This window comes from Herpetosiphon sp. (genome assembly GCF_003512625.1).
Taxonomy (GTDB): domain Bacteria; phylum Chloroflexota; class Chloroflexia; order Chloroflexales; family Herpetosiphonaceae; genus Herpetosiphon; species Herpetosiphon aurantiacus.
The window spans coordinates 1-57,671 of the sequence record NZ_DOPT01000002.1 but is presented as its reverse complement, the minus strand read 5'-3'; the positions used below and the strand labels follow the sequence as shown (position 1 = coordinate 57,671).

General features: G+C 50.0%; 55 protein-coding genes (1 of these 55 running past the window's edge). 29 read left to right on the top strand and 26 right to left on the bottom strand.

Annotated elements, in window-relative coordinates:
• On the top strand, positions 1-192 hold the final stretch of the coding sequence (locus DEF47_RS00825) for an RNA-guided endonuclease InsQ/TnpB family protein (RefSeq protein WP_012192258.1). Its footprint begins 924 nt before the window's first position; only the last 192 of its 1,116 coding nucleotides appear in the window; its start codon lies off the left edge, out of view; it ends in the stop codon at positions 190-192.
• Positions 193-278: 86 nt separating this feature from the next.
• On the opposite strand, the gene DEF47_RS00820 is transcribed toward DEF47_RS00825, so the two are convergent.
• On the bottom strand, positions 279-833 hold the full coding sequence (locus DEF47_RS00820; RefSeq protein ID WP_012192259.1) for a nitroreductase family protein: 555 nt from the start codon (positions 831-833) through the stop codon (positions 279-281).
• Positions 834-881: 48 nt separating this feature from the next.
• The gene (locus tag DEF47_RS00815; protein WP_012192260.1) at positions 882-1,382 is read right to left on the bottom strand and encodes a DinB family protein; all 501 of its coding nucleotides are present in this window, start codon (positions 1,380-1,382) and stop codon (positions 882-884) included.
• A gap of 146 nt (positions 1,383-1,528) precedes the next feature.
• Between DEF47_RS00815 and DEF47_RS00810 the strand changes: the two genes are divergently transcribed.
• Genes DEF47_RS00810 through DEF47_RS00790 form a run of 5 tightly spaced genes read left to right on the top strand, consistent with a single transcriptional unit; the run spans position 1,529 to position 6,102 of the window.
• On the top strand, positions 1,529-2,164 hold the full coding sequence (locus DEF47_RS00810) for a DUF402 domain-containing protein (protein ID WP_012192261.1): 636 nt from the start codon (positions 1,529-1,531) through the stop codon (positions 2,162-2,164).
• Between the two features lies 1 nt (position 2,165).
• On the top strand, positions 2,166-3,092 hold the full coding sequence (locus DEF47_RS00805) for a glycosyltransferase family 2 protein (RefSeq protein ID WP_012192262.1): 927 nt from the start codon (positions 2,166-2,168) through the stop codon (positions 3,090-3,092).
• 16 nt (positions 3,093-3,108) lie between these two features.
• The gene (locus DEF47_RS00800; RefSeq protein ID WP_012192263.1) at positions 3,109-3,885 is read left to right on the top strand and encodes a DUF2270 domain-containing protein; all 777 of its coding nucleotides are present in this window, start codon (positions 3,109-3,111) and stop codon (positions 3,883-3,885) included.
• The gene (locus DEF47_RS00795; RefSeq protein WP_012192264.1) at positions 3,866-5,302 is read left to right on the top strand and encodes a 1,4-alpha-glucan branching protein domain-containing protein; all 1,437 of its coding nucleotides are present in this window, start codon (positions 3,866-3,868) and stop codon (positions 5,300-5,302) included. The genes DEF47_RS00800 and DEF47_RS00795 overlap by 20 nt, the downstream gene beginning before the upstream one ends.
• Positions 5,299-6,102, top strand: a complete 804-nt coding sequence (locus DEF47_RS00790; protein ID WP_012192265.1) for a PP2C family serine/threonine-protein phosphatase — start codon at positions 5,299-5,301, stop codon at positions 6,100-6,102. Before DEF47_RS00795 ends, DEF47_RS00790 begins: the two co-directional genes overlap by 4 nt.
• On the opposite strand, the gene DEF47_RS00785 is transcribed toward DEF47_RS00790, so the two are convergent.
• Positions 6,083-6,796 (bottom strand): class I SAM-dependent methyltransferase, encoded by a 714-nt coding sequence (locus tag DEF47_RS00785; protein ID WP_012192266.1) that lies wholly within the window; start codon positions 6,794-6,796, stop codon positions 6,083-6,085. The genes DEF47_RS00790 and DEF47_RS00785 overlap by 20 nt on opposite strands.
• A gap of 61 nt (positions 6,797-6,857) precedes the next feature.
• Positions 6,858-7,628, bottom strand: coding sequence for a hypothetical protein (locus DEF47_RS00780; RefSeq protein WP_012192267.1), 771 nt, complete (start codon positions 7,626-7,628; stop codon positions 6,858-6,860).
• 196 nt (positions 7,629-7,824) lie between these two features.
• Between DEF47_RS00780 and DEF47_RS00775 the strand changes: the two genes are divergently transcribed.
• From DEF47_RS00775 to DEF47_RS00760, 4 genes are read left to right on the top strand one after another with little or no spacing between them, the layout of a single operon-like run.
• On the top strand, positions 7,825-8,517 hold the full coding sequence (locus DEF47_RS00775; RefSeq protein ID WP_012192268.1) for a hypothetical protein: 693 nt from the start codon (positions 7,825-7,827) through the stop codon (positions 8,515-8,517).
• Positions 8,518-8,526: 9 nt separating this feature from the next.
• On the top strand, positions 8,527-8,997 hold the full coding sequence (locus DEF47_RS00770; protein ID WP_012192269.1) for a DUF3291 domain-containing protein: 471 nt from the start codon (positions 8,527-8,529) through the stop codon (positions 8,995-8,997).
• The gene (locus DEF47_RS00765; protein ID WP_012192270.1) at positions 8,997-9,470 is read left to right on the top strand and encodes a GNAT family N-acetyltransferase; all 474 of its coding nucleotides are present in this window, start codon (positions 8,997-8,999) and stop codon (positions 9,468-9,470) included. The genes DEF47_RS00770 and DEF47_RS00765 overlap by 1 nt, the downstream gene beginning before the upstream one ends.
• 47 nt (positions 9,471-9,517) lie before the next feature.
• Entirely contained in the window at positions 9,518-10,027 is a 510-nt protein-coding gene (locus DEF47_RS00760; RefSeq protein WP_012192271.1) for a hypothetical protein, read from the top strand.
• A gap of 110 nt (positions 10,028-10,137) precedes the next feature.
• On the opposite strand, the gene pepF is transcribed toward DEF47_RS00760, so the two are convergent.
• The 9 genes from pepF to DEF47_RS00715 all read right to left on the bottom strand — a co-directional run bounded on the left by pepF (position 10,138) and on the right by DEF47_RS00715 (position 18,992).
• Complete coding sequence (gene pepF / locus DEF47_RS00755; RefSeq protein WP_012192272.1) at positions 10,138-11,955, bottom strand: oligoendopeptidase F; 1,818 nt, start codon at positions 11,953-11,955, stop codon at positions 10,138-10,140.
• 43 nt (positions 11,956-11,998) lie between these two features.
• Complete coding sequence (locus DEF47_RS00750) at positions 11,999-12,754, bottom strand: hypothetical protein (RefSeq protein ID WP_012192273.1); 756 nt, start codon at positions 12,752-12,754, stop codon at positions 11,999-12,001.
• Positions 12,755-13,252 carry a crossover junction endodeoxyribonuclease RuvC gene (ruvC, locus tag DEF47_RS00745; RefSeq protein WP_012192274.1) on the bottom strand — a complete coding sequence of 166 codons (498 nt, stop codon included), beginning with the start codon at positions 13,250-13,252 and terminating at the stop codon, positions 12,755-12,757.
• 46 nt (positions 13,253-13,298) lie between these two features.
• On the bottom strand, positions 13,299-14,450 hold the full coding sequence (locus tag DEF47_RS00740; RefSeq protein ID WP_012192275.1) for a lipocalin-like domain-containing protein: 1,152 nt from the start codon (positions 14,448-14,450) through the stop codon (positions 13,299-13,301).
• A gap of 79 nt (positions 14,451-14,529) precedes the next feature.
• Complete coding sequence (locus DEF47_RS00735; RefSeq protein ID WP_012192276.1) at positions 14,530-15,117, bottom strand: hypothetical protein; 588 nt, start codon at positions 15,115-15,117, stop codon at positions 14,530-14,532.
• A 3-nt stretch (positions 15,118-15,120) separates the two neighbouring features.
• Positions 15,121-15,684 (bottom strand): hypothetical protein, encoded by a 564-nt coding sequence (locus tag DEF47_RS00730; protein WP_012192277.1) that lies wholly within the window; start codon positions 15,682-15,684, stop codon positions 15,121-15,123.
• A 722-nt stretch (positions 15,685-16,406) separates the two neighbouring features.
• Entirely contained in the window at positions 16,407-16,997 is a 591-nt protein-coding gene (locus DEF47_RS00725; RefSeq protein ID WP_041304949.1) for a hypothetical protein, read from the bottom strand.
• Positions 16,998-17,098: 101 nt separating this feature from the next.
• Positions 17,099-17,992: a hypothetical protein gene (locus tag DEF47_RS00720; protein WP_012192280.1), complete on the bottom strand. Its 894-nt coding sequence runs from the start codon at positions 17,990-17,992 to the stop codon at positions 17,099-17,101.
• 112 nt (positions 17,993-18,104) lie between these two features.
• The gene (locus DEF47_RS00715) at positions 18,105-18,992 is read right to left on the bottom strand and encodes a peptidoglycan DD-metalloendopeptidase family protein (RefSeq protein ID WP_012192281.1); all 888 of its coding nucleotides are present in this window, start codon (positions 18,990-18,992) and stop codon (positions 18,105-18,107) included.
• Between the two features lie 90 nt (positions 18,993-19,082).
• Between DEF47_RS00715 and DEF47_RS00710 the strand changes: the two genes are divergently transcribed.
• From DEF47_RS00710 to DEF47_RS00695, 4 genes are all read left to right on the top strand, one after another.
• Positions 19,083-20,243 carry an acyl-CoA dehydrogenase family protein gene (locus DEF47_RS00710; protein WP_012192282.1) on the top strand — a complete coding sequence of 387 codons (1,161 nt, stop codon included), beginning with the start codon at positions 19,083-19,085 and terminating at the stop codon, positions 20,241-20,243.
• Positions 20,244-20,385: 142 nt separating this feature from the next.
• Positions 20,386-21,807, top strand: a complete 1,422-nt coding sequence (locus tag DEF47_RS00705; protein ID WP_012192283.1) for an aspartate ammonia-lyase — start codon at positions 20,386-20,388, stop codon at positions 21,805-21,807.
• 192 nt (positions 21,808-21,999) lie between these two features.
• Positions 22,000-23,244, top strand: a complete 1,245-nt coding sequence (locus DEF47_RS00700) for a WGR domain-containing protein (protein ID WP_012192284.1) — start codon at positions 22,000-22,002, stop codon at positions 23,242-23,244.
• Positions 23,245-23,273: 29 nt separating this feature from the next.
• Complete coding sequence (locus DEF47_RS00695) at positions 23,274-23,867, top strand: hypothetical protein (protein ID WP_012192285.1); 594 nt, start codon at positions 23,274-23,276, stop codon at positions 23,865-23,867.
• A 173-nt stretch (positions 23,868-24,040) separates the two neighbouring features.
• Here DEF47_RS00695 and alr read toward each other — a convergent pair whose 3' ends face one another.
• The gene (gene alr, locus DEF47_RS00690) at positions 24,041-26,596 is read right to left on the bottom strand and encodes an alanine racemase (protein WP_012192286.1); all 2,556 of its coding nucleotides are present in this window, start codon (positions 26,594-26,596) and stop codon (positions 24,041-24,043) included.
• A 207-nt stretch (positions 26,597-26,803) separates the two neighbouring features.
• On the opposite strand from alr, the gene DEF47_RS00685 reads away from it, so the two are divergent.
• Positions 26,804-27,016 carry a helix-turn-helix domain-containing protein gene (locus DEF47_RS00685; protein WP_041304953.1) on the top strand — a complete coding sequence of 71 codons (213 nt, stop codon included), beginning with the start codon at positions 26,804-26,806 and terminating at the stop codon, positions 27,014-27,016.
• Positions 27,017-27,075: 59 nt separating this feature from the next.
• Here DEF47_RS00685 and DEF47_RS00680 read toward each other — a convergent pair whose 3' ends face one another.
• Positions 27,076-29,343: an ATP cone domain-containing protein gene (locus DEF47_RS00680; protein ID WP_012192287.1), complete on the bottom strand. Its 2,268-nt coding sequence runs from the start codon at positions 29,341-29,343 to the stop codon at positions 27,076-27,078.
• Positions 29,344-29,964: 621 nt separating this feature from the next.
• Between DEF47_RS00680 and DEF47_RS00675 the strand changes: the two genes are divergently transcribed.
• The gene (locus DEF47_RS00675) at positions 29,965-32,397 is read left to right on the top strand and encodes an ATP-binding protein (RefSeq protein ID WP_012192288.1); all 2,433 of its coding nucleotides are present in this window, start codon (positions 29,965-29,967) and stop codon (positions 32,395-32,397) included.
• Here the strand turns inward: DEF47_RS00675 and DEF47_RS00670 are convergent.
• A complete protein-coding gene (locus tag DEF47_RS00670) occupies positions 32,394-36,836 on the bottom strand; it encodes a GAF domain-containing protein (protein WP_012192289.1) in 4,443 nt (1,480 codons plus the stop codon). The two genes, DEF47_RS00675 and DEF47_RS00670, sit on opposite strands and share 4 nt — an antisense overlap.
• A gap of 126 nt (positions 36,837-36,962) precedes the next feature.
• Complete coding sequence (locus tag DEF47_RS00665) at positions 36,963-37,646, bottom strand: class II aldolase/adducin family protein (RefSeq protein ID WP_012192290.1); 684 nt, start codon at positions 37,644-37,646, stop codon at positions 36,963-36,965.
• A 194-nt stretch (positions 37,647-37,840) separates the two neighbouring features.
• Between DEF47_RS00665 and DEF47_RS00660 the strand changes: the two genes are divergently transcribed.
• From DEF47_RS00660 to DEF47_RS00650, 3 genes are all read left to right on the top strand, one after another.
• Positions 37,841-38,404 carry a hypothetical protein gene (locus tag DEF47_RS00660; RefSeq protein WP_041304955.1) on the top strand — a complete coding sequence of 188 codons (564 nt, stop codon included), beginning with the start codon at positions 37,841-37,843 and terminating at the stop codon, positions 38,402-38,404.
• 5 nt (positions 38,405-38,409) lie between these two features.
• Positions 38,410-39,105: an STAS domain-containing protein gene (locus DEF47_RS00655; RefSeq protein ID WP_012192292.1), complete on the top strand. Its 696-nt coding sequence runs from the start codon at positions 38,410-38,412 to the stop codon at positions 39,103-39,105.
• Positions 39,106-39,282: 177 nt separating this feature from the next.
• Positions 39,283-40,734 carry an FAD-binding protein gene (locus DEF47_RS00650; RefSeq protein WP_012192293.1) on the top strand — a complete coding sequence of 484 codons (1,452 nt, stop codon included), beginning with the start codon at positions 39,283-39,285 and terminating at the stop codon, positions 40,732-40,734.
• A 215-nt stretch (positions 40,735-40,949) separates the two neighbouring features.
• Here DEF47_RS00650 and DEF47_RS00645 read toward each other — a convergent pair whose 3' ends face one another.
• Genes DEF47_RS00645 through DEF47_RS00625 form a run of 5 tightly spaced genes read right to left on the bottom strand, consistent with a single transcriptional unit; the run spans position 40,950 to position 46,457 of the window.
• Positions 40,950-41,729 carry a carbon-nitrogen family hydrolase gene (locus DEF47_RS00645; protein WP_012192294.1) on the bottom strand — a complete coding sequence of 260 codons (780 nt, stop codon included), beginning with the start codon at positions 41,727-41,729 and terminating at the stop codon, positions 40,950-40,952.
• 12 nt (positions 41,730-41,741) lie between these two features.
• Positions 41,742-43,994, bottom strand: coding sequence for a penicillin-binding transpeptidase domain-containing protein (locus DEF47_RS00640; protein ID WP_012192295.1), 2,253 nt, complete (start codon positions 43,992-43,994; stop codon positions 41,742-41,744).
• 23 nt (positions 43,995-44,017) lie between these two features.
• The gene (mreD, locus tag DEF47_RS00635) at positions 44,018-44,527 is read right to left on the bottom strand and encodes a rod shape-determining protein MreD (protein ID WP_012192296.1); all 510 of its coding nucleotides are present in this window, start codon (positions 44,525-44,527) and stop codon (positions 44,018-44,020) included.
• On the bottom strand, positions 44,503-45,393 hold the full coding sequence (gene mreC, locus DEF47_RS00630; RefSeq protein WP_012192297.1) for a rod shape-determining protein MreC: 891 nt from the start codon (positions 45,391-45,393) through the stop codon (positions 44,503-44,505). The genes mreD and mreC overlap by 25 nt, the downstream gene beginning before the upstream one ends.
• Positions 45,394-45,395: 2 nt before the next feature.
• Positions 45,396-46,457 carry a rod shape-determining protein gene (locus DEF47_RS00625; protein ID WP_012192298.1) on the bottom strand — a complete coding sequence of 354 codons (1,062 nt, stop codon included), beginning with the start codon at positions 46,455-46,457 and terminating at the stop codon, positions 45,396-45,398.
• A 228-nt stretch (positions 46,458-46,685) separates the two neighbouring features.
• Here DEF47_RS00625 and DEF47_RS00620 point away from each other — a divergent pair, with 228 nt between their 5' ends.
• The 3 genes from DEF47_RS00620 (at position 46,686) to DEF47_RS00610 (ending at position 49,247) form a co-directional block, all read left to right on the top strand.
• Complete coding sequence (locus DEF47_RS00620) at positions 46,686-47,312, top strand: response regulator transcription factor (protein ID WP_012192299.1); 627 nt, start codon at positions 46,686-46,688, stop codon at positions 47,310-47,312.
• A gap of 166 nt (positions 47,313-47,478) precedes the next feature.
• Positions 47,479-47,745 (top strand): hypothetical protein, encoded by a 267-nt coding sequence (locus DEF47_RS00615; protein ID WP_041304957.1) that lies wholly within the window; start codon positions 47,479-47,481, stop codon positions 47,743-47,745.
• 215 nt (positions 47,746-47,960) lie between these two features.
• The gene (locus DEF47_RS00610) at positions 47,961-49,247 is read left to right on the top strand and encodes an MFS transporter (RefSeq protein ID WP_012192300.1); all 1,287 of its coding nucleotides are present in this window, start codon (positions 47,961-47,963) and stop codon (positions 49,245-49,247) included.
• A gap of 73 nt (positions 49,248-49,320) precedes the next feature.
• On the opposite strand, the gene DEF47_RS00605 is transcribed toward DEF47_RS00610, so the two are convergent.
• The 4 genes from DEF47_RS00605 to DEF47_RS00590 form a co-directional block, all read right to left on the bottom strand.
• Positions 49,321-50,091, bottom strand: a complete 771-nt coding sequence (locus tag DEF47_RS00605; protein ID WP_012192301.1) for a class I SAM-dependent methyltransferase — start codon at positions 50,089-50,091, stop codon at positions 49,321-49,323.
• A gap of 24 nt (positions 50,092-50,115) precedes the next feature.
• On the bottom strand, positions 50,116-50,883 hold the full coding sequence (locus tag DEF47_RS00600) for an HNH endonuclease (RefSeq protein ID WP_012192302.1): 768 nt from the start codon (positions 50,881-50,883) through the stop codon (positions 50,116-50,118).
• Positions 50,884-50,964: 81 nt separating this feature from the next.
• Complete coding sequence (locus DEF47_RS00595) at positions 50,965-51,537, bottom strand: hypothetical protein (RefSeq protein ID WP_012192303.1); 573 nt, start codon at positions 51,535-51,537, stop codon at positions 50,965-50,967.
• Positions 51,538-51,552: 15 nt separating this feature from the next.
• Positions 51,553-52,134: a hypothetical protein gene (locus DEF47_RS00590; RefSeq protein WP_012192304.1), complete on the bottom strand. Its 582-nt coding sequence runs from the start codon at positions 52,132-52,134 to the stop codon at positions 51,553-51,555.
• A gap of 177 nt (positions 52,135-52,311) precedes the next feature.
• On the opposite strand from DEF47_RS00590, the gene DEF47_RS00585 reads away from it, so the two are divergent.
• The 7 genes from DEF47_RS00585 to DEF47_RS00555 all read left to right on the top strand — a co-directional run bounded on the left by DEF47_RS00585 (position 52,312) and on the right by DEF47_RS00555 (position 57,585).
• On the top strand, positions 52,312-53,259 hold the full coding sequence (locus tag DEF47_RS00585) for an alpha/beta hydrolase (protein WP_012192305.1): 948 nt from the start codon (positions 52,312-52,314) through the stop codon (positions 53,257-53,259).
• The gene (locus tag DEF47_RS00580; protein WP_012192306.1) at positions 53,260-53,910 is read left to right on the top strand and encodes a metallophosphoesterase family protein; all 651 of its coding nucleotides are present in this window, start codon (positions 53,260-53,262) and stop codon (positions 53,908-53,910) included.
• A gap of 262 nt (positions 53,911-54,172) precedes the next feature.
• Positions 54,173-55,267, top strand: a complete 1,095-nt coding sequence (locus DEF47_RS00575; RefSeq protein ID WP_041304959.1) for a HEAT repeat domain-containing protein — start codon at positions 54,173-54,175, stop codon at positions 55,265-55,267.
• Between the two features lie 26 nt (positions 55,268-55,293).
• Complete coding sequence (locus DEF47_RS00570) at positions 55,294-56,064, top strand: hypothetical protein (RefSeq protein WP_012192308.1); 771 nt, start codon at positions 55,294-55,296, stop codon at positions 56,062-56,064.
• A 91-nt stretch (positions 56,065-56,155) separates the two neighbouring features.
• Positions 56,156-56,488, top strand: a complete 333-nt coding sequence (locus DEF47_RS00565; protein WP_012192309.1) for a hypothetical protein — start codon at positions 56,156-56,158, stop codon at positions 56,486-56,488.
• Positions 56,489-56,541: 53 nt separating this feature from the next.
• Positions 56,542-57,270 (top strand): phosphotransferase, encoded by a 729-nt coding sequence (locus DEF47_RS00560; RefSeq protein WP_012192310.1) that lies wholly within the window; start codon positions 56,542-56,544, stop codon positions 57,268-57,270.
• Between the two features lie 27 nt (positions 57,271-57,297).
• Complete coding sequence (locus DEF47_RS00555; protein ID WP_287044907.1) at positions 57,298-57,585, top strand: hypothetical protein; 288 nt, start codon at positions 57,298-57,300, stop codon at positions 57,583-57,585.
• Positions 57,586-57,671 lie beyond the last annotated feature (86 nt).

The window sequence follows — 57,671 nt, the reverse complement described above, 5'->3', positions numbered from 1 at the left end:
ATTAAGGTTGGGCGGTTCTACGCCTCATCAAAAACCTGCCATCACTGCCAAACGAAAACCGCCTTGATGCTATCAGATCGCGTGTGGACATGCCCCACCTGTGGCACGATCCATGATCGCGATAGGAATGCGGCGATCAACATCGTGCACGAAGGAATACGCCTGCTTGCCGTTGGGACGACGGAAAGCTAAAACGCTGCTCGAGATGGTGTAAATCCAGCGAAACGTTGGTAGCTGTCGTTGAAGGCAGAAGCCACGCCCCTCGTGGGCGTGGTAGTTCACTCTTTCCAAGTCGTTTTGCTTTGCCAATCGCTACGAGCCAAAGGCTTGGGCGTAACCGCAGGTTTGCCAACATACAAAAAGCCCAACAGTTTGGTTGGGGCTTCAAAACCAACAGTCTTGGCAACAATTTCGTGCGTGCCAATCGGGCCACTCGACCATTTAGCGGCTAAACCAAGCTGCGCCGCCATCAGGTGGGCATTTTGTACGGCCATGGCAACGGCAGCCAATTCTTCCCATTCAGGATTTTTGGGCTGTGGCTGCATGCCAAGGGCAATCCAAACCGGAGCCATCCAAACTTTATCGCGCTGTTTGGCCTCTTGAAATGGGTCGCCTTGGGCTGCGGCAACCAGCGCCGCACCTAATTCGGCACGAGCTTCGCCGCTATAAACCACAAAGCGCCAAGGCTCGGTCACGCCGTGGCTGGGAGCCAAGGTTGCTGCTTGTAAAATTAATTCAATTGCCGAGCGCTCGATTGGCTCAGGAGAAACTTCTTTCAAACCATATGATCGGCGTTGGGCCAAAAAAGCCAAAACCTCGTTGCTGGTTGCCATTACCAAACCTCACGAACTAAAATCAGTTGCTGTAAAGAGTAGCATGAATCAGTGATCATGCGATTTCCAGCCAAAGGCTTGGGCTTCCCAACTTAGCAAATCGCCTTCGATATGCTCTTGGCAACCAAACTGCTCAAGCATCAACATAATTTGGGCACGATGATGCATGCTATGGGTAATTAAATGGCCAATCGTCCCGCCATAAGTTTTTTGCATTGGCGGATCATCCAGTACATCGCTATACACTGCATCCCAGCGTTGCTCACGGCTGATCGTGCGGGCGATTGCAGCAAAATCGCGGCCTGCATTGCTCAAGCGTTGCAGCAAGCCCTCGATCGAGTTATCAGTTAAATCGCGCACAGGCCGTTCGGCCATCAGATCGCACCAACTTTCCATGTTTTCGATGATATGCTCAAAACATTCGCGTAAACTCCGCTGATCGATGGCAAACTGCTGATCGAGTTGGGCTGAGCTGAGGCTTTGCGCTTGCAGTAATAATTGACGAGTCGTCCAAACATCGTGGCCAAGCAAACGATCTAACAAATCCATCACACATCCTTTAACTGAATTCATCCGAATAAAGAGTATACAGCACAGATGTATCATTACTTTAGCAGGCAAGTGGCAGATTTCGCCGAACTACGGCCATCTGCTATACTGTAGGGATAGAAAGCCACCTGCATTTAGGGAAGACCATGATGGATAAGCTCCCACATACGTTTTATCGCCGCCGTTTTGTTGATGGTCGCCATCATGTGTTCCATTCGTATGGATTCGGGCGGGTTGTCCGCAACGATGCTGAGTTGTTAGTCTATGATTGGTCGCTTGGTACGCCGCAACGGATTACCGATACGCTGGGTTGGGGCAGCGATGCGCCGCGCACGCGTTTGTTTGATCAACGAGCTTCTCGCGCCTTTGGGCGTTCGTGGTGGTGGCGTTCACGACCACTCAACATCACCAGCATGTATGATGAACGCGGCAATTTGATTGTGCAACGCATCGATTTTGCCAGCAAAGCTATGGATATTAGCGGCAGCTTTTACCAAACCGATCTCTACCTCGATTGTTTTGTCGCCGCCAATGGCACAACCCACGTCGTTGAAGATGAAGATGAAGTGATCGAGGCCGAGGAAGTTGGTTTGCTCAGCCAAGCTCAACGAGTGATGATTGAAACAGAGCTCGATACAGTGCGCAATTTGCTGCGTAATGGCACATGGCTGAGTTGGCTCGAAGCCGCCGCTGGCGCACCATTTGATCGCACATTTTTGCCCAAAGCTCGTAACTACGATGGTTTTTGGCAATCGCGGGCGAGCTATTGGCCGGAGGATTAACATGGCGCTCGATTGTAGTGTCGTGATTATTTCATGGAATGTGGCAGATTTGTTGCGCCAATGTTTGGACTCGATCAGCCAATCGCTAGCAGGCAGCAACTATAGCTACGAAGTGATTGTGGTCGATAATGCTTCGCACGACGATTCGGTGATGATGGTGCGCCAAGCATTCCCCAAGGTTCAAATCATCGAAACGGGAGCCAATTTAGGCTATGCGGGCGGGGTCAATATTGGGGTCGATGCAGCCCAAGGCCAATGGATTTTGGTGCTCAACCCTGATACTGTGATGCAAGCCGAGGCAATTCCTCAGTTGCTGGATTGGGCGCAACAGCAGCCCACTGCCAGCGTGATTGGCCCGCAACTGCGCTACCCCGATGGCTCAATTCAATCGTCGCGGCGACGACTACCCACCAAAGCTAGTTATTTTTTTGAAAGTACCATCCTCGAACGCTGGTGGCCTAACAATCCTTGGGCGCTGGCCTATCGCTGTGCCGATCAACCCGATGATCAGCCGCAACAGGTCGAATGGCTCATGGGCGCGGCCTTATTAGTGCGTAAATCGGCAATCGAGCAAGCCGGCTTGATGGATCGACGCTTCTGGATGTATTCAGAGGAAGTTGATTGGCAAGCTCGCTTGGGACGTTTTGGGCCAATTTGGTATGTGCCGCAAGCAGTGATCATACATCACGAAGGCAAATCCAGCGAACAAGCGCCAGCGCGTAAACATTTGGCCTTCCAAGAATCCAAATTGCGCTATGCTTCGCTATACGAAGGGCCAATATTCGCCACCTGTTTACACTTTTTCTTGGCCAGCAGCTACCTATATGAGCTAGCAGTTGAGAGTGTTAAATGGCTGCTTGGGCATAAACGCGAGCTACGTTGGCAGCGCATGCAGATTTATTGGCAGGTGTTGCGCCATTTTGGCTAGGCTTTGACATTTACCCATGGCCTCGTATAATGCCTATATGCGACCTTCACGTTCGGCCCAACAGGCAGCCCCCCCAGCAGCGATGGTTCATCTCTACCGTGGTTTGATGGATCGCGCAGTGACATGGCGTTCGCGGATCGATACGCCAACCAACTGGGCGGTGGCAATTACGGGTACTGTTTCGAGTTTTGTACTGGGCGATGCCAATCATCATCATGCAGTTGTGCTGTTAACAATTGTCTTCTGTATGGGCTTTTGGTTCATTGAGGCACGGCGCTATCGCTATTACGATTTATGGGCAACTTGGGTTCGCATCCTCGAAACTGATTATTATGTACCATTGCTTGGTCAAAACACCCTCGCAGTTGATCAATATTGGCATAAATTGCTGCTGACCGATATGAACACACCGCATTTTAAGATCACAACTTTAGAAGCCTTGGGGCGACGGTTACGCCACAATTACATGGCGATTTTTCTGTTTTTGCTGTTTATTTGGCTGCTCAAGCTGATGATTCATCCGCAAATTACCAATCGGCCCTCGCTCGAAACCTTTATCTACGATGCGAGTTTAGGGCCATTCAACGGTAAATTTGTCATTTTATCGGTCTTAGGGTTTTATGCGCTCTTGATCATCGTGGCATTAATTACGATTCCCCGTTGGGGTGCTCGCACCGAAATGGTGAGCCACGAACGGGTATTACGGAAGTTAGCGCTGCCAGAAGCAATGCCAGTGGGGAAAGCCAAACGACGGGGAGGGCGACGCAAATCATATGGAAAAGCCCACGACTGACCAACCAACCGATCTCTGCATCATTATGCATGCCCATGCGCCGTTTGTGCGCCAACCTGGGCCATCCAGCCATGGCGAAGAAGAGTTACATGGCCTGATGGCCGATTGTTATATTCCGCTTTTACGCGGCCTCGCCGACTTGATCGAGCAAAATAAAGCGGTCAAAATGGGCTTGGCCATCAGCCCAATTCTGTTGCATCAATTGAATGATCCAGTTGTGCAAAAGCATATGCTGCATCATCTCGATGAGGCGATTGTTCAGGCCGAGCGGCGGCTTGAAGCAACCAAGGCCGATGAGCACGCAGCCTATCTAGCCCAATTTTATTTACAACTGCATCAACGCACCTTACATGTCTTTGAAAAGCAGTGGAGCCGTAATGTTGTAGCCATGACCCGTGAGTTGGTCGAGGCTGAGGCCTTGGAAGTGCTGGGCCATACGGCAACCTATCCCGTACCACATTTATACGATCGCCCGACTTTGCGCACCCAAGTCGAAATTGGCACGATCGCGCTGATGCATTTGCTCGGCCAAACTCCAAGCGTCTTGTGGAGCGCCGAAGATCCAGTTTCGCCAGAGTGGGAGCAGATTCTCAAGCCTTTGGATATGCGGGCCTTGGTCGGGACTGCCAACCCTGAGTTACGCGGACAAGCCCTTTCGTGGCTTTCCGAAGCTCGTCAAACCGCTGTGATTACGCCCGATCAGCGCTTGCTGACGCATATTCGCTCGGTTGGCTTGGGCTATCCTGGCGATCCGCTATATCGTGCGCCGATGGAAATTCCCATGGATGATGGCATGCTGAGTCGTGATGGCAGCGCCTATGATCCATTTTATGCCTATGCGCGGGCGCGGATGCATGCCCGTCACTTCACCGCTGTGCTTAGCGAAACCGCCAGCAACGGCCAGCCCTTAGTGATTGTGGCTGATATGGAATTATTTGGTAGCGGCTGGTTTGAGGGTGGTTTATGGCTGCGCACGTTGCTCGAAGAATTGCCCAGTCATTTTCGCTTGGTTACGCCTAGCACCCTGCTCAAACGCCATAAACCTAGCGTGGTTGTGCCGCCACAGCATTTCGCTGGAATTATCGATGGCCGTTTGAGCGCGGCCCATCGCCAATTACAAGCGGCGGTAGCGCAATATCCCCAAGCTTATGGCGACCGCGAACAGGTGCTCAACCAAGCTGCCCGTGAATTTTTGCTGGCACAATCAGGCGATTGGGATCGCTGGGTTGGTACGCCTGGCGCAGATTATGCCAATGCTCGGCGCAGCGAACACCTGCAAAAATTCGATTGGCTGATGCAGTTATTGCCGCATGAAACCTTGTTACCAGTTGCCGCCCGTGAATTTGCCGCCTTGCAAGAGCGCGATAATCCTTTTCCAACCCTGAATTATCGTTTGTTTGGGAATTTTGAACGATGACAACCTACACTTGGCTTGGCCACGACCGGCCACATCTTGATACCTTGTTCGTTCAAGACCTCGGGGCGATGGTTTTCGCCAGTTTTGGCGGGGTGGTCGCCCAAGGTGCTCGGAAAAATGAAGATGCTGCGGCTATTTTCATCGATCCTGCTGGCGGATGGGAATTGGCGGTGGTGATCGATGCTCATCATTCAGCCCAAAGTGCCCTGTTGATTTTAGAAACCTTGGTTGGAGCCGAAACCCAACTGCGCGAATGTTTGAACCAACCCTTGAATCAAGCCTTTTTTAGCTTGGATCAGGCTTTACTTGATATCTTTCGTAGCAATCGCTTTCGGGCGCGGTGTGCCGCAATTCAAGGCGAGGCCTCGTGTTTGTTCGTCGCCCGCAAAGATGAATATGTTTGGTATTGGGCAGTTGGCGATTGCATTGGCTATATTTTTCACCCCAGCATTGCACGGCTGGGCGAGATGCAACTCAACCAACGCCGCTTCTACGAATGGATTGGCAATGTCAATACCTGGGATGGCGTGTTGCCTTCGTACTCCACCGGCATTCGTTTGCTTCAACCTGGATTGACCACGATTATGTTAACGACTGATGGCTTGCTGGAATGTGGCACACGCCCGTTTGAAAACCCAACCACCTTGTATAACGCGGTTTGTTGGGAGCAGCACAGTCTGCCACGAGCTGCCCGTGCCTTGCTCGAACGAGTCCAAACTGAAGGCGGTCGCGATAGTGCCACTGCCATTTTGTGGCAATTTGATAGCACATGGGCTGGAATTAATCGCGATTTCCGCTAAACACATGCGCCAAGCCACCCCAAATTGACTGATGCTCGGCCTGCAAACCAGCTTGTTTGAAGGCTTGCAGTACATGCCTGCCATCACCAAAACGTTGTGCTAACGGCGCAAGTTGGCGATAGGGATAGCTTGGCGCACCCAAACTACGAGCAAAAAAAGGTACAATCGTTTGCAAATAGATTTGGCCCAAGCTGCTCAACCATGAATTGCCTGTACCAACCTCAACCAAGCTAAACCGCCCATTTGGCCGCAACAAACGCCGAATTTCGCCAGCAAAACGCACCAACTCGCTATAACAAAAAGTTTTTAATCCAAAACAACACACCACCCGATCTAGGCTTTGGCTAGCGAGTTTGTTGGCAAACATATCACAATTGTGCACTTCAATCCGCTCAAGCAAGATTGGATATTTCAAGGGTTGCGCTACCAGATCGAGCGCAATCAACGAACCCTGCCCTTGCATTGCCTGCTCCAGCCATGGCCAAGCCTCGCCGCCGCCACACAGCAAATCACCAACAACCATACCTGGCTGAATTTGTGCTGTGGCAACACAACGTTTGCGCCAAGCACTGATAATGCCCAAGCTGCTGAGCGAACTGACTTGAGCATAGGAAGGAGCCATTTGTTCAAATAGTGCTTCTAGATCGATGTTGTCAAACTGATCGGCTACGCTATGGCTCGGTACTGAAATCATCGTGGAAACCTCCCAAATACCTGCTTGGTTTCCACGATAGTGCGCGGCTGTTACACCAACGTTACAAGGCTTCGTTGGCTAAGCGTTCGATCAGCGAGTGCATTGTTGGATCAACGTGGGTATGTTGGGCTAAGAACGCGACAATTGCCAAAGCCGAAGCTGGGCTAGCCTGATAGCCTTGCACCCATTGAGCTAAGAGCGGTTTAAGTTCAGGCAAGCGCTGCTCGATCCGCCGTTCATTGGCAAAAGCATCGCCAGCCGCCAAGCTGAATGTTGGCAAATAATTCAGCAATTCCAAGACCCGATCAACCGCAAAATGTTGGATAAAACGCTGGGCCGAAAGCCACTCGCCCCGCTGATAGCGGCATAAACCAACATACAAACAGGTCAAGGCTTCGCCTACCAACCATTCGGGCTGATGTTGGTTAGGTGCAGGCATTGCCAGTTGGGGCAGCGCAATTGAGGCCTCAACATGCGGCGCTTTCCAGATAATTTGGCCTGGCGCAAAGGGAATCTTGGGCAATTCAGCTGGCTCAAAAATCGCAAATTCACAGAAAATCTCATCGCTATACAGCAATTTATAGCCATCAACGGTATTTTGGAAGGCATAGCTAATTGGCTGAATTGCCGCTAGCCAACCAAGATCATGCATAAAAATTGGCTTTGTGCCTGGTTCGACAATCGCAAAAAAATCCAAATCCGACCATTGATCAAGCCGTTCGCGCTCTAAACCGACCGAGCCAAGCCCAATCAGGGCTAAACCATGGCTGCTGCTAGCGAGTGCTTGGCCGATTGCATCAAGCCGCGCTAAAAGTTGAGTTGGGGTTGGCATACAGCTCCTCGATCAAAAATGTTTAGCCGAATCATACCAAGTCTCAGTCGATTAATGGTAGCCAAAGTCCGCCATAAGCCCTATGCAGATTGTGACAGCTTATGACACAATGCTCCTGTTTAATCGCACAGGGGTTTTTCGGCTACACTACTAGCTCCATCGTGCAAATTAATGTTAATTTGGAGCAAGGCCCATTATGAGCAATAGCCCAACGTTGTGTGCAACATGTAAGCAAAAACCGCCGTTGTGGGACATGATGTATTGTGCCGAGTGTTATCAACGCCAATTGTTTCGCCAGCGACTAGGCCTCTGGGGCTTGTGGATGGTGATTAGTGTGCTCGAAATGCTGCTTAATATTGGCGTTGGGGTGGTGGCTGTTTCAAGCGAACTAGCCCAAGAAAGCTCTTTGATCAGCCTGATCTTTTCGGGTGTGATGGTGATCAATAGCATTTTGGCACTATGTGTTGGGGTTGCTCAAACAGCATTAATGAAAAAGAAGATCAAACGCTGGCTGCTTTGGGGGATAGCTGGCGGGCTAGAGGTGCTTTTTTTCTGGATACTGAGCATGCTAGCCTATCAGCAATTTGGTCAAGTTGCCCATTTGTTAATTTTCACAATGGCATGTTCAGGCATCTGTTTGGCAATCATTCAATCCTCATTAATGATTGGCCAAGTGGCACAGCCATGGCGCTGGATTTTGGTCAGTATCGGGTCATGGAGTGTTGCTAGTTTAGCGGCGTTGCTGCTTGAAAATCAATTCGGTGATCCATTGCTGCAAACCATTTGGGGCCATGCGCTTGGCCGTTTTGTTTATGGGGTTTTCTCTGGTTTAGGCTTTGCGTGGCTACTCACTGATCGTCGTATGTATCAGCCTAAACAGCAGCTTTAAGGAGGGTGTATGGCCGACTATCAGCTTGCCCAACTCAATATTGGCACAATCAAAGCCCCATTAGATACGCCGCTCATGGCTGATTTTACCAATAATTTGGATCGGATTAACGCCTTGGCTGAGGCTTCTGAAGGTTTTGTTTGGCGCTTGAAAGACGATTCAGGCAATGCCACTGATTATCGCCCACTCGACCCGCTAACGATTGTCAATATGTCGGTTTGGCAAGATCTAGACTCGTTGATGCAATATGTCTATAAATCGGAGCATGTGGCAATGATGCGGCGGCGCAAAGAATGGTTTGAACGTATGGAAACAGCGTTTATGGTATTATGGTGGGTTCCCGCTGGACATGAGCCAAGCGTGGCCGAGGCCTTAGAGCGTTTGGAGCATTTGCGCAACAACGGCGAAAGCAGCTATGCATTTAGTTTTCGCAAGCCCTTCGCTGCACCGAATAGTATCCAAGTTGTTGAGGCTCAATAATGCCAGAACTTAGCCTACGCCCGATTGAAGCAGCCGATCTAGCCAGCTTTTTCGAGCATCAACAAGATCCGCTGGCAATTCATATGGCTGCCTTTACCGCCAAAGATCCCAGCGACTATGCTGCCTTCCAAGCGCATTGGCACAAAATTATGGCTGATGATCGGATCATCAAACGCTCAATTATCTGGGATCAGCAACTGATCGGCCATATTGCCCAATTTGAACAATTTGGCGAACCAGAATTGACCTATTGGTTGGATCGCGCCTATTGGGGGCGAGGGCTGGCCAGCCAAGCGCTCGAATTATTGCTCAACGAAATTGCCACGCGGCCCTTGTTTGCGCGGGTTGTGCAAGATAATCATGGCTCGCTGCGGGTACTGACCAAAGCTGGCTTTCAAATTATCGGCCAAGATACTGGCTTTGCCAATGGTCGTGGCTGTGACGTGGCCGAATATGTGCTACGGCTTGATTAATCATCGTTCGGGTTGGAAGAGTGTTCTTATTTTAGGAGGATAACGCAATGTCTCAACCACAAATGCCACCCCAAGGCAGTTTTCAATTGCCACCACATTCAAATTACCCAGGCACACCCACCAATCAGCAAGCTGGCGGCAGCAAAGCCAAAGCACTCTTGATTGGTTTGGGTGCAGTCGTTTTAGGCGCGATTGTTTGGGGTTTGTTGGCCTATTTCACCGAACGAATTTTCGTGTATGTGGCAATTTTGATTGGCGTGGGGATTTCCTATGCCATGATTTCGCCGCTGCGGAAGCCTGTTGCTAAACCTGTCCTCTTTTCTTTGGTGATTCCAGCAATTTTGTTTACCTTGCTCTCGTTGGAACTGGGTAATCTGATTACGATTATCATCTTCTTACGGCGCGAGATCGATATACCCTTAGGCGAAGCCATTTCATATTCACTTGAGGCGTTTTTCAGTGCCGAATGGTTGAAAAGCCAAGATCACATCTTGACTATCGTATTTGGAGTATTGGGAGCTGGATATGGCTTCTACAATATGCTGAAACGTTCGTAAAATTCCCTCACCCCCTGATCTCCTCTCCCGCCCAGCGAGCAAGGGGGAAAATGAGATCAAAAAGCCCCTCTCCCGCCGCAGTGGGAGAGGGGTTGGTGTGAGGGAAGGAATTATTGATTGCCCAGCAATTGTTCTAGGCGATCAACATAGCTGGCCAGCACGCGGAAGGCGGCTTCAACTGGCTCGGCGGAAGTCATATCGACCCCAGCCAATTTCAGCGCATCCAATGGTGCTAACGAGCTACCAGCACTCAAGAAGGCCAAATAGTTGGCTTGGGCATCGGGCTTGCCCGCCAATACCCCCTCGGCCAACGCATGAGCGGCGGCAATCCCCGTGGCATATTGATAGACATAGAAGTTGGCATACATATGGCCCGAGAAGGTTGCCCAGGTAATCCCCATACGATCAGCATCGGGCACAACTTCCTCGCCATAGCCTTCACGGAACAGATCGAACATGATGCCGTTGAGGGTTGCAGCGGTTAATGGTTCGCCACGCTGACCACGCTCGTGGATTTCTAGCTCAAATTGGGCCAAAATTGGCATGATGAAGAAATAGCGATGGAAATTGCTCATGGCTTCTTCGATCAAGGCAATTTGGAAATCGGGGTCTTGGTTGGTATTAAACAGGTGGTTGCGAACTAGAGCTTGATTGAAGTTTGAAGCTACTTCGGCCACAAACAAACCATAGTTGCTATAAATTGTTGGCTGGTTTTGCCAGGTCAAATACGAGTGCATCGAGTGACCAAGCTCGTGGGCCAAGGTGCTCATCCCAAAAATATCGTTGTTGTAGTTCATCAAGATATAAGGTGGCGTGCCCTTCCAACCACTCGAAAATGCCCCAGCACTCTTGCCTTTGTTAGGGTAAATATCAACCCAGCGATCTTCTAACAGGCCACGTTTGGCCACGCTGGTGTAGCCTTCGCCCAACGGCTGCATCCCCGTAATAATCCAATCGACGGCTTCAGTGTAAGGGATTTCAAGCTTTTTGGTGGTTAATGGCGCTTTGATGTCGTAGACATGCAATTGATCATAGCCCAAGGCTTGACGGCGTAAGCGCCAGTAGCGATGCCAAGTTGGGTAGTTTTTGCGCACCGTGGCAACCAATTGATGAAAGACATCGGTTGGGATGTTGTTTTCGCCAAGGGCGGCGGCTAAAGCTGAGCTATAGTTGCGCACGCGAGCATTGAAGACATGCTGCTTGACACAAGTCGCCAAACAATTGGCCATGGTATTTTTGTTGGCCAGATGGGCATCGCTGTAGTTTTCAAAGGCTGTGCGGCGCACCTCCCGATCAGGGTCGGTGACCAACAGGCCAATTGTGCCTTGAGTTAGCTCTAATTCAAGCCCATTCGTGCTATGGGCTGCGGGATAGGCCAAATCAGCATCGGTCAAAATGCGATGGGTTGAACTGGCAGAATCGAACGCATCGCTGACCAAGCCCAATACTTGTTCAACTTCGGCTGAACGCACATGAGCTTGCCGCCGCTCAACATCATGAAAATATTGACCATAGCGAGCCAAATCGGCGTTTTCGGCTTGCCATTGCTTGAGCGTTGCAAAGCCAATCGCAATAATTTCTGGCTCGATAAACGCCGAGCTAGCCATGGTGCGCGAATAAACCCCCAACACCCGATCCATTTTGGCTTTGGCTACTTGGTCGGTGGTATCGACGCTATAAAACAGGCTGGCATAAATATAGAGCTTGCCAACCCGCTCGTTAAGCTGATCGGAATAATTCAGCGCGGCTAAAAGCGTTGCTGGGCCTTCAGCCAAACGGCCTTGGTATTGCTCGATGTCGGCGATCGATTGGGCATAGGCATCAAGTGCTTGTTCCCATTCAGCATCAGAAGCGAAAACTTTGGTTGCATCCCAAGTATCGGCGAGGGCTACTTCCTGACGGCTTGGCACTGTTGCGGCGGTTGTCATTCCAAAACTCCTTCAACACACAGGCTATTGCAATTGGCAACGATTATTCATCGTCATCATCAAAATCATCGTGATCATCGCCAAAATCATCCTCAATGTCACCGTTCGCAGGGCGGAGATTCAGGCGATGCAAAAGGCGCACGGCGAGCGGCCAGCCAGCCGCCGAAAAGTGCATTGTTTGTTTGTCGTGGCTCTCGGCCAACAATTCAAGCATTGTGCGATAGGCAGGCGGCAAGCTAAATTCGACTGGCAAGCTGTAGCTGCCATCAGCATTAGCAGTGTTATCAATTTCAATATCAGCTTCGTAGGTGGCGTGAGCATAGCCCAACAACAGCGCCGTATCTTCCTTGATCGGAGTCAATTGGGGCGTGCCATTGGGTAGGCGCTCAATCCGAAAATAATCGCCACTGGTGCGCGAACGCCGCCGTCGGGCTACGCGATGTTCTTCAAAGGCCACAAACAAGCGCGAGCCATTGGTTTGAGCTTCAACTGCTTGCCATGTCAAAGTATCGCTATCAAAGTGAAACCATTGATCGCGTGCGCCAGTTTCAATTTGCAACAAATTGCCTGGAGCCTCGACCGTCGGCAATTCTGTCAAACGATCGATTTTATCTTTGAGCGTAACCACGCGATAGTTGCGAGTGCGCAAACGGGCAATTAAGCCTTGACCACGCACCGAGGTTAGGGTAAACGAATGCCCATTGACCGTGCCCTCACCACGCAAAATCGGAATCATGGCGGTATCTGCAATTAAAAAGGTATTAACTCTGACTTCTTCAAGATCTGGCCGACGAACCATCTAGGAATCCTCCTGAATGCGGTTAAGATACGGTGCTGCGTAGGCATGGCACATGGCAACGGCAAGGGCATCAGCGGCATCATCGGGCTTGGGAATATGATCCAAATTCAGGGTCATTTGCACCAGATGTTGCATTTGCTGTTTGTCGGCGTTGCCATATCCGACCACGGCCTGTTTCACAGACAACGGTTTATATTCAAAAATTGGCAATTTGGCTTGGCGCAAGGCCAACAAGGCCACCCCACGCGCATGGCTCACGGCCATCGCAGTTGTTACATTTTTGGCAAAAAACAATTCTTCAACTGCGGCAACGCTAGGCCGATAGTGCTCCAACACATGGGCTAAATCATTGTAAATGCTCACCAAGCGATCGGGCAGCGGCTGTTTGGCGGGCGTGGTAAACGCGCCATAGGCAACCATGGTCAAATCGCTGCCATCGGCATCAATAATGCCCCAACCCATAATTGCCGTGCCTGGATCGATCCCGATAATCCGCATTGCTGATCCTCAATGATTATGCTGATTGCATTATAACGGCTTTCGCTTATTCGGCACGCCCGCGGTCGCTATCGCCGTAGCCAGTCAATTCAACATAGCCAAAACCTGTCACGCTGCCGTTGATTGCGACTGAACCTTCCCAGTAGCGCACGGTTAATGGCAGTTCTTGGTTGGCAAGTTGCGGTGTAATCGTCAATTCAAGCTGCTCGCTGGGCAAACTCAAGCGCCATTGGGCGGGATATTGTGTCCCTTGATCGCTTTGCCATTGCTGCAATACCTCTAGCTTGATGCTATCCCGCTCAATCTTGCGCGTTGTACCATCGGCTAAAGTTAATGTGCCCGTTGAATAGGGGCTAATCGAGCCATCAGCGTTTCGAATATTGAAGTAGGTTATTTCGCGTTGATCATCAAGCTGGATCGAGAACCAATCCCAGCCCACCGCCTGATCTTCGAGCGCACTTGTACCCCATTCGTGATCCATCCAAGTCTTGCCAGTAACTGCAATCTCGCGACCATCAATTTGCAATGTACCAGTCGTAGTCATGTTGGTCAGCGAATAGTAATAGGATGCGTTGCCAAGCTCAGCACCTTTTTGGCTCAAGCCGCGATCGCCTTGCAAGGTTGGGATTTTGCTCGATTGCAGGGTTAAATCGAGTTTGACTGGGGCTTGCTTTGCCCGTAGTTGCATGGTCATGCCTTCGAGGCCGCTGCCAAGCGCTTGCCAATCCTCGACAAAAACCTTGAATGGATCGCCCGTCGCATTGGCAAGTTGGGGGTTACCACGCATAAAGCGTTCAAAGGCATAAAAACGCTGATTCGCCACATCGGTCAAGGCAAAGTGGGCCATATAAATATCGCTAGTGGCCAAGCTAGCGGTGCGGCTAATTACTTGGTCGGTGGCGGCAGAACGAAAAAAGGTCAATTGAAAGCCAAAACGCTGGCCATCAGCACTCGCCAAATTGCCAGTGTAATACCACCATTCAGTGCGATAGCCTGGGTGCGAGCCATGATCGGCGGGAAACTCAAATGGGCGTGGCTCGGTTGCTCGCCGATAATTGCCTTGACTAGCTTGATTGAGCATACCAACCGCACTAATCGAGGCTTGAATTTGGGTTTGGGTTGGTTGCAACACCCACCAAGTAGCGCCGCCAAGCAAGCCAACAATCACCAATATAGTTAATATCAAACGTATTCGCATACGAAAACTCCTTGAAAACAGCAACGCATCCAGTCCAATGCTGGATGCGGCTCATAGCAATCGTATCACGAAAATCGGCTTAAAAGAGCCAATACAACAACAATATTGCCAAGAAACTAATGCCAACAAATACCCCGATGATTCGGCGTTCAATTTTGGGAGTAGCGTTAAAATCAAACGGCACTTGATATTCATTGGTCGCTGGTACATGGTGCAGAATCAACGGCCAAAGCTTGGTGATCTTATTCCAATGCAGCGGATTGATAATCACAATCTCATCACGTAGATTGGCACTGGCGAATCTGCGTAGATTTGGCTCTGGCAAATTGGCATAGGGTTGGCGTAAAATCAGATAGGGCATGGCGATACCCATCCCCCCTTGCAATGTCCCAACTCCAGCAACATGGACCCAATCAATCGTCACTGGTTTGCCTGAATGTTTGATAATCAAACTCTGCTCAGTTACACGGATAAACTGATTCAAGCCACGCGCAGCCCATACAATCCATCCAACAAACACCAATAGAGCAGGGCTGAAATCAACATTTGGGGTTGTTAGTGCTTGAATCATTGCATTGATAATCACGCCACTTGCCAGCACTAAAAAAACCAGGTTTGCCCCCCAATACCGTGGGCGAATGGTTAATAAATATTGTTGCCTTGTCAAATTCTAGCCCCAAATAATAATAATTGGAATAAGAATTACTCCATACACAAGCACTTGTTTGATAAAGCTTGATAAACTAAACGTAAATGGCACAATTAAAGCTTTATTTGCTATTGATGGCATTTTTTGCTCAGCTAGCAGCTTGATTTGCTCATAATTATCCCATTCGTTTAAAAGCAATACCCGTCGATTATATGGTTTTGGCACAATTGAAGGGTAGAGCGCATCTAATAACTGGACATCACGATCAAAAAGAATATATTCGATTGGCCGATTGAAAAACATAAAATATTGGATAGCAGAAATATCCTTCCATTCGGCAGTTCTGCTGGGATTGAACAATCTTTTGACTGTAATTCCTTGATCGTCAATAATTAACTCTCTGCGGTAGTCACTGATTGCCCCGTAGAAATATAGTATACCCATAATGACAAAAAATACTGGAAATCTTTTCATATCAAAGATTACTTTAAATATGATTGGAATGGCAATCATTATATATTCGGAAAATAACATTATGAATAATTGTCGCTTGTAATTACGTGCTCTGAAGATAATTGGTTGCATTTATTTAATTCCTTGTCAATCTAATAATAAGTGAAATATAGTATAGGCTTAGCCGTTGCTATGGAATATTATACTTAGCAACTGTATACTTAGATACTACACAGGAAGTTCTTTAAAAGTTACAATTACTACCGCTAACAATCTATCCAGCAAAAAGTCTCCAGATTGTAAAAGCTGCTACAGCAAATGCGACAATGATAACTAAGATTGAAATTCTGGTTATTCTTGTTTGATCTATATGATTGAACGGCACAAAAAATTGGTTTGATGGATGTTCTGTTGAGAGATATGGCTCAACTAGTTCGATCAATTCGCTCGATCGCTCCCATAGATCGAGCCTAAAAATGCTTGATCGTAGCTCCTTCGGGATTTGATTCGAATTGAGACTTTTGATTGACGGATTTGGTACGTTCAATAAAAGATAATCTAGGGTATATTTGCCTATATTCAAATGTTGTTTTTCAGCTATATCGCTCCAGGCTAGATGTATCCGATCTCTAAATATTCGATGAATAGATAATCCTTCTGAATCAACAATCAAATACGTATTTGCCTCAAAAACACAATATAAAGCAACCACTGAGTTAAGCATTACCGAAATCCAATTATCAGACAGGCCTTGATATATCCAATAGAGCGACATAAATGACATAAACAAAGAAACTGATACATAAGATCTAAAATTCTTAGGTCTAAATTTTCCAGAACTCATAATTTACTTTCTATAAAAAAAATAAATAAACAAAAATTAATATAACAACCAGCGTTGCCCAAGCAATCATTTTTTGATACGAATAAAAGAACTTCAAGCTTTTGGAAAAGTCGGGAGTCACCTGCCATTGATCGGTCGTAGATGCCAGACTGGCATGTAAGGTTTTTGCAATAATTTCGGGGTTATCCCAGCCTTCTAGGGTTAATGTGCGCTGTCGTTGTTCTGGCGTTAGTTCCTTTAATTTCACGCTTGGTAAGCCTTTAATCGGCTGATGCAAAATAATATATGGCAGATAGCGCCGTCGGCCAATTGTGCCAATGCCAAACGCTTCAATGTGCTCCCAATTAACTTCAAAACGTTGCCAACCGCGCCGCATAACCAAGCCACGAGCACTCAGATCGAGATAAGAAATAACATTCATGCTGAATTGAATCAGCAGGAGCGGATAGATAATCATATTCGAGTAGGTAATTAATGGCACACTGGTCTTGGTTGGTATCCAGAAATTGAAGACTACCAAGATAAAATACAGAAAGACAGCAGCGATCTGCCAGCGATAATAGGGCACGCGTAGCCGTTGTTTGATCAGCGAAGATTGCATGGATGTTCTCTCATTACTCAGCAGCATCGTGATTGTTTACGTTGGGGGATCAACAAGGTTGCAGCAGCAACGCGGTTGCACTACTGCTGCACGGATTTGGGCTAAATCCCTTGGGCTAAGATCGTATCGATCATCGGGCCAAGCTCTTCGGTCGTAATGCCACCCTCATATTTATTGACAATCGTGCCATCTTTGCCGAGCAAGAACAACCATGGCTCGCTCTGCAAGCGCCATTCGGCCATAGCTGGCACTAATAATGGTGGATTAGCTTGGACTGATTCGCTAAATGGGAACTTATAAACTTCCACATGGATAAAATTCATCTTTTCGCCATAGGTTTTCTGTAAATTGCCCAAAACTGTAACGCTCGGGCCACAGGTAGCGGTTTTGCAAAAGCCTGGCGTGCCAAATAAAATTGCGGTAGGCTTGCCGCTCGTAATCGCATCGGCAATGCTCAATTGATACAAGGCCGGATTGGGATTTGGATCAGAGCTGATTTGGCTTAGATCAGGCGCAGTTTTGACGGTTGGCGTATCGACGGCAATCGCTTTGCTGCCAATCGCTGGCGTAGGATCTTGAGCCAAAACCGAGAGCCGCAAGGTGCTGACGGTTGGCTCTTTGCCCGGCAAAGTTGCCTCAACTTCAACGCCCCAATCGCCAGCCTTTTTAAAATCAGGGTAGGTCACATAGATGCCAGCGGGCAAGCCTTGGCCAAAATAATCGGCACTGCCTTCACCAGCCACTTGGGTTTTCTCAGCATCGGTTCCATCAAGATAATACAAGCGCAATTTGACTTGCACATTGGGGTCATTGATTGGTGAGCCATCGACGATCAAGCCGATTGGCAAGCGATTTGGGCCAACTACTAAATTAGATGCTGCCAAAACTGCCTGAACGCGACTTTTAGCCACCGGAGTTGCAGTTGGCGTAGCTGCACCACAGCCCACTAAGCCAACAATAATTACACCATAGAAAACCCGCCACCAGCGCTGCATACGATTGCTCCTCATACAGTAGATATCTGTTTAACGATGTGCCAGCGCCGAAACCCTGACGCTATTCACTCTAGCACAAATTTCATTCACGCCTATCGGTTAATCAATCTAGTTAACACGCTCCGCCTAAGTTCTGTGATGGATCGGGCGTAGTGTGACGGCCATTGCGCCAATCGTTCAAATAAGGTACTGGATTGAGTGTGCCACGCCGAATTTGCCAATCATCTGGTCTACTGGGATAGGAGATGCCGAAATGAAGATGGGCAGGGGTTGAACGGGCATTGCCACTCTGGCCAACCCAACCAAGCACTTGGCCAATTTCCACGCGATTGCCAACAGTAATCCCATCGGCAATGCCCGATAAATGCGAGCCATAGTAACGAATTCCGTCGTCACCAATGAGCGCAATTGATAAGCCACCACGTAGCGCAGGATCGTCATTGGTTGCATCCCATTCATCGCGATAACTGACAAAATCAATAACTCCGCTCGTGACTGCCACAAACGCTGTACCAAATGGTGCAAATATATCGCTAGCAGGATAATCGTGATGACACGACCCAAACGTTGCACCATTGGCAGGTTGAATCGGAAAAACATATTCAAACGTGCTTGCAGGTGGCTCGGTTGAGAGTGGTGGGACAAGGGTTGGTGTTTCTGTTGCCACAATTGGGCTGACGGGGATCGAAGTATTACTAGGAATCGGGCTTGGGGCCAGCGTAGGTTGAATAATCGTTGGTAGCATTTCAGGCGTAAAGGTCGCTTGAATCGTGGTTGGCAGGATTTCAAGTGTTGCAGTCGCAGCGGGTCGAATACCCGTAGCGATTGGCAACTGCGCTTGGAGTGTCGCAGTAACCACAGGTGTTGCTAAGGTTGTTGGCGAACTTGTTGGAGTATCCATTGGTTGAATAGATGGCGCAGGCGTTGAGGTTGCTTGCATACAACCTTGCAATAGCAACACAATCATGATCCACTTGCCAAAAAATGTTATAGAACGCATAACCTACCTCACTTAATACCAAGCCAACCACTTAAAGGGCCTATGCTACAATCGGGCTACGATTGCGATGCCCAAAGCAAGGAGGCTGTGATGTCGCTCTATTTTAACGCTGAGCATGAACTGTTTCGCCAAACGATCCGGCGGTTTGTTGAACGCGAAATTAACCCCTTTGTCGAGCAATGGGAGCATGAGCGGGCTTTTCCTGGCCATGCCTTATTCAAAAAATTAGGTGAATTAGATGCGTTGGGTGTTTCGTACCCCGAAGCCTATGGTGGTGCAGGCTTAGATTATTGGTATAACGTGGTGTTGGCCGAGGAATTAGGCTATGCTGATTGTGGTGGCGTGCCCATGGCGATTGCGGTGCATACCGATATGGCTACGCCCGCCTTGGCCGAATTTGGCAGCGACGAGTTACGTCAGCGCTTTTTGGCTCCCGCAATTCGTGGCGAAATGATTGCGGCGGTGGCAATTTCCGAGCCTGATGCTGGCTCCGATGTCGCGGCGATTCGCACGCGGGCGGTACGCGATGGCGATGAGTATGTGATCAACGGCCATAAAATGTGGATCACCAATGGTACACAGGCCGATTTTATTACGCTTTTGGCCCGCACCAGCGACGAACCTGGCTATAAATCCATGTCGTTGCTGATTGTCCCAACCAACACCCCAGGCTTTCATGTTTCCAAGAAATTAGAGAAATTGGGCAATCATTCCAGCGATACTGCATTGTTGGCGTTTGACGATGTGCGCGTGCCAGTCGCCAATCGCATCGGTGATGAAGGCCAAGGCTTTGTACTGCAAATGCAGCAATTTCAAAAAGAACGCTTGATTGGCGCGGTTTCGGCGGTTTCGGCCATGGAACGCATCGTTGAAATGACCAGCCACTATTGCCGTGAGCGCCAAACATTTGGCAAGCCCTTGATTGAAAACCAATATATTCAATTTCGCTTGGCTGAGTTATTGACCGAGATTGAGGCATTGCGCCAACTCAATTATCACTGCACCCGTCTGCTTTTGGCAGGCCACGACATCACCAAAGAGGTTTCAATGGCCAAACTCAAGGCTGGGCGTTTGGCTCGTGAAGTTGCTGATACATGTTTACAATTCCACGGCGGCATGGGCTATGTTGAAGAATACCCGATGGCCCGCTATTTTCGTGATGCCCGTTTGCTGTCAATCGGCGGTGGCGCTGATGAAATTATGCTGGGAATTATCGCCAAATATGCGGGTTTGTCGCGCAAACGTGGTTAGTTGAATGTAGTGTTACGGCTATATTCGTTGTTCTTTCGGTAGTTAAACCTGCCACTTTTGCTTGGCAAGTATCGACCTGCATGATTAAAAGCATCGCGTATAATAGGCCATATATTGATTCGACCTTTCATGTGGAGGTTTTATGTCGGCTGAGTTTCGTGTGGAGAAAGATTCGCTCGGTGAGGTACAGGTGCCAGCGTGGGCATTGTATGGGGCACAAACTCAACGAGCAGTGCAGAATTTCCCCATCAGCGGGCTGAAACAGTACCCTGCATTCATTTGGTCAATGGCGACGATCAAAAAGGCCGCCGCTCTTGTCCACCAAGATTTAGCGTTGCTCGATGCCAAAATGGCCGCTGCGATTGTGCAAGCAGCCGATGAAGTGATCGACGGTAAATTGAACGATCACTTTGTGGTTGACCCATTCCAAGCTGGCGCTGGCACTTCGCACAACATGAATATCAACGAAGTGATCTCAAATCGGGCTAACCAAATTTTGGGCTACGAGATTGACGATCCCAAAAAGCCCGTCAACCCCAACGATCACGTTAATATGGCTCAAAGCACCAACGACACGATTCCAACCGCGTTGCGTTTGGGCGCATTGTGGCGCTTAGATGAGTTGGTCAACACAGTTTTGGGCTTGGCCGAAACATTCGCCACCAAAGGTCAAGAATTCGACCATGTGCTCAAATCAGGCCGTACCCACTTGCAAGACGCTGTGCCAGTGCGCTTGGGCCAAGAATTCAATGCCTATGCCAAAGCTGTGCGGCTTGATGCCAAACGCATCCAAGCTGCTGGCGATCGTTTGCGCGAACTGGGCATCGGTGGCACGGCCACTGGCTCAGGCTTGAACGCTCACCCTGAGTACCACCATCGGATGGTCACGAAGTTGATGGGCTTGACCGGAATTGAGTTGCGTACATCAGACGATTTGTTTGAACGCATGCAAAGCATGGGCGACCAAGCCGATTTCTCTGGCTCAATGCGGGCTTTGTGTGTCACCTTGATTCGGATTGCCAACGACCTGCGTTTGTTGGCTTCTGGCCCAGCAACTGGCTTGGACGAAATTCGCTTGCCAGCAGTGCAGCCAGGTTCGTCAATTATGCCTGGTAAAGTCAATCCAGTGCTGGCTGAAATGCTCAACCAAGCCTGTTTTCATGTGATGGGCAATGATCATGCAGTAACTTTGGCTGCTCAAGCTGGCCAGTTGGAACTAAACGTGATGATGCCAATTATCGGCTATAACATTTTCCAAATGATGGATGTCTTGATTGGCGCAGTCAAGGCCTTTACCGAAAAGTGTGTCTTGGGTATTCAAGCCAACGAAGAAAAAGCCACAGGTTGGTTGGCCAAGAACGCCATTTTGGTAACCGCGCTCAATCCAACGATTGGCTATCTCAAAGGCGCTGAAGTGGCCAAGGAAGCCATGGCGACCAACCGCACGATTCGCGAAGTAGTGGTCGAAAAAGGCTATTTGACTGCTGAAGAAGCCGATAGCTTACTCGACGTTCGCGCAATGACCGAAGGTGGCATCTTTGGTGGCGGCGGCGCTGGCGGCTAAACATTAAGCCAAATTCAACTATTTCAACCCCTTGCTCAGTTTGAGCAGGGGGTTTTTGATTACTGGCCGCAACGCCAAAACTGTGACTTTGTTTGACACAGCAGTTTGTTAGAGTAAGGCCAGCAAAACCAAGTGACCCAATGCACAGGTTTGAGCGTTAGACAATGGTTTGAGTATATGCGAGGTGCAATTGTGGGTACGGCAAGCGATGCGCCGCAAGGCGAACCAACCCAGCGCCGCAAGTTCCAGCTGACCAACTTAGATGGTAATAACAACAAATACTATCTAGTTGAGATCTGGCAGCTTGCAGCAAACGATGTTTATTTTCGCGCTACCTATGGTCGGGTTGGCTCTGCCGCCCAAATCGATGAGAAAGTGACGACGCAGGAATGGATCGAGCGCAAAATTCGTGAAAAGCTCAAAAAGGGCTATCACGAGGTGGCGTTACATCGCCCAACGGTGGTCGCTACCGCGTCAGCGCCAGTTGTAACGCTGGCCGAGCCAATTCGCAACGTGATTGATTATATTTTCGATGAGGCTGGCGAGGGCATTGCTTCGTATTTGGCAGTTGGCCTTGATGCAATTTCGGCTGAACAAATTGAGCATGGCCGTAAGTTATTGGCCTTGGCCCAGCTCCAACATAGCACATGGCAAAAAAGCCAAACGCCCGCCAATTTGGCCTTGCTCAGCAGCACAATTCAACATTTTTACAATACCGTGCCAACCAAATTGCCCAGCCGAATCAAGCGTGAAACCGTCGTCGAGAATTTTTGTAACGACTTCGACCAACAAGAAACGCGCTTGCATCAGCTTGAGGCCGCGATTGCCACCATGACTGCTCAGCAGCAAAATCCGCAGGTTTCACGCTACGAAACCTTGGGCGCTGAACTGGATATGTTGCCACAGAACGATGATCGTTATCGCCAAATTTGCGATTATGTTGATCGAACCAGCGTGCATGGCTATAAAGTGCGGGTCAACAGCATTTTCACAATCAATATTGCCGCCGAACGCCGTACCTTTGAGCAAAGCCAGCTTGGCCGTAGCAATACTCAATTGTTATTCCACGGCACGGCGGGGCAAAATGTGCGCCACATCTTGCGTAGCGGCCTCGTTTGCCCGCGCACTCCCTCGAATGGGCGCATGTTTGGCCACGGCATTTATTTCGCCAATAAGGCCACCAAATCAACCAATTATTGCTCGGTGCGGCGGCGTAATCGCCCGATGTTTCTCTTTTTGGCCGATGTGGCTTTGGGCAATCCATATGTTGCGCCAACTGCCCAGAGCGATTTTCGGGCTGCGCCCAAGGGCTTCGATTCGGTTTGGGGTAAGGCTCAACATACTGTCGCTTGGGCCGGCAAACTGCAATACGATGAATTTATTGTCTATCAATCAGCCCAACAAACCTTACGCTATTTGGTGCTTTTCGATCGCTAAAAACGACACTATTAACTTTGGAGGCTTCTATGCAACTCGGTGATTGGGTTGAATTTCAAATTATTGTCAGCAAACAATCAAAAGGCCCAGGCAGTACGCCAACCACCCAAAATATGGGGCGAGTACGACGTGGCATGGTCATTGGGGTGCGCAATGTTTATGATGTGGTTGGGGGCAATCCGCCGCAATTAGCCAATCCCCAACCAGTGTTGATTGTAGCGGTTTCGTTGCATCGGGCTTATCGCGTTTTCCCCCACGATGCCACGCTGACCAACCCGCCAACGCCACGCCGTAGCCGCCAACGCCGCGTTACTGCACCAGCAGCCCAAACGGTGGTTCATGGCAACGATGACGACGATTGGCACGCTGTTGATGATCAGGCGTTAAGTTTATTAATCGCTGAACAAATTGGCAATTGGATTACCGCAGGCCAAATGTTTACCGCCTACGATATAACGATGGCCTTGCGCATCGCCAACCCACGCTTGATCATCAAGCATGAACGAGTTCGACCATTGGTCCATGAAGTGATGGCTTCGGCGGTGGTCAGCGGTTTGTACGAACGCGAAAGCGCCTCGTTCAATAGCAATCAAGCCACCCGCTACCTGCCAATTGAAGCGTAAACCAGAACATAGAGCAAAGAACAGAGAGTATCGAAACCGCGAAGAACACGAAGATCGCAAAGATTAACTAGGTGGTATGTTTGAGTTGCCGCTAAACGGAATAGGACGATATATCCAACCTTCGTGCGCTTCGTGTCCTTCGTGGTTAACGATCTCTATCCCTGACCCCTCGTTTAGCGCTCGGCAAAATGCTCGACTGGCTCACGGGGCACGCGTGGCAAGATTGCCGAAACCACTTCATAGGCATTCGTGCCCAACCACTCAGCCACTTCCTCAGCGCGAATTCGATCTGTGCCCTGTTGCCCGATCAGTACCACCTGATCGCCGCGTTGCACAGAATCAAGCTCAGTTACATCGATCATGGCATAATCCATACACACCCGCCCGACGACTGGCACGCGCTGACCATGAATCAGCACTTCGCGCCAAGGCTGGGGCGCACGCCGAAATCCATCGGCATAGCCCACCGGAATTGTGGCAATCCGCGAGATGCGGCTGGTGACAAAGGTACAGCCATATGAAATTGGGCTGCCTGCTGGCAACTCACGCACTTGAGCTACCTCAGTCTGGAATTCCAAAACTGGCTGGAGATTCAAATGTACATCGCTGCTTGGGTCGATGCCATACAAGGCAATCCCCGCTCTCACCATATCATAGCGAGCACTTGGATGCACCATGGCCGCAGCACTATTAGCGGCATGCACCACTGGCGGTCGTAATCCACGCTGGGTTAATTGATCAAGCAGCGTTTGAAAACGTTGCAGTTGCAAGCCAAAAAAGCTTGCATCAGCCTCATCGGCGTTGGCAAAATGGGTGAAAATGCCGACAACTTCGATGCCCGCCAAGCCTTGCAACCATTCGATAAAATCCACCGCTTGCTCAACTGCCAAGCCCAATCGTGCCATGCCTGTATCAATTTTGATGTGTACTTGGGCTTTCAATCCCAAAGCCAAGGCCTGTTCATGCAACGATTGAGCGACATGGCGATCAAATAATGCTACGCTGATCCGATTGAGCAATGCTTCGCGCATTTGCCAGGTTGGGGTATAGCCCAAAATCAAGATTGGCGCGGCAATATCAGCTTGGCGCAAGTGCAGGGCTTCGCCTAAAGTTGCTACCGCCAACGAGCTTGCCCCATTTAATAAAACGGTGCGAGCTGAACGAACTGCACCATGGCCATAGGCATCGGCTTTGAGCACTGCCATTACAGGTACGCCGACGGCCTGCCGAATAGCTTGCACATTGCTCGCCAAAGCATCAAGATCAATTCGCACCGTTGTGGGCCGATCGGGCAGGCCAATGCGTACAGTGCGCCAAACATGCTCTTGGCGCACCAACACCTGCCGTGGATCAGCTTCAGGAGCCAACAAGCCTGCGACGACATGTTCCATTCGCGATTCAGCCGCCCCCTTGACCAACACCAAATCGCCTGCACCAAGATCGGTTGGGACAGCCGCCAACACCGCCGCCGCACTATGCACGCTCATGGTGTTAATTTGATAACCGTAAGTTGCGCTTGCTTCACGGGCACTGGTAGCAGCAAGCGCTGCTTGGTCGCCTTTAGTAATCAGTAAATCGGCATGTTGGGCAGCAATTTGGCCCGCTTGTTGATGAAAGCGAGCACTAGCAGCGCCTAATTCAGCCATATCGCCGAGGATCGCAATCCGGCGGCGGGCGGGCAACGAACCAAGCGTTTGCAGGGCTGCATACACCGATTCGGGCGCAGCATTAAAGGTATCATCAATAATCGTCGCGCCATTACGCCCAACCAACGGATTAAAACGGCCATGGGCTGGGCGCAAATCAGCCAAGGCTTCGCGCATCTCGGCCAAACTCAAGCCAGCAACATAGCCCACGGCAATTGCAAAAGCGGCGGCCTGAACACTTGGCACGCCACTTGCTAAGAGTTGAATACATTCAGGGGCATGTTCAGGTATGTGGATAGTGAATTGGGTTGACTGAACGGTGCTGGTCACATTGCCCCAACGAATCTCACACGCTGCATTCTGCCCAACCCGCAGAAGGCGAGCGTGCGTTCGTTCAGCCATTGCAGCCACAAGAGGATCGTCGCCATTCAAGATTGCGTAACCGTGGGCGGGTAACTGTTGAATAATCGCGGCTTTTTCGTGGGCAATCGCGGCTTGTGAGCCAAATGCCCCCAAATGAGCCGAACCAACATTGGTGACAATCCCAATCTCGGGGGGGAAAAGCTGGCACAACTGGGCAATTTCGCCTGGGTGATCAGCCCCAAACTCTAAAACTGCCCATTGCTGAGCCGCAAGCTCGGCCATGGTCACCGATAAGCCTAAATCGGCATTGAACGAACGTGGGCTACGCAACACCGAGTAGCGGCTTGCCAACACCTGGGCAATCGCTCGTTTGGTTGAGGTTTTGCCAACGCTGCCAGTAATTGCTACCGTGCGTGGCGCGTGTTTGGCAAACTGAGCTTTGGCCCAACTGCGCAATAAGATTAAAGGATCGTTACAAATTATCACGGTAATCGATGCAGGAATGACACTAGGTGCATATTGACAGACCACTCCGGTTGCGCCAGCGGCAATTGCATCGCGAATAAAACCATGGCCATCGGCCCGCGCTGTTTGGAGCGCAATAAACAAATTACCAGTTTGGGCTAGGCGTGAGTCATAGGCCCAGCCTGACCATTGTATGTGGTCGCCAGCTTGGGCGATATGCGCTCCAGCAGCGATTAAATCAGCAACGTGAATCATTTAATTCCTACCAACTTACCAAGCCTAATCGAGCATGTTAGGCCTGCGATCTACACCATGCTATCCCACATGGCTTCCCTACTTATGGGGATGCATTATAGCCAAAATTGGCGACTTTCGTCCTATCAGGATATGTGCATAGCGCCAAGTAGAACGGTTGTATAATCGCAGTGTGTGTTGGTATTTTATCTCGTGGAGGGATGTTTTATGCAACGGATTCGGGTAGTGCTACGCGAAGTGGCGCAACAAAAGGGGTTCAACATCACATCACTGGCCGACGCTGCCAAAGTCAACCCTGAAACGGTTCGCAAACTGTGGCACGATGAATCGAAGCGCATCGACCGCGAGAACCTTGAGAAAATCGCTAATGCGCTCCAAGTTAGCCCGCTGATGCTACTCTCAGTCGGCGGTAAGGAATAAGAAACAATGAAGGTCGGGGAATCCCGACCTTCATTGTTTCTAGCGGTAGAATATTCAATTTACAAGAAATCGATTTCGCAAGCGCCTGACATACAGGCCAATTCTTGGGCTGCCGTGGTCAAATCTTCTTCTTCGTAGCGATAGACTTTCGAGAAGTCGATTGGCGGGAATTCTGCCGCCAGTTTTTCGTATTCTTCGCGGCCAATCTCCACATACGGCATTTGGGCATAATTGGCATCAAACGATGGCAAGAAGGCCATCCCACCAATCACCTCGCGGTTTTCCCAAATCCATTTCATGACTTCCATGACTTCATCGGGCTTGTAGGTAATCGTCACCGATGGATTGTGCTCAGTCCAATTGAGTTTGTTTTGCAACCAATAGTTACATTGCTCAATCGCCCCACGGCTGTTGCGCGTGATGGCATTTTCGGGTGCTTTGACTGGGAAGTGCACCACCCAAGTCGTGGCATCATCACGGGTTTGGCCATTTTCAGGGTCCATCGGCACGCCTGCATCACGCAGCACTTTGTAAATTGGCGAGTGGGTGCTGACCCGCACGTTGCGAATGTAATAAGGTGCCCAACGTGAGTGCAAGCCCGAAGCACAATCAAGCAGTTGGCTGCTATTGCCACTTGGCTTAACACAGGTGATCGATACCGATTGATTAATGCCCAACTTTTCGGCATACTCGCGGTTGACTTCGACCGCAATTTCCAGCAAACGGCGCTGAACCTCGGGATCTTGTGCGACTTTGCTATCCATTTGGCCAGTGATATCTACGCCAAGCAAGCGTTCTTCTTGGCAGTTTTCCGACCACTGAGGTCGCAAGCCTGGGAAGTGGGTCGCCATCGATTGGATTGTGCCGATAATCGTGGCTACCTCGACTTTTTCGCGCAAGGTTTCAAAGGTATCGTCGGCGCGGGCGACCGCTGCCGTCAAATTACAAAACTGGTAAGGCCGCAGAATAATTTCGCCGCATGGATTCGTGCCAAATTCGGCGGGCTTACGGCGGCTTGGGCGCATATCGATCGCGCTTTGGCGATTGAAGATCCCTGGTTCGCCGCGACCAGATTTAACCATCGCCAAGACTTGCTCAATAATTTCGAGTTGGGTCAAGCCACTTGCTGGCCAAACTGCTGAGTTGTTGGCGTTCCAGCGTTGGCTATTTTCGCGGTCGAAATCGCCATCTTTGGCGGTCAGCATATCGTGATCATCATAATCGAACAGACTGATCATTGCTGTGCGTCGCACGCCGCCGCTGACCGCTGCATTGCCAACCGAGCACATAATGTCGTGGGCATCGATTGAGCGTAGGAACGAGCCTTGACGAGCCAAAATCCGTGAGCGGGCAAAATCGAGCATTTGGCGGAACGGTTCAGGCCCAGAAGCACGGCCACCTTTGATCCGCAAGGGAGCGCCAGCAGGCCGTAATTGCGAAAGATCAAAGGTTACATCATTGCCAGCGAACCAGGTTTCTAAGCCAAAGCGCAGTGCGTCAGCCCAGCCCTCAGCCGAATCTTCGACCACATATTGGGTAGCTGGTGCGCCAGATTGACGCTTGACCCGAGGGAATTGCTCGATGTACTTATGTTCGACTGAGAAACCCACGCCACAACCGCTCATCGAAATAATCAACGCTTCAACAAATGAGTCGATGCTATCAACTGGTAAATACGAGCAGTTATAGATGGCAATATTGTTGCGGCGGGCAGCCGGCCCCGCCATCGCCAACAAGCGCATCGAAGGCATCGCCCGCATTTCGAGAATAGCTTGGCGCACGCGGTTGTAATCGGCATCATCAAGTTTATTGTCGGAAATTTCGCGCAAGAAATTAACCGAGCGATCGACTGTTTCGATCCAAGTTTCGCGGCGACCTAAATCGTAATCGAAGCGCGAGTATTTATCGAAGAATTGGAATTTTTGCAATGGCGAGGGAAAATATTGATCAGATTCGGCAAACGCATGGCGAATTGCTTCTGGGACAGGGCGTTGCTCTCGCTTTTTGGCATGCTCGGCGCGATAGAGAATATAGCTCTTGGCAGCTTCAAACTCGCCAGCAGCTTGCAACATCACCTCAACCGTATCTTGCACGGCCTCGACGGTTGGAGTCGTGGTATATTTGGCAGCCAAAATATTGACCACGCGCTGAGCCAATTCGGCAACGGTGGTATGCGGTTGACGGCCTAAACCAGCAAAACAGCGGGTCAAAGCGCGTTCAATCCGCGCCACATCAAACGTCACCTCACGACCATCACGCTTGATGATTGTGGTTGGCGGCGCTACTTGGCGGTCATCGAGCGGGGTCAACGTGACCTGTTCCGTCATAACCAAGTCCTTTCAAACATCCAAAATAAAGACAACAAAAAATTAAGGGTGCAATCAAAATGTGATTGTTCCCGTTGATAGCAAGATTTAAATTAGCTTTAACGCAGAGGCGCAGAGCAATCGATTTAATTTGGTTGCATTGGGGCAACCATGAATACCTAGAGAGTGAGCCTTCCCATTAAAAAACAGCAAGTAGAGCCTAGCAGCCCGACTTACTGTACAAACTCGAAAAATATGCGTTACAACTAATAACGCATAGGTAAGTGCATATTTTAAAGGTGGTTGAATGTGTTCAACGGAGTTTGATGCAATCCAATATATAGTATGTTTTTTTAGCTGTCAACACTAGATGTAGTATTTTTTATGGAAAGTGCGGCTAAAAAACGAGGTCTCATCGTTGGCTATTTAGCAGATTATAACGGTGCAAAACTTGCTTATCCACAAGGTATGAACAGGCCCGCAAACCAATTTTTACCAAGATGAGAGAATCCTAAATTGGGCAAAATCCCCCCTAGGGGTGAAACCATTTGTGGGATTTGGACTATCATCATTTAAATGTAATGTACCACCGCTAGGGTTTGGCTCTATAATAGGCCTAGCGATTTTAGACAAGGTATGTGTATGGCGCAAGCAAACAAGCCCAAACCAACAATTGCATGGAGTTTGATCGGCGGGCTGGCGTTAGGCCCAATTCTGCTGATTATCCTGCGGCTGTTTCCTGCGCTCGATCTGCGGATTCAATCGCCAGCTGGCCATTTTTGGATTGTTACTAGTGCCTTGCTGGTTGGTCTTTTGATGATTGGCCTAGTAATTCGGGCAGCCTTGGTGCGACGCGATGGCCGAGCATTAATGCTTGGTTTTGGCTTTTTGGCCATGTCGCTGATGTTTCTTATTCATGCGATCGCCACGCCTGGCGTGATGTTTGAAAATACCTCGGTCGCAACCCAGTGGTCAACCCCGTTGGCGCTGTTGGTGGCGGCCATCATTTTTGCCTTGAGCATGAGCCAGCGGCTTGCCGAGGGTTTGATTCGCTGGTGGGGGCGTTGGTTGGCGCTTGGCAGCGGCCTCTGGCTGGCCTATGCTGGGTTGATGTTGGTATATATTCCCACTACCGTGATGCCAGCAATTCAAGCCCCAACGACCCAAGCTGGCCAAGTTAGTCAAAATGGCTACGACGAATATGGCGATGAGTATGGGTATGGCGATGAAGCTGATCCTACGTCAGTCGCAACCACCCAGCCAACCCAAAGCAGCCAATCAAAGTATGGCGATACATATGATTATGGCTATGGCGACGATGAGAGTATTGCCGCGCCACTGGGCACACCGCAACCAACCAGCGCCACCAACCCGCATTCCCTGCATAGCCAAATGCGTAGTTTGGCCCCAACAATCTTTCCGTTTGTGGTTTGGCTAACCGTGGCGCTCTTTGGCTGGACGGCTTGGTTTTATGGTAAACAATGGCGTGAAACTCCAACCCTGCCACTCGCAACCTTTGTGATTGCGGCGATTCTCTTGGCGGAAACGGCCTTGGCTGCGTTGTATGGCGAGCTTTGGCAGCTTTCGTTTTGGAGCTATCACGTTTTGTTGCTGGCGGCGATTGGCACAATTACCTATGGCGTAATTCGCGGGGTTGAACGAACTGGCTCATTGACCAGCGCGGTTGAGGGTTTGTTGCTCAATAGCACTCTGCAACGCCAACAAGCAGGCTTTCAAAATGCCATGAGCCAATTGTTGAATGCCTTTGAGGCAGGCGACCGCACAGCGAGCCAACATTTACGCCGTGAGCTGAGCCAACGCTTTGCCCTCGCCGAAGATCAGCTTGATTTATTGCAGCATGCCGTAGGCTTGGTCGAGCAGGATCGTGAGCAGGGTCGCCGTTTGCAAGCCTTGGTCGATATTAGCCATACGGTGACGCTTGAACTCGAAGCCGATGCCTTGATCAGTCGGGTCATCGCCAGCTTGGCAAATATGTTGCAGCCAGCCTTGGCCGCAGTTGGCTTGCTTGAGGCTGAGCAGTTGCAAATTCAGGCTCAACACTATTTGATCAAAGGTGAGCCATCGCACCAGAGCCTGAGCCTGCCGCTCAGCGCATTTCCAATGGAATGGCTGACAGTCACCGATTTGCCCTATATCAGCGCTCTAACCGGGCCGCTCAAGCCTTTGGCGGTCAATCTACAACCAGCCTACTTGGTTCCATTACAACACCATACTCAGTTAATTGGAATTTTATTTCTGCAATTGAATGCCGATCAAGCTATCGATGCCCGCAGTGAGGGCGTGTTGCAATCGGTTGCGGCGCATCTTGCCACAGGTATTACCAATAGTCGCTTGTATAGTGCTCTGCAAACTGAGCATCAACAATTGCAACGCAGTGAGCAACTGCGCGAACAGATGAATCAGATGGTTGTGCACGATCTCAAAAATCCGCTGACCGTAATTATTAATTATCTTGATTTGTTGCGTCGCCAAGCACTGCCAGAGAGCCAACGCGAATTGGTCGAGGGCGCTCGGCGTTCATCACGCACATTGGTAGGCTTAGTTTCCGATTTGTTGGATACAGCGCGGTTGCAGGAAGGCCATATGAGCATCAACCGTGAGCATGTGCCAATCGCTCCGCTCTTGCATAATGTGGCCAATGAGTTGCGTTCATGGGCTGAGCAAGAGGCCAAAATTATCTCGATTCAGGCCGACCCTGAGTTGTACGCGACGATCGATGGCGATTTGATGCGGCGGGTGTTGAGCAATTTGCTATCAAACGCAATCAAGCATACGCCAATTCAAACTGAAATTAAATTAATTGCCTACCAAGCTGATAGCCAAATTACCTTCCAAGTAGCTGATAACGGCCCCGGCATCCCCGAAGCGTTGCAAGCATCGTTATTTGATCGCTTTACGATTTTGAATGAGCAGAATCATACCCGCCAACGTAGCACGGGCTTGGGTTTGTATTTTTGCAAATTAGCAGTTGAAGCTCACGAAGGGGAAATTGGCGTGGTCAGTAATTCAACAACAGGCACGATTTTTACCATCACCATGCCACATCATAATTAAGCGCCAGCAACTTTGAGCGCCACCAGGGTAATATCGTCGTGTTGCGGGTGATCGCCGATAAATTGATTAATTTCGTCGATCACTAAATTCACCCATTCAGCGCTGGTCAGGCTATGATCGTGTTCGCGCAGCAAGGTCTCGAAGCGATCGAAGCCCCACATCTCGCCGCTGGTATTTTTCGATTCAACCACACCATCGGTGTAGAACAGCACCATATCGTTGGGTTCAAGCTGATAGCTGGCCGTTTCATAGGGTGTGTTGGCCATAATGCCCAGCGGAAAGTGTGGGCCTGGCGCGGTCGCATATTCCAAATCGCCATTAGCGCGGCGAATAATCGGGTCGAGTTGGCCAGCATTCGCCAAGGCCAAACTATAATCAAGCGTATCAAAGGTTGCATAGGCTAAGGCCACAAAAGTATGTCGTGGAATATCCATGGTTACCCAGCGATTGGTTTCCTGCATCACAATTTGCGGTATCTCGTGATCCCATGCTTCCGAGCGCACAATCGAACGTGCCACCGCCATCAACATTGCCCCAGGAATGCTCTTGCCCGAAGCATCGCCAACCATCAAAGCCCAGCGACCATCACGCAACTCGGTTACCTCGTAGAAATCGCCGCCAGTTTCGCGGGCTGGCAAACACAAGGCCGCCAACTCCACGCCTTGGGCCACAGGCAAGCTACGTGGAAACAAGTTGCTCTGAATTTGGCGGGCAATTTCTAGTTCTTGCTCAACCCGCGTAACTGATTCTTGGTAGAGCCGCGCATGCTCAAGCGCTGTTGCTGCTTGGTTGGCGAAGGTCATCGCCAAATCAGTATCACTTTGGGTAAAGGCGTTGGGTTGTAACGAATTAATATTCAGCACGCCGAGTACCACGCCCTTGCTGATCAACGGCACGCCAATCCACGAGCGCACCACACTTGGCATCGGCGAGCGCGTCCATTGCGGATCGCTGACGGTATCGGGAACCACCAACGGCTGACCGCTCAACATCACCCGTCCCGCACCACTGGTCTGATCAAGCGGGAAGGTCAATTCGCGCCATTCGACCGCCAACTGCTCATCTTGGGCTTGCCGCGCAACAATCCGCAGCAAATTATTCGATGGGAGCATGACCGAGGTTGAGTCAAAGGTGATTACCTTGCGCAATTCACGCAAAATCAAATCGAGCACTTCATCGGGATTGAAGGTGGTGTTGAGCACGCGGGCAATTTCGCGCATAGTTTCGGCAGTGCGGTGGGCAGTTTGTTCAGCCGCATACAAGCGGGCATTGCGCACACTCAGCGCCAGCTGGCGACCGACATTAAACAAAAATTGCTCATCACTTGGGCCAAAGGCCGCTGGTCGCGTTGCCCGCACTGCTAGCACACCCAACGGCTGATCCGAGGCGATCAGCGGGACGCTCAGCCACGAGTGCATAAACCCAGAGTTGGTCGGAACCGGCGGCTCCTGCAAATCGGGATAGAGCGCCCAATCGCGATAAATATCGTTCATGCGCAGCGGCTTGACATGCAGATAGGTCCAGCGCGTCAGTGAGCCTTCGGGCAAAGGATGGCCAATCACCGCCGTTTCAACTTCCTTGCCTTCTTCTAAAACTACCGCCGTTTCCACCCGATCAGCGTTGCCAATCACCACTTGGAAGGCATCGGCATTCAGAAAACTACGCAACACCAAATCCATCGAGCGTAGCATTTCATATAAATCAAGGGTCGAAGTGACCAATTGGGTGATGCCTTGTTGGGCATCAAGCTCAGCCAACTGGCGCTCGCGTTGGGCAAATGAACGAGCATTTTGAATTGCCAAGCCCAATTGATGCGCCACTTGCAGCATAAATTGCTCATCGCTCTCGCTGAAATGGCTAGCATTCATCGATTGCGTGGTGATCGCGCCCAAAACCTCGCCACGGTGGTTGATCAAGGGTGTGCCAAGCCACGACAAGGCGACTTCATCATTGACCTGCACCGTTTTCAACTCGGGATACAGTTTGGGAATATCGGTAATTGTATTGTTGAAACGCAGCGCTTTACCATTGCGCAAAATCCAGGCTGTCGGTGTATTGAGCGGCAGCGATGTACCGATCATCGAGCCATAATCGAGCAACTCGCCACGCTCAACCACGCATAAATCTTCGATCACATACGTTTGGGGGTTGTTTAATAAGATATAAAAGCCATCGATTTTGAGAAACGAAGTCAATAATGGATTCAAGCCACGGAACATTTCGTGGATATCCATGGTGCGATTAAGCAATTCGCCAACCAATTTCAAGGTATTGAGTTCGGCCAATTGACGTTCGCGTTGCGCAAACAGCCGCGCATTTTGAATTGCTAAAGTCAGTTGTTGGCCGACCTGCGCCATAAATTGCTCATCGCGATTGCTAAACACATTGGCTTGAAAACTTTGAATCGCAATCAGCCCAATCACATTGGTTGTTTGATCGTTGAGCGGCACGCCCAGCCAAGCCTTCGTTCGATCCGACGAAATACGCACTTCGTTATCTTCGGGGGCAACCTCAGTCGAGGTTTCTTGTGAAATATCACCAAAGCGCAACGGCTTGCGAGTGTGCAACACTTCCCACGTTGGTGTGTGCTCGGGCGGAATCAGGCCGATCATCCAACGAAAATCACCCTCGCCCTCGCGATTCAAGGCATAGACCGCCTCGACCATGTGGCTTTGGGGATGATTGAGCATCACAAAAAAGCCATCAATATGCAAAAATTCAGTGAGCACAGCATCGATTGCCCGCAGCATGGCCTCAATTTCGAGGGTTGAGCCGAGCAAACTACTGATCCGTTGCAAGGCATTCAGTTCAGCCAATTGGCGTTCGCGCTGCTGATACAACTGCACATTCAACACATGTAAGCTAACTTGGCTGGCGACCGATTGCATAAAAAAGCGATCGCGATCGCTGAAGGCATAGGGGCGATAATTTTGAATGGCGATCACGCCCAAAGGACGGCGATTGGCATCGAGCATTGGCACGCCCAGCCAACTTTCCGAGGGCGAACCTTTGATCGTGCGCCGAATAATGGTTGGGTAATGGCGAATATCGCGTGAAACATGGCGCAAAAACAATGGTTCACATTTGCTCAGCACCCAATCGGTAAACGAACCTTTGCGCGGCATCGCCTCTTCGCTCAGGTAAGTCGCCTCATTCTCATCCTCAATCGCAATGCTATCAGTCAATAATTGGCGCTCAGGGTCGTAAATCGCCATATAAAACACATCGACTGGCAAGAACGAGCGAATTGCATCATTTAATTGATGCAACAAGGTTGAGAGATTGAGCGCTCGAACGGTTGCCGTACTGATCGCACTCAAGGCCTCTAGTTCAGCAATTTGGCGACGTTGTTGGGCCAAAATATTGCCATGCTCCAAGGCCAAAGCCAATTGATTGCTGACCACTTGCAACAACTCAACTTCTTCAGTTTTGAAGGCGCGTTGCTCAGTTTGGCCAACCATCAAGACACCGATCACGGTTTCATGGCGGCGCAAAGGGATGGCGAGGGTTGTGCCGAGATGGCTGAGTTGTGCCATTTGCCAATATTTGGAGTGAGTATGATTATCGACAATCGCCGAATTGCTACTAATCGCAACCCCAAAAATTGAATCAAGCGGCGCAAACGATTCAGGCAGGCTGCCATGTTGCATGCCACGCTGAACAATTGGCTGAAGCTCGCTCCCGCTCAGCGAACACACCACGCCAGCGTTGAGATGCATCAACTCCAGCATAAAATCGAGCGCTAGGCCAAACATCTCAGTCAATGGCAATTGCTGAGTCAACATCGCCGCAATATCACTGATCACAAATAGATCGGCGTTACGCAGCTCGATTTGACGTTCCAACGAGCCAGTTAATTCAGCCTGACGATGCGAGAGCAGGGCATTTTCCAGCGCCACTGCCATCGAATTAGCAATCCGGGTCAACAGATCAAGATCTGTCTCATCGAATGCGCCAACGGTGTAACTTTGCAGCGAAATCACGCCCAAGGCCGAAGTACCAATAACTAATGGTACGCCCATCCAGCCGCGCGAAAGCTTATCGCTGCCAAATTGCAAAAGGCGCGGTAAGCCAATCGTCTCACGTTCAATCGCCAAATCACGAAAGAGCAAGGGCTGACGTTGGCGAATCAGATAGCCAGTCAATGGGCCAATTGGATCATGCTCACTAAATTCAATCACGCCCTCATCGGCCAACATCGCGATACGATACGCGCTATCGTCGTATTGGTCGGAGAGGGCAATAAAACAGGCATCAAAATTCCAAACTGTCTGCAATTCTTGATAAATGGTGCGCAACAACTCGAACGAATCTTGCTGCCCACGACAAGCTAGCCCAATGCGATAGAGCGCATCGAGAGCACGTTGGGTTTGATGGCGTTCAGCCTCGAGGGCTTCCACCCGATTTTTCAGCGTGGGTTTACGAGTACGTTGGGTCATAGTGGAACCGCAGCAGTTTTATCAGCGCAAACATAGCACAAAATAGCATGCAGATCAACCGATGCCAATAGCAAAGCTAGTACCAACAGCCTAATCTGCTTGGGGTCACATGGGCTAACTCCATGGTTAACCATTGCTGATCGTAGGCTCAGCCTTTGGATTACCACCACAAGCACGCCGTGCCGCCAACAAATCCGCTACGTGTTCAGGAGCCAAGGGTTGCAAGCTGCCTATGCTCAGCGCCGTCGAAATAATTGTAGCGGCTTGTTCAACCTGCTCAGTTCGGTGAAAAGCTTTGGTCAGGCTACTAGCAACGGTCAACGAACCATGGTGGTCTAACACCACCGCATCGTGATCACAAATAAACGGCTTGATTGCCTCGCCCAGCGCTGCTGTACCAGTGCGAGCATAAGGCACAGTTGGAATTTTGCCCAAGGTCAGAATAATATCCTCTAAAAGTGGCTGGGTCAGCTCGATACCAGCAATACTACAAGCTATCGTTCGTGGTGGATGAGCATGGACACAAGCGCGAACATCGGGGCGCACCGCATAGACCGCCAAGTGCATCAACAATTCACTCGAAGGTAAGGGGGTCTGTGGGTCGAGCGGGACTCCCTGACGATCAACGATAATTAAATCGTCAGGCTGAAGCAGACCTTTGCAATAGCCCGTGGGTGTGGTCAAAATGCGTTGTTGATCGAGCAATACCGAAAAATTGCCGCTATACGAAGGAGTCCAGCCGCGTTCATAGAGCCAGCGGCCAATTTGCACCATCTCATGGCGAGATTGTAACTCGTAGTCAGAATTCATGGAAAAAATCCCCCCAAAGGTGGACTAAAACGGCCTATATCCCCTGATATAACACCTAAAAGCTCACCCGTACTAGCAAAAAAATAGGAAAACATAACTAATAAATGGCTAAAATTCAGTTCAGGAAATGCTGCAAGAACGCGTATAATGGCAATGTTCAGGCTCTCACCCCCATTGCAACTGAAAGGCACCCTATGTATCGTTTTGAACGACACGCACCATTTGACCTGACTGTGTATGCTGATCCTGGTCAAGATCGGAGTGGCCCGCCATTAACGCAAGGTGGTATTTTCTTATTAATTTCAACAACCGCCTCCGAACATTGTTCACCAGAGATGCTCGATGTCTTGGATGAGATTGATCCTGAGGCATGGTATCATGGCCAACTATTAGAAACCATGCTCAACAGCTTCGAAGATCAAGATCCAGCCTTGGTGGTCGATGTTGGCAAGAACATCTATTATTCGATGGAAACCCAATTTCGGGCAGTTGGCATTCAAAAGCCCGAAGATGTGATTACAACCATTCCAATGATGTGGGTGTATGCAACTCGTGGCGATGGTGGCGAATGGCGCACCCGCATGACTGGCGATAAAACCGCAATCATTGAAATGGAACAACCCTACAATTGTATGTTTGAACAAGGGGCAATGCAAGGAGCGCTGGAGTGCTTCGATGCCCGCGATGTTCAAATGAACCATTCTAAGTGTATCCGCAATGGCGATGCCTTCTGCGAGTTACATGTTTCTTGGAAATAAATCCTATGGATCAACCAGAGCGCCCAGAGCAACCAACGCCTCCAGCATCGACCAACCAATCACGACTTTCACGTGAAGATCGGGCGCTAATTCGCACGATTGGCAGTACGTTGCGCAAAGTTATTCAAGGCGAGGCTGCTGAACATCTTGTGCTTGATCGTCGCGATGAACTCGGAATTTTGGCCAATATGGTCAATCGAGTCAGCAAAGAGCTTGCGCTCTCCCGCGAACAGGATCAAAAACACCTGGCGGAGCTTGAAGCTCGGCTAGCCGAGTTGAAGGCAGCCCGCGAAACCGAAGAACGACTGCTGTATACGATCGATGAAATTTCAACCCCGATTCTTAATATTTTTACCAACGTGGTGTTGATGCCATTGATCGGTGCAATCGATAGCAATCGCGCTCAACGCATGATTGCGCTCTTGTTGGAGCATGTCGTGCGCACGCGAGCGAGTGTCGTGATTTTGGATATTACGGCGGTTTCATTAATTGATACCCAAGTGGCCAATGTGCTGATTCGGGCAGCGCAATCGTGTAATTTGCTTGGTGCTGGCGTTATTTTATGTGGCATGACCCCTGATGTTGCCCAAGTTGTCGTAAGCCTTGGAATTGATCTTTCGATTTTTCAAACCACCAGCGATTTACAAGAAGCGCTCTCGACAGCCCTGCGTACCCTCAAGTACCGTATTCAGCCTATGTAAAGCATAGACTATTGGCCTATTGAGCCTAGTACTGACATCTAATACAGTATATGCAGTCAGGACAGATGCAAAAGCTGACTCGCAGATTCACACTTGACACCTCATTCCAGCCCTACGTCATAGCTAATAGGTGGTGAATTTGCGGTCAGTCTTTTTTAACCGAAAACGAGGGACGTTATGACGCAACTTAGCCGCCGTACATTCTTGAAAAGTCTCGTTGCAGGTGCTGTGGTAGTTGGTTTTGACCGTGCTACTAGTTCGTGGGTCACTTCAGCCCACGCCGCCGAGCAACTCGCGCCAAATTTCCCAACGTTCGATGGTGTGTTGTACACCGATGCCGCCACCCGCGCCGAAGCAGCCGATGATTACGGTCATATTATTCACCGTACTCCCAATGCTGTGCTCAAACCTGGCTCAGTCAATGATATTGTGCGCCTCGTTCGCTTTGCCAAAAATAACAATATTAAAATCTCAGGTCGTGGTCAAGGTCACTCCACCTATGGTCAGCCCCAAATTCAAGGCGGGGTGGTGATCGATATGAGTACCATGAACGCGATTCATGAAATTGGCCGCGATTATGTCATTGCTGATGCTGGATTGAAATGGCATCAACTGCTTGATAGCACCTTGGCCGAAGGCCTAACCCCACCTGTGATGACCGATTATATTGAGCTATCAATCGGTGGCACATTGAGCGTCGGCGGGATTGGCGGGGCCAGCCATCAACATGGTGTGCAAATCGACAACGTAATTGAATTGACGGTTGTTACCGGCGAAGGTAACTTAGAAACCTGTTCAAAAAACCGCAACAAAGATTTATTTGAATCGGTGCTTGGTGGCTTGGGTCAATTTGCCATTATTGTGCGGGCTAAGCTCAAATTGATTCGCGCCGAAACCCATGCTCGTGTCTTCAACCTGTTCTATGACGATATCGAAACTTTTACTGGCGATCAAACCCGCTTGATTCGCGATGGTCGCTTCGATTATGTTGAAGGCCAAGTCGTACCCAAGGCTGGTGGTGGCTGGAACTTCATGCTCGAAGCAGTCAAATATTTCTCAGCCAACAACACGCCTAACAACACCCGCTTGTTGCGTAATTTGAGCTACAACCAAGGTACAGAAGTTATTTCGGATACGACCTATTTCGCGTTCTTGAATCGCTTGGAAGCAACCGAAGCCTTCTTACGCTCAATCGGTGTTTGGTTCTTGCCACACCCATGGTTCGATGTATTCGTCAAGAGCCGCCACGTCAATCAATATGTTGGCAATATCTTGGAAACCTTGACCCTCGACGATACTGGCCAAGGCCCAATCTTGCTCTATCCAGTCAAGACCAACAAATTTACCAAGCCATTCTTCCGCGTACCCGATGGCGAAATCGTCTTCTTGTTTGATATTTTGCGCACCGCGCCAAATATTCCTGAGGTGATCAACGCCATGATGGCTAGCAATCGCGAGTTGTTTGAAACCAACCGCGACCTTGGTGGCAACCGCTACGCAATTGGGGCAATCGAGTTCGACCAAAACGACTGGCGGCAACACTTTGGCAATGTCTGGAACGACTTCCGCCGCGCCAAGAACCGCTACGATCCTTGCAATATCCTTGGTGGGGGCCAAGGCATATTCTAAGCCGAAGATCGTGGTTTCCAACGCCTATCGAATTACTCGATAGGCGTTTTTGTTTGGTGATTGATCCACGAAGGATATAGCCGATTGGCTGGAGGCACTTGGCTATCGGAACAATTTTTGGTATTTTAATCCAATCTCCGATAGCCGATAGTCTGTAGCCTTACTTGGTGATTAAAAAAATCTGATTCCTTGCCTCTGCATCCTGATATCTAGTTCTAGTACAACTCAACCCGTCGATCACGAAAGACTGGCAGGAAGTCGCGGGCTTTGGCAATGCTGGCAAGATCAACAGTTGCAGTCAATAGGCCAGCTTGATCATCGCCCTCAACCAAAACCTTGCCCCAAGGGTCAATCACGACGGAGTGACCACCAAATTGATTAGCACGGTCGCTGCCAACCCGATTACAGGCGATGACCACAGCTTGGTTTTCGATCGCCCGTGCGCGAAGCAAGGTACGCCAATGCTCAATTCGCGCTGTTGGCCATTCAGCTGGAATAATTATCACTCCTGCGCCAGCCAAGGCGTAACGCCGAAACAATTCAGGAAAGCGTAAATCGTAGCAAATGGCGCATGCACTTGTGCCCCAAGCAGTTTCAAAAACTTCGGCTTGCTGACCAGCAGCCAGATAGCGATCTTCTTGCATCAAGCCAATCAGGTGGGTTTTGCGATAACTATGGAGACGTTTGCCCTGTGCATCATATAGCGTGGCCGTGTTATAAACCTGCTCGCCATCACGTTCCAGCAATGAGCCAACAATCGCCAAATGATGGCGGGCCGCCAAAACCGCGACTTCTTCAAACAAGCCCTTGCCGAGCGGATCGCTCAATTCGTGGGCTTGTTCCAGCAGATAGCCAGTGCCCCATAACTCTGGCAACACCAACAGCGCTGCGCCTGCCATCTCGGCACGCGCAGCAAGTTGACGCACCGTCGCTAAATTGGCTTCGCGATCGCCCAACACTAAATCGATTTGAGCAAGTGCCACGGTTAACTGCATTGGTTTTTTCCTCTATTGGCCAGTGCTGCCAGCAGCAGGCGCAGGCAAATTACCATTAATATCGGGGAAGGCCTCGCCATTATAGGCTCGTAGCACATCAACTACCGCTGGCAAGGCCAGTGTCCCCGATCCGTCGCCCAAATCGCCAGTGCCTTCGAGCATCGCTAAAATTGCTACTTTGGGATTATCGAACGGCGCAAAGCCAACAAACCACGAGTGCGAACGCAAATATGGCCCTTCGGCATACTCGGCGGTTCCAGTTTTGCCCGCCAAATCCAGCCGATCAAGATCGGTCAAAATTGCGCCTGCAGGTTTGTTATTGCCATTGGCGATCCGATTGTAGGCATCGGGATCACGGACAGAGCGCCGCATGCCTTCACGAATAATCGCCCAATGCTCAGGTGCAAGTTCAATCGTGTGTTCAATCACTGGGGTCAGCGTAATCGTGTCGGTGCGGTTCAAATCGGTGATCGCTTTGACAACTTGTGGTTGATAGACTGAACCACGATTGGCGGTAGCGACGGTAGCCCGTAGCAATTGCAATGGCGTAACTTGCACATCGCCCTGACCAATTGCGGCGATATAGGTATCGCCAACGCCCCAACGTTCGCGGCGCTGTTTCTTCCACTCTTTATTCGGAATAATCCCTGAATCTTCGCCTGGCAAATCGATCCCGGTCAGTTTATCGAAGCCAAACTCGCCCGAAACCGTCTCATACAAGCGATCAATCCCCAAGCCACCTTTGATTTGTGGATCGGTTGGTTTGAGATTGGTAACATAATCGGTACCGCCAGCAACCGTGTTGAAAAAGACGTTCGATGAAACTTTCAAAGCATCGGAAACGTTGATCAGGCCATTGGCGCGGCGGTTGGAGTTAGGATATTGGTTGGTCAAAGCTTCGTTATATTCGTTGCGCACAATCAAAAAGCCAGGGTCTTGAATCTGCGTGCCAGGATTGATGATATCGCTATCTAAGGCAGCGGCAGCCGTAAATTGCTTGAAGGTCGAGCCAGGTGGATATTTACCAGCAATTGCCCGATGCAGCAACGGCGTGTTTTCTTCATCGGTAAATAAATCGGTAATTTCCTCGACCTCACCGCGATTAAAGGCGTTGTTATCGTAGGCTGGCAAGCTGACCGAGGCTAAAACCGCCCCTGTGTTGACATCCATCACCATAATCACGCCTTTGTTAATCGGGTCGTATGAGGCATATTTAGCTTGATCTTTGCCTGGCGTGTTGGCTAAGCGCACGCGGCGTTGATCGGCAACATCGAGCCATTTTTGTAAAATTGCTTCGCTGGCTCGCTGCAAATCCATATCAATATTCAAAATCAGATTTTTGCCATCTTCCATTGGCTGCAACACCGTTGGCTCGCCGACAATCCGATCCGAGACATCAACCGAAATTTGATTGGTGCCCAACTTGCCGCGCAAGGTTGATTCGTAATAATTTTCGATTCCATCGACCCCAATCAAATCACTTTCGAGATATTGGCGCGGGCCGTCAGCATCATTGGTGGGGTTATAACGAGCCAGTTGCTTGTCGTTAATCCGAATCATATAGCCCAATAAATGCGAGAGCGATTGGACTTCGGCACTCAGTGGGTAATCGCGCTGGAAGCCATCGACCACCCGCACGCCGGGCAAGGCCAGCGCATTTTCGCGAATCGCCAAGGCGACATCATCAGGAATATTTTTGGCGACTGGCACAACCAAATAGCCAGGCAGGTTGGCTTTGGCTAGTACCTTTTCAACCCCAGGTTGCAGGGTGATCACATCGGTATAGGCTTGGCTTAATTGCAGCGCGGTCAAGGCCTTGCCCATGGGCACGGTCACCGTGATCGATTGCGCTGGCGCGAAGTTGGTATCGGCAGGCAAAATTGGCGAGATGCCATAAATTGCTGCGGCCAAAGCTGGATCTTCTTGTAATTTAGTGGTTGGCGAGAGCGTGAAGGTATCGCTGAAAGGCAATAACATACTCAGCCGCATATACACCGCATTGCGCTCAGCGCGTTTGCGCGGCAGCGATTCGGCTTGAATTCCCAAGATCGAGGTGGGAACCGAGGCTGCTAGCAGGGTTGTGCCATCGCTGGCAAAAATCTCGCCACGTTGGGGAGCAACATAATCGCGGCGGGTAATATTTTGCTCAATTGAAGCGCGTGAAGTTGCGGCGCTACTGCCAAATTGCAATTGCTGCAATCGCGCGAGCAAGACCACAAAAATAATTAAGCTCACGACCCGTAAGCCGATCAAGCGACCGCGCATAGGGTTCTCCTTGATGATAAAGTTTAGTGGCGGATTTTGCGCTCGTTCCACCATTGCAAAACGAGGAAGGTTGGCAAAACCGCAATCGCATTGATAATCATGGCTGGCACAAGCACCACAATCGCCCAACTCAGCCAATCGTCGGTGCCACCGCGAAACACTTGGGTAACTAAGTGATATAGCGGGGTCAAGCCGATGGTTAGTAAGAGCGACGTTGGCCATGTATCGGGTGGGAAGCGCTCGGCAGCAAGGCTACAAACCCACGTAACCAGCAATAAAGCCAAGGCATGGCTGCCAAACGGCGAGTAGCCCACCACATCAATCAGCAAGCCACCATACATAGCGATGGCAGCACCCTTAGCGGCATCGGCTAGCAAGGTCCAACAAACCACCGCCAACAACACCAAATTTAAGTGGGCATTAAAGATCGTTGGCAAGAGCGTTGTCTGAATAATCACGGTTAATCCAACGATCAGGGCCAACCAAAGCTGTCCGCGCAGCCGTTCGCTTAATCTTCGCCGACGATAATCCATACAGTCCGCACTACATCAGGATCAAAATATGGTTCAATATCGGCTTGTTGGCCGTGGCCGTCGGGGCGAATTGCGCTGACACGGCCAATCGGCACATCGGGCGGAATCCGTGCAGCAGGTGCATCGAAGGCCAATGCTTTGCTAATACCAGCGGTCAACACATCGTCGCCAACGCTGAATTTAGCGTCACGATCGATATGGCGCATAATCAAGCGTGAGCCAAGTTGCCATTGACCAAGCACATCGCCCATTGGTTGGCTGATGCTACCGCTTTCTTGTTCGCTGGTTACCTGCGATAACACCTGGCCGCTCACCACCGAACGCGCATCGGTAATGAGCAAAACTGTGGCATTATGTTGGCTGACCGTATCGACCAAGCCAATTAGCGCATCGGGGCTGCCATTGACGTGTGAAACCACAGGCATGCCCACGGCCAAGCCATCAACCGTACCACGATCGATGCTTATCACCCGATTGCCAGCATCGGCGGAGCGACTGACCACATTGCCAATCACCGTGCGCCAGCCATAGCGTTCGCGCATGCCAGCAGTGCGGCGCAAGGTTGTGTTTTCAGCGGCAGCGCTGCGCAATTGGACATTTTCGTTTTCAAGTTCGGTGACCCGTTCTTGCAAGGCTGCCAAATCTTGGGCGGCTTGCGACGAGCCAAAAATACCGCCGAAGGTATCGCTAATCGCTAAACGAATATTCGTCAGCGTGCGGGTAACTGGAGTCAAAACGCGAGCCGTACTGTCGGTAACTGGCGTAAGAATCCCCTGTTGATCGAGCAATAACAGCACAACCACAAAACATGCCAGCCAAACGATCAGCTTGGTTGCCCGTTGGGCGTTGCCTGAGCGACTTAACATGACTACCCACGTTTGATGCGACGCGATTCTTGCGAACGCCGAATCGTGTCACGGTATTTATCAAATTCCTCGATCATTTTGCCTGTGCCGCGTGCCACACACGATAACGGATCTTCGGCGATATGCACTGGCATTTTGGTTTCAGCAGCGATCCGCCGATCAAGGCCACGCAGCATCGAGCCACCACCAGCCAAGGTAATGCCATGCTCCATAATATCGGCGACCAATTCTGGCGGGGTTTCTTCCAAGGCAGTGCGCACCTCAGAAACAATATTGGCAACTGGGCCAGCAATCCCTTCGCGCAACTCAATGCTGCTAATTTCAATCGCTTTGGGCAAGCCTGTTAGCAAATCGCGGCCCCGTAGGGTAACTTTGATTTCTTCTTCAAGCGGATAGGCTGAGCCAGCGGCGATTTTGGCTTTCTCGGCCATGCGCTCGCCAATCAGCAAATTATATTCACGCCGCGCGAAGGCAATCACAGCCTCGTCAATTTCGTCGCCAGCGGTGCGCAACGAGTGGTTAATCACAATCCCGCCCAGCGAGATAACGGCCACTTCCGTTGTACCGCCGCCAATATCGACAACCATTGAGCCAGTTGGTTCGGTCACAGGCAAGCCTGCACCAACAGCCGCCGCCATTGGTTCTTCGATCACATAGGCTTCGCGAGCGCCAGCATTCATTGCGGCATCGCGGGCGGCGCGTTTTTCCACGTCGGTCACGCCCGATGGCACACCGACGATTACGCGTGGGCGGCCAGCGATGCTAGCGCCAACATGTTTATGGGCTTGGTCGAAAAAATACTTCATCATCTTTTCGACAACATCAAAATCGGCAATCACACCATCGCGGAGCGGGCGGACTGCTACAATATTGGCAGGGGTTTTACCGACCATGGCCTTGGCCGCAGCGCCAAAAGCTTGGGGAATTCCAGTGCGTTTATCAATAGCCACCACCGATGGCTCAGAAATAACAATGCCTTTGCCGCGTAAATAGACTAAAGTATTGGCAGTGCCTAAGTCCATGCCAATATCGCGGCTAAATGAGCGAAAAAATGATCTAAACATATATAGTGCGACGATCTTTCTGCTGCAGCGCTCGCGTGGATGATTGGCAAGAAGTCAAGGTGCAGGCCGGAGCCACAGCCCCGCAAGCGGGTTTTTTATCCAAAAAAGAAGGGCTTTTGGCCCTCGTATAAGCGCCATTATAGCATAATCACGTCAAGCGAGACCCGTGTTAAGCTGATAGCTAGCTGATAGCAAGGCGCTAAAACCGCCATCACCGAGGATGTTGCCATGATTCGAGTTGCAATTGTTGAAGATCAACGGATTGTTCGCGAAGGCTTGATTGCTGTTTTAGAGGATGAAGCGACGATTGAGATTGTGGGCGAGGCTGCTAACGGCCAAGCAGCCCTGGATTTGTATGCCCAAGAACTACCCGATGTCGTTTTGATGGATTTACAAATGCCCGTAATGGATGGCCCCACCGCGATTGGCCAACTCTGTCAGCGCTGGCCCCAAGCCAAAGTGCTGGTGCTCACCACCTATGCGACTGATGAGTTTATTTGGGCGGCCTTGCGAGCTGGGGCCAAGGGTTATCTATTAAAGGATGCATCGGCAGATGAATTGGTTTCGGCGATTCAGGCCGTTGCACGTGGTAGCACTCACCTTGCGCCGGATATTGCCGCCAAACTGGTGGCTGGCGTGAGCAATCCCCAACCGGAATCGCTAACCCCGCGTGAGTTGGAAGTGCTGCACCTGCTGGGGCGTGGGCGCTCCAATGGCGAAATTGCGCTTGAGTTGGATATTGCTTTGCGCACGGTTAAAGTGCATGTGCAAAATATCTTGGGCAAGCTTGGGGCGACCAATCGCACCGAGGCTGTTAGTATCGCCGTGCGCCAACAATTAATCAGCCTTACATGATAGGGATGCAGGGTAATGTTTCAGATTGTCGTATTCATTCGTGGCTGGCTACCCCCAAGGATTAACCAACTTCTCACCAAAACAGGACAATTAGCGGCGGTTTTTTGCCCAAGCCTTTGTTACAATAGATAGCACGATTATTGTCAAGATAGATAAAGGGTTGCCCATGGCTTCATCAAGCAGTTTTATCATCGTTCTTTTAGTAGTGGCAGTGATTGGCTGGTTGGCCACTGTCCATTGGATTCGGACACATGAGCGAATTTCAGCCCGACTGAAGCGACTTTTGGTGCTCCCTGCTTGGTTTCCATGGATGGGCGCGGCGCTCGGTGTACCGGTGATCCGCGGTGATATGCCACTGGGCGATTTGGGCAAGGCCATCGCGAGTTTTGTGGTTGGCTTAGGTGTATTTTGGTTAACCCGCCGCGAATCCTAAATATTTCCTCGGCCACATCAATCAAATAACCAGCTTTTTTAGCAAAATAACCACTTTTAGCTTGAACCCATGGTTGACGTAAGCGAACCATGGGTTTGCTTATGCCTAGCCCCCTAAATAGGAATAATGGGCTGTTATTCATTCAATAGTTGTATGCAAAAATTAGCATATCGTGATATGATTAACCCATTGCTGCTTAGACAGGAAGCCAACAGATGCTTGAAAAAAGAACTTTAGCTCAAACATTGCATATTCCACGGCAATGGCCATATATGTTTCGGGCGCTGAACCATCGCAATTTTCGTTTATTTTGGTTTGGCCAACTTATTTCGCTGATCGGCTCATGGATGCAATCGCTGGCATTGCAATGGCTCGTCTATCAACTGACTGGTTCGGCTCTTGCGATGGGCACGGTCGCCGCATTAACCTCATTGCCTGTGCTCTTGCTCTCGCCATTTATGGGCGTAGTGGTTGATCGCTATGCCAAGCGCTGGGTGGTGTTTTGGGCGCAAATGGGCGCAATGATTTCATCGTTGATTTTGGCAATTTTGACCTTTAGTGATAGTGTGCAATACTGGCATGTTTTAGCCTTAGCGCTGGTCAATGGGGTAGTTAATGCCGTCGATATGCCTGCACGTCAAGCCTTTACCTCAGAAATGATCGGCAACCGTGATGATTTGATGAATGCGATAGGCTTGAATGCCTCGATTTTCAACGGTGCACGCGCGATTGGGCCAGCTGTTGCGGCAATGTTGGTGAGTGCTGTTGGCCTAGCTTGGGCTTTTTTGCTGAATGGCTTGAGCTTTATCGCAGTGCTCATTGGCTTGATGATGATGACGGGCTTGATTGCGCCAGCACCCCGCAAAAGCAACAGCTCATCAGTCAGCGATTTTATGGATGGCGCACGCTATTCGTTGCAAACACCCTTGATTCGAATTATTTTGGTGCTGGTGCTGGTGCCAAGCATTTTGGGCTTTGGCTATACCTCGTTGCTGCCAATTTTTGCCGACCAAATTCTGGTTACGCCGCTCATCCCTGAAGGTTCAACCCGCTTGGGCGCGATGATGGTGGCAAATGGGATTGGCGCATTGCTGGCGGCGCTGCGGGTTGCCCGTACTAATGCCCAAACTGATCGGCGTAAATTATTGTTGAATGGGGCGCTTGGGTTTGGCCTAGGCATCTGTTTGCTAGCCTTCAACCGCTCATTCTGGTTGGCCTTACCAATTATGACCTTTACAGGCTTTTCGATGGTTAGCTTTTTGGCTACCGCCAACACGATTTTGCAAACCACCGCGATTGATCGGTTGCGCGGGCGCGTGATGGGCTTTTATGTGATGACCTTGGTGGGCTTGGGCTTGGTTGGAAGTTTACAGGCTGGGTTTGTGGCTGAACATTGGGGCACGCCGATCGCTACTGGAATTGGCGGTTTGGCCTGTGTGATTTCGGCCTTGCTTGGTTTACGTTCCAAAGCCTTGTTGACCTTGGTTCCGCGTAACGAATAAGCTTGATGGGGGTACGCAATGGCGCGTGCAACAACGCCGTGATCGTTTTTAGGCGATCACGGCGCTTTTATTTTTAGCGACACACAAATAAACCGACTGATTTTTGAATTGGAAATAGGCCTTGATTGGCCGCTAATTGTTCGCTGACCAACTCGCGACAAACTGCCAAATGTTCCTCGCTCAAGCATTGGGTCGAGCGCACATACTCGACAATTGGCTCGACCTCAGTTACCGCCAAATTATTCTCAAATTGAATAATTTCGACCTGCTCAAATTGACTTTGGAGCAAAGCTTGGCCGCTTTCGAGCGTAAAGCTCAGGCTGAATGGTGTAACATCGGCAGTTGGATAGACTGCTTGAATCAGTTCTTTGATTTCGTGCATATGCTGGTTGCCATTAGTTGCGGCGAAAAAAACACCATTTGGTTTGAGCACTCGGCGAATTTCGGCCAACACCAGTGCTTGATCAGCAACATGATAGAGCATATGGTTGGCGATAACCACGTCAAACGAGGCCTCAGTAAATGGCAAATAATGGGCATCGACCTGACTAAAATTCAATTGAGCCAGATCGGCAAGTTGATTTTTGGCAGTTTGGACCATGCCCAACGAATGGTCGCTATAGCTAATTTGCAATTGGCCCAAATGCTGGCGATGCGCGTGCCATAAACGCCCAGTGCCACCGCCAAGCTCCAAAACTCGGCCTGCACTCGGCAATTGCATGACATCCCACAGCCAATCGACCCAATCTTGGGGATTGGTGCTAAATCGCTCGTGCATCGCGATGCGGGCTTGTAGATTATTGCTGGTGCCATATTGTTGGGCTAATTGCTGGCGCATGGTCATAATCAAGTGCTCCTATAATCTAGCCTAGCCTTGGAAAATATGCTGATTGTGGTAGTGCAAAAAGGCTGGATCAGGCTGAAATCGTGTAGGCAGTTCAATTTGCCGTTGATCGTAGGCCAATAATAGATCGTTTGTAGCTGAATTAGCTGAGGATTTGATGAGGGCTGAGGCAACGTGAATCTGGTAATTGGGAGTAATCGTGATCAGGCCACGATCAAAAGCCCGATCATGCAACGCATTCAAACATAGCCCATTATGTGGATTGACTCGTTGCTTGGCGGCATGTGCCCAAGGAACAATGTGGCTGGCATTTAACAAACTAGGAATATTTAAGCCAGTAATGCAGCAACGCTGATCATAGGCAGCAAGGACTATTTTACGAAAAAAGTGTTGATTAACGCGCACTCGACGCAGTTGTTCACGCTCTAAACCTTCAACAAGTGGCAGTTCAATCAGGTTTGTTTCAGGCTCTGCGGCCTCTGCTGGCGACAACTTTGCCAGCAATTGCTCGCTTTCAATAGCTAAGGCTTCCCAATTATTATAAAACTCATTCCAAATCGCTAAATCGGCTTTGCTGCCATGGCTGGCTCCCGCAATGCCACGTTGTTTTAAGCTTGGGTCAAGGCTGGCAAAATTTGATAATTTGAACGATACCGCTCCTGGCGAACGCCCGATTAATTGAGCTAAGGCGAGCACTTGGGGATTTTTAGCGTTGATCTTACCAAAGGGGATTTGATAATAGAGATTGAAGGCGAGAATCAATTCATCACGTTGCCAAAGGTTGCGAATCATTGTATTTGCTCCCTAAAAAACCAGCCATAAATCCAATGATTTACGGCTGGTTGCTGGCATCATTCGGTTTGCCGTTAAGCCTTATTCGGCGCTAACAAGGCTTCCACCCCGTGCCATACCTTTGGCAATCCGCACCGGATCGCCATTGTAGAGCATGGTTAGCGGGCCGGCCATGGCGCTAAATCGTTCGCTAGTAATTTGCCATTCGTGCATCCGGCTACCACCAAGATAAATCGGCGAGCCAGCGCGGAGCCAACCAAACAAATTGCGCATCAAATCAAGCACTGTTTTGGATCCAAGCTGAAACGGCACCAACATCACGGCCAACGACCATGGCTCCGTTGGGAAACCATCAGGGTCGCGCAATTCGTCCAGTTCTTGCAGCACGCTCGCCTGAGCAAATTGGGCTAATGCTTCGCTGGCAGCTTGCCAACGATCATATTCACTGGTGATTAGCACCAACTGACCATCGGGAATTTGCCGCGCCAAATGCACCGCCAAATCAACCAGCTCATCGCCAAACAAAATAATCCGATCGGCTGGTGATTCGGGCACAACCAAACCTTTGAAATGTGGAGCAACTAGGGTTGCATATTCGTTGCGCCGATCAGCCCGATTCTGTTCACGCGCACCACGTCCCTTTTGACGGGTCATGAAAACTCCTTAAACTTATTGTTGTTGCGCAAGTAAATTAACTTCCAGCCGAATCTCCTCGGCAGGAATTTCGACAACCATGGTTAATGCGGTTGGATTCTTGATCGGCAACGTGAGATCAAGCGTTGTGTTGGCGTTGGGCGGCAAATTCGCCGCTGCATCGCCTTGAGCAGCATAGACGGTGCCCGATTGGTCGGTAAAGCGGAAGGCTGCCAATGGTACGCGTAATTCTTTGCTGCTAATATTGGTAACGACACCTTTAATTTGTAAGCCCTCGCCCACTTGTTGAAGCGATTGAATATCGACTTTGAGCTTATCGTTGGTAACAACGGGCGTAATTGGCACTACCGCCTCGCCGCCTTGCAGTCGTGCAATCGCGGTTGAACTCCATTCCTGCACTGGGGCTGGTAATGGAATCAGGGGTGTACCAAGATTCTGGCTGGCCACTTGAGTAGCGTTAGCTTCGGCAAAACGGCTGCGGAGCGTCTGCTCACTATCAGGGTTACAAGAACGAGTTGAAACCAAAAAAATTAACACTAGCCCAATAATCACCCCAATCAGGGCCGGGGGTGGGCTATTGGTTCGTTGCGAAAACATCATCAACCTCCAGCACAATCGTAACGAGTATTGTACCGCGCTTTTAGCCAAACATAATCATCCAGGTAATACCCCAATCATAGGACAAAAATCCATGTTTTCGTTCAGAGCGATTAACGCTACAATACGGGCATCGCTCCCCTCGTAGTGATTTTGGCAAAAAGGAGTTCCACGGCGATGAGCTTCGAAACATATGACGACCTCTTTGAAGTGGTATCTGAGCAATACACGGCTCAAAAATATCGCGAAACGCTCGATCTACTTGATGCAGAGGGAGCGAAATTTCCCGAACATGCATCGATGATTGCCTATCTGCGCTCGTGTATGGCCGCACGGATTGGCCTGCCCGAACATGCGATTCAAATTCTTAGTGAGGCTGTGGCCCGTGGTTTTTGGTATGGGGCCGAAACGATTCGTCAAACGCCTTCGTGGATTAGCTTGCAAGGCGATCCTGAATTTGAGCGCTTAGCGGCAGTTTGTTTTCAACGCCAATTAGAAGCAGTCAAAGATCCCAAGATGTATATTTTGGGTCCAGATGAGCTAGGGCCGTATCCGCTGTTTTTTGCCTTACACGGCAACGGCGATAACAGCATGCACACTTTGTATGGCTGGAACAATCTGATCGATATTGATTGGATTTTGGCTGCACCGCAATCCGCTCAGGCTGAATCATCCGATGGCTATGTGTGGAACAATCAATCGGCGGCCTTACGCCAGTTGGTGCAGCAATTTGCCGATGTTAGCAACGAATACCAAGTTGACCCTGATCGGATTGTCTTGGCTGGTTTTTCGATGGGCGGCGAAACAGCCTTGCGCCTGGCCTTGATTGGGCCAATCGAGGCACGTGGCTTTGTACTGCTTGGTCCAGGCGGCCCGACCATCGACGACCCTGAGGAATGGTTGCCGGAAATTCGCGAAGCCAAAGGCCGCAATTTGCGCGGCTATATTTTGGTTGGCGAACATGATCGCACAATTCCTCACGACCAAATCAAACGCATGGTCAAACTATTAAATGATAATGGCATTCCCTGCGAGCTGGAAATTATTCCAGGCTTGCGCCATGCCTACCCCAGCAATACCTTGGAATATTTACAACGGGCTTTTAATTTTATTGGGGTTGCCTAAATGCGTTTAGGGTTGTTAGCCGATATTCATGGTGATGGTGTCGGCTTTCAACAGGCCTTGGCTTGGTTTGAGTCTCAGGCGATTGAGCAAATCCTGTGTGCTGGCGATGTGGTTGATCGCGGGCCGGATGCCGATGCGATTGTTCAAGGGCTGATCGCTCGCTCAATTCCTTGTATCAAAGGCAACCACGAATTCACCTTACTGCGCGAGCATGGCCGTTGGAGCCAAAGTAGCCAGCGCGAACGCCTCGCCAGTCGGGGCCGAATCGTCACCCAAGCCACTTTAGCGTATGTTGCTGCGCTGCCAACCAGCCTTCGTTTACAAGTGGAGCATCGCAGTTTGGTGCTGGCCCATGGTGCACCCTGGAGCGATGTCGTGGATATGTTGCCAGAAAGCCGAAGCAGCAAATGGCAACGGCTGGTACGTGAACATCCCAACGATCAGATTATTGTGCTTGGGCATACCCATCGCCCGATGCATGTGCGCTGCGGCCATTTGACGGTGCTCAATCCAGGCTCAGTTTATGGCGTAACGATTCGCGATAGCCACACCTGCGCCATCTACGACACCACCAGCGATAGCCTGACCCTCTACGATTTGCGCAGCCAACAAACCCGTATTTGTCCTGTGGTTGAGGTTGCGTTGGGGTAAATAAGAGTTACGAATCGAAACCACGAAGCACACGAAGTACGATTAGCATAATTATCCTCATTCTTAATTTTATCAAGCAACCATTACCTACCACAGCTTGCTCTTGAGCGGCAGGGTGTCGAACGATAATAAACTAAAAACCTGAGAATCCAGTATCACTTGAATCGGGCACATGGCCGATTGGCATGCTCGAAATTGATGTTATGCTCGAAACGAGTGTAGGATCGATTAAATGAAAGAAGGGTAATGGATCATTATGCGTATGGATGTTGCGATTGAGTATTTGCTGGGACGACTAGCCAAAGACACTCCAACGGAATCTTTTTCTGGTCTATTGCTGCAATTGACTTGGCTTATGGATGATCAGGGCGCAGATATTCATCGAATCATGCGCAACTGGCTTGACGCTGATCAGATTGAAAAAGTCAAAGTTGCGCTCGCGATCGATGAAGTTTTTTTACTTGAATCGGATGCAGAATATCAAGCAAGTATCACTCGGATTGTTAATCGTTGGCCCGAACTTGAGCCAATGTGTCGCAAATTTTATCAGCGTTGGGATGGTAGCAAACGTGGTATCCCCTTACCGAATCGGCGTAAAGCGGCTCCCGTGCAATCGCTCACCGACTGGCTACCGATTCTTGCTATCTATCAGCATCCAGAGATGGAGAAGGCAAAAGATGCTTTTTGGGCGGCTGGCTCAGCGAGTTTGCCTTATCTCTTGCCTCTGATTGATGATGGAACGACATGGGCAGCCAGTGAGGCTTGTGAATTGGTTGGCATTCTTGGCGATCCAGTTGCGATTCCAGTCCTGCGCAACGCATTGGGACGTGATTCCAATATTCCTGAGCTTGATATTGATATTTTGACTGCGTTGCGTCAATTGCATGATTCTGGCGGCCCATGGATTTATCCGATGCTCAATGATCCTTCGCCAAAACGCCGCGGATTTGCGTGTCAATATGTCGGCATAACCCAAGATTATGAGGCGCTGCCTTTAATTATCAGCTTACTTAATGATCCTGATCCTCGGGTTCGCAGTTTTGCGGTGGATACATTAGCTGTGTTCAAAGATGGCAAACCATCAGCAGTAATCGATCCGATTTTCTATAAACTTGTCATGGATCATCAATCGGGGATTCGATTGGAAGTACTACGATCATTTATGAAATGTTGTGACCCATTCTATATTCCATTTTTTATCACAGCGTTACGCGATCCATACTATCTCTGTCGAAGTGTCGCAATACAATCCTTGGGCAAAGTTGATCCGATTAATTTAGGTTGTTATCTTGATTCTATGGTAGACGAGACAGATAGCGATGTTCAAAGGACAATTAAGGCTTGGCGTGATTTTTGAATAGACAATAATCGGAGAGAAGCACGATGCAGCTTGAGCATTACCCCAGCCGAGAAACCACCATCGAACTCCCATCACTTGCGCTCCTTACGGCTCCAGACGATCAGCGCTCGATTGTTGGCATGGGCACAGTCTTGCGTAAGGTTGATGGCGGCCAAGCAATCATCGGCGTGATCGCGTTTGACCAGCTCTATTTAATTGTTGATAAAAAAGTTGTGCCCTTCATACCCGCCTTGTCCATTCGCCACGAATCGGGAACATTTATGGGCAACCCGAGCATCAACGCTGGCGCAACCAACCTCATCAACACACGCTATTGGAAAGCCCGCCCAGCGATTGTGGCCGCCCTCGATCCGGTTTACGATCAGATTGATGATACTGAACAGAACTTTTGCAGCTACCTAGCCTCCTGCTATGAAGACCTAAGTTGGCGAAAATGGGTGTATGAGCGCTATCAGCCAGCCAAAGAACCCATGAATAACACGCTGAATGAGGCCTTAGAATATTTATTGAGCCGCCTATCGCCGCATACTCCACTATTCTTTTTTGCCGAAATCATTCAGCAGTTAAGCTGGCTCGTTGATGAGCCGCGCGTGAGTGTGTATCGGATTATGCGCGAATGGCTTACCGCCGATGAGATCGAAAAAGTCAAAGTTGCGCTCTTGATCGAAGAAGTGCTTTTACTTACTTCCGATGAGGCTTATCAAACAACAGTTGCGCGGATTGTTGGTCGCTGGCCGGAACTTGAGCCAATGTGTTATGAATTTCAACAAATGTGGGAGCGCAATAAACGCTAGCAGCACTCCTTGCTAGCTAAATTCCCTAACTAATGAGAAAAAATAATGTTTAGGAGCAAGAGCCAGGGTAGGTAGCCCAAAAGGAGAGCTGATGAGTATGACCATGGATGCCGCGATTGATGCGCTGTTTGACCACTTAGCTAAGCAAACGCCCCCTGAATTTTTTGCTGAAATCCTTGACGACGTAGGCTGGCTGATTGATGATCCGACCATGGATCTGCATCGGACGCTGCGGGGCTGGCTGATTGGCGATGAGCTTGAAAAGGTCAAAGTTGCCTTGTCCATGCAATCAATGGCCTTGCTAGAATCGGATGCCGAGCGCCATGCTATCGCTGAACAGCTTGTGGGTCGTTGGCCCGAACTTGAGCCGCTGTGCCGTAGCTCGCCGCAACTACGGACGACAACACTCCCCAACCATCGATAACGACGCTGATTTTCGCCGCGAATCATAGATCATGAGGGAAGGGAGACATATTCATGGATATTCTCGATACCATCATTGCTAATGCAATTCAACAGTTTGATCTCATCGCTCCAGTTCAGGTGGTTACCCAATTTCCCAGTGTCAATCATCAGTCCATTCAGCTGCGGGCGGCGAATGGCGATTTTGTCATCAAGGTCTATACCACCGATCAGGATGAAGCAACACGGCGCTATGAACACATGTTGGTGCAGTGGCTCTCATGGCGGCCAGCCTCGTTTACAGTGCCTTTGCCGCTCAGGGGAAGAAGTATCGACTATTCGCACTATGACTATAATAGCGATCGTTTCTATAGTATCACCCCCTACATCGCGGGCGAAACACCCGACTTTCGCATGCATGCGGATGGCCAGTATCACCCATCTATCCAGCAATGGGCCTATGCAATGGGTACGGCACTTGGTGAATTGCAGACGATCCTCCAAGCCCGCCCCGCCCAGCAACGCCGTCCCATGGCCTTGTTTCAATCATTGCTGACCTATGCCCAACCGCGTTATGATCCGCTTCAACTCTCAGCCGCTCAGGTTGGCGGCTCTTCGGACGATGAAGCCCTGTGGACATGGTGGCGCAGCGAAGCAACCAGACTCATGGCGTTTGTGGCGAATGAATATCCTGACTTGCCCCAGCAACTCTGCCATAACGACTTTGCTCCGTCCAACCTGCTTATAAGCGATGGGCGGGTGGCAGCGATTCTCGATTTTGAATTTGCCTGCCCAGCGGCATGAGCGCTCGACGTGGCAATGGCCTTGTGCATGATCATGCAACTCGATAGCAATCCGGCAAACCCGTGGGCGGTGGCTGAGCAGTTTTGCCGCGGCTATGCCGAATGGATCACGCTCACCCCACAGGAAATTACTGCCATGCCGCACTTGATTGGCCTGCGAACCGCGATTCCGGTAATTTGGGCCTTGAGCAAAACCGAGCGACCAAACCCAACCAACCTAGTTCAGGCAATTCGCCGGATGCAGGCGAGCAAGGCATGGATGAGCCATCATCACCCACAATTGATCTCACTGTTGCAGACAGCGTTTGCTGCATGAACGATTGTCCATTAAATCGTGACCACATCTCACAGACACGAGGGAGAGACAATGAACAATTTAGCCTTTGTGCGACGTGAGGTCGC

Coding starts and splice junctions, on each gene's coding strand:
- DEF47_RS00720 (WP_012192280.1), bottom strand. CDS start 17,992: ATGCAGCGCTGGTGGCGGGTTTTCTATGGTGTAATTATTGTTGGCTTA.
- DEF47_RS00715 (WP_012192281.1), bottom strand. CDS start 18,992: ATGCGTTCTATAACATTTTTTGGCAAGTGGATCATGATTGTGTTGCTA.
- DEF47_RS00710 (WP_012192282.1), top strand. CDS start 19,083: ATGTCGCTCTATTTTAACGCTGAGCATGAACTGTTTCGCCAAACGATC.
- DEF47_RS00695 (WP_012192285.1), top strand. CDS start 23,274: ATGCAACTCGGTGATTGGGTTGAATTTCAAATTATTGTCAGCAAACAA.
- DEF47_RS00760 (WP_012192271.1), top strand. CDS start 9,518: ATGTCTCAACCACAAATGCCACCCCAAGGCAGTTTTCAATTGCCACCA.
- DEF47_RS00675 (WP_012192288.1), top strand. CDS start 29,965: ATGGCGCAAGCAAACAAGCCCAAACCAACAATTGCATGGAGTTTGATC.
- DEF47_RS00625 (WP_012192298.1), bottom strand. CDS start 46,457: ATGTTTAGATCATTTTTTCGCTCATTTAGCCGCGATATTGGCATGGAC.
- DEF47_RS00795 (WP_012192264.1), top strand. CDS start 3,866: ATGGAAAAGCCCACGACTGACCAACCAACCGATCTCTGCATCATTATG.
- DEF47_RS00680 (WP_012192287.1), bottom strand. CDS start 29,343: ATGACGGAACAGGTCACGTTGACCCCGCTCGATGACCGCCAAGTAGCG.
- DEF47_RS00765 (WP_012192270.1), top strand. CDS start 8,997: ATGCCAGAACTTAGCCTACGCCCGATTGAAGCAGCCGATCTAGCCAGC.
- DEF47_RS00560 (WP_012192310.1), top strand. CDS start 56,542: ATGGATATTCTCGATACCATCATTGCTAATGCAATTCAACAGTTTGAT.
- DEF47_RS00780 (WP_012192267.1), bottom strand. CDS start 7,628: ATGCCAACCCCAACTCAACTTTTAGCGCGGCTTGATGCAATCGGCCAA.
- DEF47_RS00610 (WP_012192300.1), top strand. CDS start 47,961: ATGCTTGAAAAAAGAACTTTAGCTCAAACATTGCATATTCCACGGCAA.
- DEF47_RS00740 (WP_012192275.1), bottom strand. CDS start 14,450: ATGCGAATACGTTTGATATTAACTATATTGGTGATTGTTGGCTTGCTT.
- DEF47_RS00605 (WP_012192301.1), bottom strand. CDS start 50,091: ATGACCATGCGCCAGCAATTAGCCCAACAATATGGCACCAGCAATAAT.
- DEF47_RS00615 (WP_041304957.1), top strand. CDS start 47,479: ATGGCTTCATCAAGCAGTTTTATCATCGTTCTTTTAGTAGTGGCAGTG.
- DEF47_RS00705 (WP_012192283.1), top strand. CDS start 20,386: ATGTCGGCTGAGTTTCGTGTGGAGAAAGATTCGCTCGGTGAGGTACAG.
- DEF47_RS00650 (WP_012192293.1), top strand. CDS start 39,283: ATGACGCAACTTAGCCGCCGTACATTCTTGAAAAGTCTCGTTGCAGGT.
- DEF47_RS00590 (WP_012192304.1), bottom strand. CDS start 52,134: ATGTTTTCGCAACGAACCAATAGCCCACCCCCGGCCCTGATTGGGGTG.
- DEF47_RS00565 (WP_012192309.1), top strand. CDS start 56,156: ATGAGTATGACCATGGATGCCGCGATTGATGCGCTGTTTGACCACTTA.
- DEF47_RS00800 (WP_012192263.1), top strand. CDS start 3,109: ATGGCCTCGTATAATGCCTATATGCGACCTTCACGTTCGGCCCAACAG.
- alr (WP_012192286.1), bottom strand. CDS start 26,596: ATGATTCACGTTGCTGATTTAATCGCTGCTGGAGCGCATATCGCCCAA.
- DEF47_RS00810 (WP_012192261.1), top strand. CDS start 1,529: ATGATGGATAAGCTCCCACATACGTTTTATCGCCGCCGTTTTGTTGAT.
- DEF47_RS00750 (WP_012192273.1), bottom strand. CDS start 12,754: ATGGTTCGTCGGCCAGATCTTGAAGAAGTCAGAGTTAATACCTTTTTA.
- ruvC (WP_012192274.1), bottom strand. CDS start 13,252: ATGCGGATTATCGGGATCGATCCAGGCACGGCAATTATGGGTTGGGGC.
- DEF47_RS00685 (WP_041304953.1), top strand. CDS start 26,804: ATGCAACGGATTCGGGTAGTGCTACGCGAAGTGGCGCAACAAAAGGGG.
- DEF47_RS00575 (WP_041304959.1), top strand. CDS start 54,173: ATGGATGTTGCGATTGAGTATTTGCTGGGACGACTAGCCAAAGACACT.
- DEF47_RS00640 (WP_012192295.1), bottom strand. CDS start 43,994: ATGCGCGGTCGCTTGATCGGCTTACGGGTCGTGAGCTTAATTATTTTT.
- DEF47_RS00820 (WP_012192259.1), bottom strand. CDS start 833: ATGGCAACCAGCAACGAGGTTTTGGCTTTTTTGGCCCAACGCCGATCA.
- DEF47_RS00775 (WP_012192268.1), top strand. CDS start 7,825: ATGAGCAATAGCCCAACGTTGTGTGCAACATGTAAGCAAAAACCGCCG.
- mreC (WP_012192297.1), bottom strand. CDS start 45,393: ATGTTAAGTCGCTCAGGCAACGCCCAACGGGCAACCAAGCTGATCGTT.
- DEF47_RS00570 (WP_012192308.1), top strand. CDS start 55,294: ATGCAGCTTGAGCATTACCCCAGCCGAGAAACCACCATCGAACTCCCA.
- DEF47_RS00730 (WP_012192277.1), bottom strand. CDS start 15,684: ATGCAACCAATTATCTTCAGAGCACGTAATTACAAGCGACAATTATTC.
- DEF47_RS00620 (WP_012192299.1), top strand. CDS start 46,686: ATGATTCGAGTTGCAATTGTTGAAGATCAACGGATTGTTCGCGAAGGC.
- DEF47_RS00555 (WP_287044907.1), top strand. CDS start 57,298: ATGATCATGCAACTCGATAGCAATCCGGCAAACCCGTGGGCGGTGGCT.
- DEF47_RS00790 (WP_012192265.1), top strand. CDS start 5,299: ATGACAACCTACACTTGGCTTGGCCACGACCGGCCACATCTTGATACC.
- DEF47_RS00665 (WP_012192290.1), bottom strand. CDS start 37,646: ATGAATTCTGACTACGAGTTACAATCTCGCCATGAGATGGTGCAAATT.
- DEF47_RS00600 (WP_012192302.1), bottom strand. CDS start 50,883: ATGATTCGCAACCTTTGGCAACGTGATGAATTGATTCTCGCCTTCAAT.
- DEF47_RS00580 (WP_012192306.1), top strand. CDS start 53,260: ATGCGTTTAGGGTTGTTAGCCGATATTCATGGTGATGGTGTCGGCTTT.
- DEF47_RS00770 (WP_012192269.1), top strand. CDS start 8,527: ATGGCCGACTATCAGCTTGCCCAACTCAATATTGGCACAATCAAAGCC.
- mreD (WP_012192296.1), bottom strand. CDS start 44,527: ATGGATTATCGTCGGCGAAGATTAAGCGAACGGCTGCGCGGACAGCTT.
- DEF47_RS00670 (WP_012192289.1), bottom strand. CDS start 36,836: ATGACCCAACGTACTCGTAAACCCACGCTGAAAAATCGGGTGGAAGCC.
- DEF47_RS00585 (WP_012192305.1), top strand. CDS start 52,312: ATGAGCTTCGAAACATATGACGACCTCTTTGAAGTGGTATCTGAGCAA.
- DEF47_RS00645 (WP_012192294.1), bottom strand. CDS start 41,729: ATGCAGTTAACCGTGGCACTTGCTCAAATCGATTTAGTGTTGGGCGAT.
- pepF (WP_012192272.1), bottom strand. CDS start 11,955: ATGACAACCGCCGCAACAGTGCCAAGCCGTCAGGAAGTAGCCCTCGCC.
- DEF47_RS00815 (WP_012192260.1), bottom strand. CDS start 1,382: ATGGATTTGTTAGATCGTTTGCTTGGCCACGATGTTTGGACGACTCGT.
- DEF47_RS00595 (WP_012192303.1), bottom strand. CDS start 51,537: ATGACCCGTCAAAAGGGACGTGGTGCGCGTGAACAGAATCGGGCTGAT.
- DEF47_RS00725 (WP_041304949.1), bottom strand. CDS start 16,997: ATGCAATCTTCGCTGATCAAACAACGGCTACGCGTGCCCTATTATCGC.
- DEF47_RS00805 (WP_012192262.1), top strand. CDS start 2,166: ATGGCGCTCGATTGTAGTGTCGTGATTATTTCATGGAATGTGGCAGAT.
- DEF47_RS00655 (WP_012192292.1), top strand. CDS start 38,410: ATGGATCAACCAGAGCGCCCAGAGCAACCAACGCCTCCAGCATCGACC.
- DEF47_RS00785 (WP_012192266.1), bottom strand. CDS start 6,796: ATGATTTCAGTACCGAGCCATAGCGTAGCCGATCAGTTTGACAACATC.
- DEF47_RS00660 (WP_041304955.1), top strand. CDS start 37,841: ATGTATCGTTTTGAACGACACGCACCATTTGACCTGACTGTGTATGCT.